This is a genomic window from Olsenella sp. Marseille-QA0557 (assembly GCF_965119725.1).
Taxonomy (GTDB): domain Bacteria; phylum Actinomycetota; class Coriobacteriia; order Coriobacteriales; family Atopobiaceae; genus Coprovicinus; species Coprovicinus avistercoris.
On sequence record NZ_CBCPMI010000001.1, the window covers coordinates 288,358 to 346,028 of the forward strand.

45 protein-coding genes and 1 tRNA gene (1 of these 46 running past the window's edge) are annotated in these 57,671 nt (G+C 47.7%); 12 read left to right on the top strand and 34 right to left on the bottom strand.

Annotated features, from left to right (window positions below; all coding sequences use genetic code 11):
- Positions 1–115: 115 nt before the first annotated feature.
- Positions 116–634 carry a ferritin gene (locus ACQY6Y_RS01345; protein WP_428378509.1) on the top strand — a complete coding sequence of 173 codons (519 nt, stop codon included), beginning with the start codon at positions 116–118 and terminating at the stop codon, positions 632–634.
- 193 nt (positions 635–827) lie between these two features.
- Here ACQY6Y_RS01345 and ACQY6Y_RS01350 read toward each other — a convergent pair whose 3' ends face one another.
- The 17 genes from ACQY6Y_RS01350 to ACQY6Y_RS01430 form a co-directional block, all read right to left on the bottom strand.
- The gene (locus ACQY6Y_RS01350; protein WP_428378510.1) at positions 828–1,607 is read right to left on the bottom strand and encodes an SDR family NAD(P)-dependent oxidoreductase; all 780 of its coding nucleotides are present in this window, start codon (positions 1,605–1,607) and stop codon (positions 828–830) included.
- A gap of 304 nt (positions 1,608–1,911) precedes the next feature.
- Positions 1,912–2,463 (bottom strand): hypothetical protein, encoded by a 552-nt coding sequence (locus ACQY6Y_RS01355; protein WP_428378511.1) that lies wholly within the window; start codon positions 2,461–2,463, stop codon positions 1,912–1,914.
- A gap of 597 nt (positions 2,464–3,060) precedes the next feature.
- Positions 3,061–6,114, bottom strand: coding sequence for a DUF4422 domain-containing protein (locus ACQY6Y_RS01360; protein WP_428378512.1), 3,054 nt, complete (start codon positions 6,112–6,114; stop codon positions 3,061–3,063).
- A gap of 254 nt (positions 6,115–6,368) precedes the next feature.
- A complete protein-coding gene (locus tag ACQY6Y_RS01365) occupies positions 6,369–7,709 on the bottom strand; it encodes a glycosyltransferase (protein ID WP_428379934.1) in 1,341 nt (446 codons plus the stop codon).
- Between the two features lie 242 nt (positions 7,710–7,951).
- Positions 7,952–9,871, bottom strand: coding sequence for a cell wall-binding repeat-containing protein (locus ACQY6Y_RS01370; RefSeq protein WP_428378513.1), 1,920 nt, complete (start codon positions 9,869–9,871; stop codon positions 7,952–7,954).
- Positions 9,872–10,231: 360 nt separating this feature from the next.
- Positions 10,232–11,944, bottom strand: a complete 1,713-nt coding sequence (locus ACQY6Y_RS01375) for a DUF6020 family protein (protein WP_428378514.1) — start codon at positions 11,942–11,944, stop codon at positions 10,232–10,234.
- A gap of 37 nt (positions 11,945–11,981) precedes the next feature.
- Entirely contained in the window at positions 11,982–13,103 is a 1,122-nt protein-coding gene (locus ACQY6Y_RS01380) for an acyltransferase (RefSeq protein WP_428378515.1), read from the bottom strand.
- 35 nt (positions 13,104–13,138) lie between these two features.
- Positions 13,139–14,080 carry a glycosyltransferase gene (locus ACQY6Y_RS01385; protein ID WP_428378516.1) on the bottom strand — a complete coding sequence of 314 codons (942 nt, stop codon included), beginning with the start codon at positions 14,078–14,080 and terminating at the stop codon, positions 13,139–13,141.
- Between the two features lie 432 nt (positions 14,081–14,512).
- Positions 14,513–14,728 carry a hypothetical protein gene (locus ACQY6Y_RS01390; RefSeq protein ID WP_428378517.1) on the bottom strand — a complete coding sequence of 72 codons (216 nt, stop codon included), beginning with the start codon at positions 14,726–14,728 and terminating at the stop codon, positions 14,513–14,515.
- Between the two features lie 81 nt (positions 14,729–14,809).
- Complete coding sequence (locus ACQY6Y_RS01395) at positions 14,810–14,884, bottom strand: hypothetical protein (protein WP_428379935.1); 75 nt, start codon at positions 14,882–14,884, stop codon at positions 14,810–14,812.
- Positions 14,885–15,168: 284 nt separating this feature from the next.
- Complete coding sequence (locus ACQY6Y_RS01400; protein ID WP_428378518.1) at positions 15,169–16,080, bottom strand: ester cyclase; 912 nt, start codon at positions 16,078–16,080, stop codon at positions 15,169–15,171.
- A 640-nt stretch (positions 16,081–16,720) separates the two neighbouring features.
- On the bottom strand, positions 16,721–17,680 hold the full coding sequence (locus tag ACQY6Y_RS01405; protein WP_428378519.1) for a PfkB family carbohydrate kinase: 960 nt from the start codon (positions 17,678–17,680) through the stop codon (positions 16,721–16,723).
- Positions 17,681–17,694: 14 nt separating this feature from the next.
- The gene (locus ACQY6Y_RS01410; RefSeq protein WP_428378520.1) at positions 17,695–18,531 is read right to left on the bottom strand and encodes a TIM barrel protein; all 837 of its coding nucleotides are present in this window, start codon (positions 18,529–18,531) and stop codon (positions 17,695–17,697) included.
- A gap of 38 nt (positions 18,532–18,569) precedes the next feature.
- Positions 18,570–19,664 carry a hypothetical protein gene (locus tag ACQY6Y_RS01415; RefSeq protein WP_428378521.1) on the bottom strand — a complete coding sequence of 365 codons (1,095 nt, stop codon included), beginning with the start codon at positions 19,662–19,664 and terminating at the stop codon, positions 18,570–18,572.
- A gap of 43 nt (positions 19,665–19,707) precedes the next feature.
- The gene (locus ACQY6Y_RS01420) at positions 19,708–20,664 is read right to left on the bottom strand and encodes a dihydrodipicolinate synthase family protein (RefSeq protein WP_428378522.1); all 957 of its coding nucleotides are present in this window, start codon (positions 20,662–20,664) and stop codon (positions 19,708–19,710) included.
- A gap of 270 nt (positions 20,665–20,934) precedes the next feature.
- The gene (locus ACQY6Y_RS01425; protein ID WP_428378523.1) at positions 20,935–22,362 is read right to left on the bottom strand and encodes an ROK family protein; all 1,428 of its coding nucleotides are present in this window, start codon (positions 22,360–22,362) and stop codon (positions 20,935–20,937) included.
- A 9-nt stretch (positions 22,363–22,371) separates the two neighbouring features.
- Positions 22,372–23,475, bottom strand: a complete 1,104-nt coding sequence (locus ACQY6Y_RS01430) for an SIS domain-containing protein (RefSeq protein ID WP_428378524.1) — start codon at positions 23,473–23,475, stop codon at positions 22,372–22,374.
- A gap of 233 nt (positions 23,476–23,708) precedes the next feature.
- On the opposite strand from ACQY6Y_RS01430, the gene ACQY6Y_RS01435 reads away from it, so the two are divergent.
- The 8 genes from ACQY6Y_RS01435 (at position 23,709) to ACQY6Y_RS01470 (ending at position 33,771) form a co-directional block, all read left to right on the top strand.
- Positions 23,709–24,794, top strand: coding sequence for an SIS domain-containing protein (locus ACQY6Y_RS01435; protein ID WP_428378525.1), 1,086 nt, complete (start codon positions 23,709–23,711; stop codon positions 24,792–24,794).
- On the top strand, positions 24,791–25,717 hold the full coding sequence (locus ACQY6Y_RS01440) for an ROK family protein (protein ID WP_428378526.1): 927 nt from the start codon (positions 24,791–24,793) through the stop codon (positions 25,715–25,717). The genes ACQY6Y_RS01435 and ACQY6Y_RS01440 overlap by 4 nt, the downstream gene beginning before the upstream one ends.
- 44 nt (positions 25,718–25,761) lie before the next feature.
- Positions 25,762–26,853: an SIS domain-containing protein gene (locus tag ACQY6Y_RS01445; protein ID WP_428378527.1), complete on the top strand. Its 1,092-nt coding sequence runs from the start codon at positions 25,762–25,764 to the stop codon at positions 26,851–26,853.
- Positions 26,854–27,088: 235 nt separating this feature from the next.
- Positions 27,089–28,516 (top strand): amino acid permease, encoded by a 1,428-nt coding sequence (locus ACQY6Y_RS01450; protein ID WP_428378528.1) that lies wholly within the window; start codon positions 27,089–27,091, stop codon positions 28,514–28,516.
- A gap of 205 nt (positions 28,517–28,721) precedes the next feature.
- On the top strand, positions 28,722–29,618 hold the full coding sequence (locus ACQY6Y_RS01455; protein ID WP_428378529.1) for a 6-phosphogluconolactonase: 897 nt from the start codon (positions 28,722–28,724) through the stop codon (positions 29,616–29,618).
- Between the two features lie 3 nt (positions 29,619–29,621).
- A complete protein-coding gene (locus ACQY6Y_RS01460) occupies positions 29,622–30,563 on the top strand; it encodes a ribokinase (RefSeq protein WP_428378530.1) in 942 nt (313 codons plus the stop codon).
- A 42-nt stretch (positions 30,564–30,605) separates the two neighbouring features.
- Positions 30,606–32,144: an amidohydrolase gene (locus ACQY6Y_RS01465; protein ID WP_428378531.1), complete on the top strand. Its 1,539-nt coding sequence runs from the start codon at positions 30,606–30,608 to the stop codon at positions 32,142–32,144.
- A gap of 175 nt (positions 32,145–32,319) precedes the next feature.
- Entirely contained in the window at positions 32,320–33,771 is a 1,452-nt protein-coding gene (locus ACQY6Y_RS01470) for an APC family permease (protein ID WP_428378532.1), read from the top strand.
- A 125-nt stretch (positions 33,772–33,896) separates the two neighbouring features.
- Here ACQY6Y_RS01470 and ACQY6Y_RS01475 read toward each other — a convergent pair whose 3' ends face one another.
- The 3 genes from ACQY6Y_RS01475 to ACQY6Y_RS01485 form a co-directional block, all read right to left on the bottom strand.
- Complete coding sequence (locus ACQY6Y_RS01475) at positions 33,897–34,658, bottom strand: SDR family NAD(P)-dependent oxidoreductase (RefSeq protein WP_428378533.1); 762 nt, start codon at positions 34,656–34,658, stop codon at positions 33,897–33,899.
- A gap of 141 nt (positions 34,659–34,799) precedes the next feature.
- Entirely contained in the window at positions 34,800–35,657 is an 858-nt protein-coding gene (locus ACQY6Y_RS01480) for a sugar phosphate isomerase/epimerase family protein (RefSeq protein ID WP_428378534.1), read from the bottom strand.
- 179 nt (positions 35,658–35,836) lie between these two features.
- On the bottom strand, positions 35,837–36,832 hold the full coding sequence (locus ACQY6Y_RS01485; protein ID WP_428378535.1) for an SIS domain-containing protein: 996 nt from the start codon (positions 36,830–36,832) through the stop codon (positions 35,837–35,839).
- Between the two features lie 497 nt (positions 36,833–37,329).
- Between ACQY6Y_RS01485 and ACQY6Y_RS01490 the strand changes: the two genes are divergently transcribed.
- Positions 37,330–38,811: an ATP-binding cassette domain-containing protein gene (locus ACQY6Y_RS01490; RefSeq protein WP_428378536.1), complete on the top strand. Its 1,482-nt coding sequence runs from the start codon at positions 37,330–37,332 to the stop codon at positions 38,809–38,811.
- On the opposite strand, the gene ACQY6Y_RS01495 is transcribed toward ACQY6Y_RS01490, so the two are convergent.
- The 4 genes from ACQY6Y_RS01495 to ACQY6Y_RS01510 form a co-directional block, all read right to left on the bottom strand.
- Positions 38,803–39,921: an IS1249 family transposase gene (locus ACQY6Y_RS01495; RefSeq protein WP_428378537.1), complete on the bottom strand. Its 1,119-nt coding sequence runs from the start codon at positions 39,919–39,921 to the stop codon at positions 38,803–38,805. The genes ACQY6Y_RS01490 and ACQY6Y_RS01495 overlap by 9 nt on opposite strands.
- A 314-nt stretch (positions 39,922–40,235) precedes the next feature.
- A tRNA-Phe gene (locus tag ACQY6Y_RS01500) sits at positions 40,236–40,311 on the bottom strand.
- A gap of 184 nt (positions 40,312–40,495) precedes the next feature.
- Positions 40,496–44,137, bottom strand: a complete 3,642-nt coding sequence (locus tag ACQY6Y_RS01505; protein WP_428378538.1) for an FtsX-like permease family protein — start codon at positions 44,135–44,137, stop codon at positions 40,496–40,498.
- 4 nt (positions 44,138–44,141) lie between these two features.
- The gene (locus ACQY6Y_RS01510; RefSeq protein ID WP_428378539.1) at positions 44,142–44,843 is read right to left on the bottom strand and encodes an ABC transporter ATP-binding protein; all 702 of its coding nucleotides are present in this window, start codon (positions 44,841–44,843) and stop codon (positions 44,142–44,144) included.
- A 155-nt stretch (positions 44,844–44,998) separates the two neighbouring features.
- Between ACQY6Y_RS01510 and ACQY6Y_RS01515 the strand changes: the two genes are divergently transcribed.
- Positions 44,999–45,580 (top strand): TetR/AcrR family transcriptional regulator, encoded by a 582-nt coding sequence (locus ACQY6Y_RS01515; RefSeq protein ID WP_428378540.1) that lies wholly within the window; start codon positions 44,999–45,001, stop codon positions 45,578–45,580.
- Positions 45,581–45,773: 193 nt separating this feature from the next.
- On the opposite strand, the gene eno is transcribed toward ACQY6Y_RS01515, so the two are convergent.
- From eno to ACQY6Y_RS01565, 10 genes are all read right to left on the bottom strand, one after another.
- Entirely contained in the window at positions 45,774–47,063 is a 1,290-nt protein-coding gene (gene eno, locus ACQY6Y_RS01520; protein WP_428378541.1) for a phosphopyruvate hydratase, read from the bottom strand.
- Positions 47,064–47,184: 121 nt separating this feature from the next.
- Positions 47,185–48,633 carry a serine hydrolase domain-containing protein gene (locus ACQY6Y_RS01525; protein WP_428378542.1) on the bottom strand — a complete coding sequence of 483 codons (1,449 nt, stop codon included), beginning with the start codon at positions 48,631–48,633 and terminating at the stop codon, positions 47,185–47,187.
- 82 nt (positions 48,634–48,715) lie between these two features.
- Positions 48,716–48,931, bottom strand: a complete 216-nt coding sequence (locus ACQY6Y_RS01530; RefSeq protein WP_428378543.1) for a hypothetical protein — start codon at positions 48,929–48,931, stop codon at positions 48,716–48,718.
- A 12-nt stretch (positions 48,932–48,943) separates the two neighbouring features.
- On the bottom strand, positions 48,944–50,191 hold the full coding sequence (gene dltD, locus ACQY6Y_RS01535; RefSeq protein ID WP_428378544.1) for a D-alanyl-lipoteichoic acid biosynthesis protein DltD: 1,248 nt from the start codon (positions 50,189–50,191) through the stop codon (positions 48,944–48,946).
- Between the two features lie 57 nt (positions 50,192–50,248).
- Complete coding sequence (dltC, locus tag ACQY6Y_RS01540; protein ID WP_428378545.1) at positions 50,249–50,497, bottom strand: D-alanine--poly(phosphoribitol) ligase subunit DltC; 249 nt, start codon at positions 50,495–50,497, stop codon at positions 50,249–50,251.
- Positions 50,490–51,668 (bottom strand): D-alanyl-lipoteichoic acid biosynthesis protein DltB, encoded by a 1,179-nt coding sequence (gene dltB / locus ACQY6Y_RS01545; protein WP_428378546.1) that lies wholly within the window; start codon positions 51,666–51,668, stop codon positions 50,490–50,492. Before dltB ends, dltC begins: the two co-directional genes overlap by 8 nt.
- A gap of 3 nt (positions 51,669–51,671) precedes the next feature.
- Complete coding sequence (gene dltA / locus ACQY6Y_RS01550; RefSeq protein ID WP_428378547.1) at positions 51,672–53,267, bottom strand: D-alanine--poly(phosphoribitol) ligase subunit DltA; 1,596 nt, start codon at positions 53,265–53,267, stop codon at positions 51,672–51,674.
- 174 nt (positions 53,268–53,441) lie between these two features.
- Entirely contained in the window at positions 53,442–56,120 is a 2,679-nt protein-coding gene (gene feoB, locus ACQY6Y_RS01555; RefSeq protein ID WP_428378549.1) for a ferrous iron transporter B, read from the bottom strand.
- Positions 56,121–56,302: 182 nt separating this feature from the next.
- On the bottom strand, positions 56,303–56,533 hold the full coding sequence (locus tag ACQY6Y_RS01560) for a FeoA family protein (RefSeq protein ID WP_428378551.1): 231 nt from the start codon (positions 56,531–56,533) through the stop codon (positions 56,303–56,305).
- A 62-nt stretch (positions 56,534–56,595) separates the two neighbouring features.
- Positions 56,596–56,820 (bottom strand): FeoA family protein, encoded by a 225-nt coding sequence (locus tag ACQY6Y_RS01565; RefSeq protein ID WP_428378552.1) that lies wholly within the window; start codon positions 56,818–56,820, stop codon positions 56,596–56,598.
- A 279-nt stretch (positions 56,821–57,099) separates the two neighbouring features.
- Between ACQY6Y_RS01565 and ACQY6Y_RS01570 the strand changes: the two genes are divergently transcribed.
- Positions 57,100–57,671, top strand: partial view of a lipopolysaccharide biosynthesis protein gene (locus ACQY6Y_RS01570; protein WP_428378553.1) — the 5' portion only. 895 nt of this gene lie beyond the right edge of the window; 572 of the gene's 1,467 nt are visible here — the first part of the coding sequence; the start codon lies at positions 57,100–57,102; the stop codon falls past the right edge of the window.

Consider the following 57,671-nt stretch of genomic DNA (forward strand, 5'->3'; position numbering starts at 1 on the left):
TCTGTATTTCATTTGTCGGGCTTTGATTTCTGTCCCCCAGAGATTGTATTGTGGAGAAGATAGTTCATCTCTCGGCTCCAAGCCGTGAAACAACCACATTGAAAGGAGCGTTACGATGGCACTGCAGCCTCAGGTTACCGAAGTGCTCAACAACCAGATTAACAAGGAGCTTTACTCCAGCTATCTCTACCTTACCTTTGCAGACTATTACGACGATCGCGGTCTGAAAGGCTTTGCCAACTGGTACGAGATTCAGGCAAAAGAAGAGATGGATCATGCCATGGCAATTCGTCGTTATCTGCTTGATAACGACTTTAAGCCCACGATGGAGGCAATCGACAAGCCCGATAAGACGTTTGATAACGATCTTGCTCCCCTGGAGGCTGGCCTTGAGCACGAGGAATATGTAACGGGCCTTATTCACAACTGCTATGAAATTGCTCATGAGGTTCACGATGTTCGCACCATGCAGTTCCTCGACTGGTTTGTTAAGGAGCAGGGCGAAGAGGAGACCAACGCCCGCGACATGGTCACGAACATGAAGCTCTTTGGTTCCGATCCGAAGGGTCTGTATGACCTTGACCGCGAGTATCAGGCTCGTACCTACGTACAGCAGACCGCGCTCCCGATGTAAGTCCGGTTTGCCTGTAAGCAACTGCGATTTCTTACCATTGCTTTAGCTCTAACCCTGCGATGTTTGTCGCAGGGTTTTTCGTGCGCTAGCCTTGCACTGGCTCTGCGTCGGCTTTAGAGCGAGCCAATTGAGAAAAAGGCTGCCACCACTTGGGGTGACAGCCTTACTTCTTGCACTTGTTATATAAGAGGACTTATGCCTTGCCCAGGGTCTTGCCGCCGTCGACAATAACATCGATGCCGTTGAGAACCTTGCCCTCATCGGAAGCCAGGAATGCGAAGATAGCCGCAACCTCAGACGGCTCAACCATGCGGCCAAGAGGTCCAAGATCGCCAACCTCGCTGGCATTGTCGAAGTCCTGACCAGAGAAGTCTGCAATGGACTGTGTGGCCATAGGAGTAGCAACCCAACCAGGAGAGACGGAGCAGCAACGGATCTTGCCGCCCTCGCCACACTCGTTAGCGATGTTACGGGTCATCTGCTTTACAGCAGCCTTGGATGCAGAGTAGCCAACCTCATAGGTATATGCAGCTGTTGCATCGCCTGAGGAGGTGTTCACGATAACGCCATCGCCCTGTGCCTGCATAATGGGCATGACATAGTGAATGAAGCAGAAGGAACCGATGGTGTTGACCTCGAGAATACGACGGAACTCGGACACCGGATACTCGGCGACAGCCTGGCCCTCATCGGAGATACCAGCGATGTTGCAAAGAACATTTACGGTACCAAAAGCCTCTACGCAGGTGTCTACAGCAGCCTTTACCTGCTCTTCATTGGTAACGTCGGCAGGAGCAATAACATAGCTTCCCTCTGGGAGACCAAGATCGGCAGCAGAAGCTTCGAGTGCCTCTTGCTTGAGGTCTACCATGCAGACCTTAGCGCCTTCATCAACAAAGCGCTTAGTCGTAGCCTTACCAATACCACTTGCAGCACCGGTAACAATTGCAAACTTACCTTCCAGTTTGCCCATAAACGCCCCTTTCTTAGTTCATCCATCCATAAGATATGTCTGCTTATCTTTTAGATCTAGCAGACAACTACTGGTAAATATTAGACCGAAATTATGGGACCAAATACAACATTGACGCATTGTCGGTTACTTGTCGGCGAGCGGCAGTAAGCAACGTTCTGCACTATCAACATGGAGGCACGCATAATCCTATGGCAAAATTTTAAATTGTAATTTGGCTCTAATTATTTAGAAATGCTCCCTGGATAGCTTTGTGAGTAAGCAAGTTAATGACTTATTTAAGTTTTCTAGAGTCAGAAATTCTTTATTTTCTTAATTGGTTTTCGTTATGTCTAGACATTATCCAGGTGATGGTATTTCTAACTCTTGGAAAAAGCACTTTTCTGCATAAAAGAAACACTGAATCCAGGAAAAACGCCATAACAAGGAGAGTAATACAAACAACTGCGAGAAGTATTAAATTGGTTGTGTCTAAAACTCTTCCGCTTAAACATTCAACTAGGAAAAATATACAAAATCCAATCAAGGTACTATAAGCAAGTGGAAACTTATTAATCCGGTCAATTTTTGATTGCATCAATATAGTTTTCCGATTAACCTCCTCTATGATATGAGTAAGTAGCTTTTCCTTACAATCGGTTTTATTTGAATCATCAAAGTTTATTTCATCAAGCTTCTTTATTAATTCAACTTCGGCAATTAAGTTTTTCTGCCAGTCAGTGTCAAAATGATAATTAATAAATTGAGAGATTAAATGTGCAAGAAAAACAAACATTATTGCAGCTATAAACAATCCAATATTAGGATTTCCTGATTCATCGAATATGGTACTTATTAAACTTGTAATCTCACCCATAGTGAATTCCTTCCATTCTATCTATCACAAATATCAGCTTTGTTAGGGCAAAAAAGAATGCCAATAGCATTGTCATAGAAAAACATTGTTAGAAAAGAGAACCAACAGTTACAAATGAACACGTTTCGTAACTCACTTAATCCTTTGGTCTCCAACTTTCAGCTAGCATGCGATCAATAATTTTCGCGAAAACTGACATATTGGATAACTAATATCTAGATCATATTGGTAGTTTTGCCCTAACATTAGAGTAGTTGATTTAATTCGGTACTAACAGCATTAATCCTTACCTTCTACTTCTGTCTGTTTCAGTAATAGATAAGAACTATCAAGAAGTAGATCTAATAAAAAAATATTGATGGTTCCAAGGCGCAATATTGCAGTAAAAGCCAGGTGATTCTCAGTAAAAAAATTTGTCTACCCCAAATTTAAATCGGTCCACAATTTGACACAGAAACATCTAAAACCGATTTAGAAGAACAAAGCTATCAAATGACAGCATCTTATAAACTAATTTAGTTTTGGGAATAGCTCACAATAGAAAGAGGGCTGCAACTTGCGTTGCAGCCCTTAAATTGCAGATATAAAAAATGAATTTTATTTCTTTCCTTGTACTGCACGACCGATTGATTTTAAGACTTCTCTACGTGCAGTACCGTAGGGAGCGATTGGATCGATGATCTTTCGCAGGGGGTTAGTCGGAGAAACTGCCTTTTCATGAATCGGCATTGTATTGGTTGCCTGCCCAGTTACACTATTCTTCGCAAGCTTAGCAATCAGCATTTCATAAAATGGAGTTTTACGTGCATATTGCCAATACTCTGGAGCATAGTCACACTCCGGATTAACCCAAGGTTTCTCCCATCCAGCATAATGAATTATTTTTGGATTAACTCTTGAAGCCATGTATGCATCGTATATTTCGTTCGGAGCAAATTTAAACACCGAATCAATTCGTCCTCCACAATCATGCATAACATTCCATTCGAATGGGAGGAATACCACTCGATCTTGACATTCAGTATTTAAAATATCTTGATCATCATAGATATAATTTGCTCTTGTTACTATATCCATCCATTCAGAAACAGTGTGTAGTTTCCTTAATGCTCTTGTATTAAGCAATAACACTCCCGCTTGGAAATAGTTATAGGGCTTTTTGAGCTTTAATGTCTGAGTAGTATAGGTTAGGCGTTTCCCATCATTCATATTTAAATTACCTAGGTAATCAATATCATGAGCGGCAGCCAACAAGTTGTCGCCTAGCTCAATATCATAAAGCTCTCGAATATTGCCTTTAACAATTAAATCTGAATCAAGGTAAAGGACTTTGTCATAACAATCCAGTATCTCTTGAACCAGGAAACGATAGTACGTTTCCATAGAAATATGCTGGTTGTTTGTCGTTAAGTCATAGCCGGAAATCATACGAGAAACATTATGGAAGCGTATTGAGGCATTTTTATATTGAGAGACAGCCGACTTAATAAGCTCTCTTTTTTCGCCTCCTATATTGCGTTCCAAAATAATAATGTCATAAAAGCGCGTTGGATCCGCATTTGCAAGCATAGACACAATCGTTGTTGTGAGCATGGGCACATATGCGCTATCTGATGCGAAGACAACTGGGATAATTCCCATCTTAATTGCTTCAGGATGAGAAAAGACAATAGGCTCAATCGGATATTGTTTGTCTGGTGATTCAAAGTGCACACATTGCAGTTGTTTTGTTTTCAAATTTTTATTTGTCCGAATAAGATGCCTGTAATAAATATTAAATAATCTCTCCGCAAGATGTCCAGGAGTTCTCAATGCTTCCTTGCTATAGAGAGACATGTCGCATTCATGCATGAACTGTTCCAAAATCGGGAAAAGCCATTCGCAATATTCAGAAAATAATGCCGTTCGCATGATATACATGTTGCAAAAACAAGCTTTATGAGAATTTAAAAATTCTCGAGCATCCCTCTCATAATCAGGATGCTTATCAATAAGGATATTGATGATTGTTGATAAGTCCTTCTTATGAAGTAATGGAGCTGCTTCATAGTGCTCTTGAGGAGTTGTAAAATCCCCCGGTATCGCCGCCAAACTATGAAAGCCGGTGGTTATAAGGTCATAACCATTTATTGCACGTTCTATATGCTTCCTATCCAGTCCATATTTCTTAATGGATTTATCATCAATATATGTATCAATAATCTCTCCATACGGATTCTCAGGATACGTATTCTCTGAAAAATTAAAGTATCTACGATAATGGCAAAACCCTACGTAATCAGAATCCTCAAGAGCGTTTTTCCATGCCCAGTACTGAACGGTCATTTCACAATACATGGGATTTCTGTCGGATATATTGTCATCGCCATCATCATCGTGAAAGCTATCTATAAAACGACCATTTGGCCGAGTTAAGTCTTGTCCTACTTGTACGAGTTGAAAACAAGGATCCTTCGGAATATCAACTCGCTTATGACTGGTAATAAATATTTTAACTCGCTCTTTTCGGCATTCTTCAAGCCTTTTTGCCCCATTGAGCTGTTCAATGTGAGACTCAGCGATGTGTTTCATACGCATATAATTAATGAAATGACTATCTATTGCATCGGAAGTCTTAACCTCATTTGCAGCAGCAAGATATAAGTTAAGAACATCATCATTTGAAGGCAGTTGACCATCAGAAATAAATTGATATGCTCTATCGCGTACAAATCGCCATAGCTCATTGCCCGCTTCAGCGTCACCAACAATGGACCTAAAAGTTTTTGCAGCTTCAAGAAAATCTGTAGCCGACACACGCTCAACCAAAGTATTTCCAACTGACTCAAGGAGTTTTTCTTTTGTGTCCAAAGCTGCTGATTCTAGAAATGAGTCATGACGCTTATTTGCATACTCAATCATTTTTTCGTAACAGTTTTTAATCTGTTTAGCTTCCAAAATAAAACGAGTAAGCGATATTTTGCTTGTTCCAGTAACCCCTAATCCTATGTGATAGTCATACCCAAGAATATCTTGATACTGTTCACCATTAGCCTGATCAACCGTGATAAACAGCTCATAAGCATCTTCTGCTCGATCAAGACGACTATTAGTCATAAGACTAAATGCATTTCTAATTAAAGGTCCTTTAAATACACGATGGGTCATATTCCAAGCATATCGGTATCCGCCTTTTAGGGTAAACATATCGCTAAGTAATTCTTGGCGATTTGCATAGCCTCTGTTTTCATTTGCCCAGATCTGAAAATGTTCGGCTGTGTTTTTCGGCATTCCATTTTCTGGAATGGCTCGCAACCCAAACCTTAAAATATCAACTGAAGAACTATTAAGAGCTTTTTCAAGCTGCGTCAGCACTTCAGGAGAGGAAAGTTCATCATCACCATCTACAAAGATGAGATATTCACCTGTAGATGCCCGCACGCCAATTTTGCGTGTAAGATGCAGCCCTTGATTCGCTGAGTTTACTAGAAGGGTAAAGCGCTTATCTCCAGCAATAGCCTTCTCAATCACGGAGGCGCTTGAGTCCTCACTAGCATCATCCACTAATATAACTTCATAATCCACATAATTCTGAGCTTGAATACTTTCAATACAGCGGCAAATATACTTCTCGATGTTGTAGACCGGAACTACTATTGAGAACCTCGGCAATGTTGCTCCTCTCTGAAAACAGTCAACCATTGCTCAGATAATCATCAAATAATAATCATTCATTATCTCTAACAACTTATTAACAGGTTAGAATCTATTTCGCAGATGAGCAATAAACGTGTCATACATCTTAATAATTATCGCATTACCTTGAAGAAATATCTAAACCGACCAAGAGGAAAGATAGCTAAAACACGTCCTTACGATGATTTGCAATTGGGACATTATTAATAGTATAGATGGACAATTTTAATTTATACTTTTTTGAATGTCCTCAGGAGCTTTCTAATGCTTCTAGGTAGCCACAATACTGCAGACCCAATTCTAAATGCATAGGACTGTTTAATTCCTGTAATTTCATTGACTATTTTTTTATTGTCATTCTTTAACACTGCTATTTCTTTGCGTAAAAGTTCTAGTTCCTGCTTTTCTGCGTTTCTCGCATTCGCAAGTCGTTCATATGCATTAAAAAAAGAATATATGAGACGTAAGTCCTTCGAATCAGAAGTAGCTTTTCTACCTGTTAAGGCCATACTGACAACTGTTGACCATTGTTTTGAAATATCAACCTCGCATATTTGGCGATACTGTTCCAATACGCAAGCACTCATCTCTTCATATTTTTCTGAAGTCAGGGTCAAAACTTTCGATAATGCCAAACCCATAGCATCTATATCCCCCCATGGGACTTGGATAATACCTGAACAGTTATGTGAAAGAACAAGATGAGGCATGTCAAACATTACACAAGGTAATCCCTCATGCATTGCCTCACAAAGAGCAAGTGGGAAACCCTCTGTAGGTGATGTCATGAGAAATAAATCTGCTTGCTTCAAATATGGTTCAGGGTTTGATACTGAACCTGTAAATTGTATTTGATTATATACATTTAATTTTTTTGCTAATACCTCAAGTTCAGCACGAACTTCTTCGTTATCTCCCCCAACCATTATTAAATGTGCGTGTGGAATATTTTGAACGAGACGTGCAAAAGCTTTTATTGCAAGGTCTGGTCGCTTTTCTACTGGATCAAACCGACCAACCCAAACAACCGTTGCACCTTTTTGTTTCCGTGCGGAAAATGATATGCCTCCAAGATAATCCGCCACTGGATTAGCTACTGTGACCACGTTATTACAGAAGACAGACCAATATAAAGCATCAACATCACTCAGGCATACAATAGCATCAGCTAAACGAGCACATTTTTTAACAACAGAAAGGAGCTGTAGTCCATTATCTTTGTCAAAGGGATATGAAGCAGAGCCATGTACTGAATAGACTAATTTCATTCCTGAATCATGAATAGCTTGGCAATCTAATGGAGCGTTTGGGGAGAGCCATGTTCCATAAATTACAAGATGTACTCCTCTGCTCTGAGCCTCATTTTTCCAAAACTCAGAACGATTATCTTGATCTGTAGGCACGATAACTCGTTCAACATTTGGAGGTAAAGAGAGATCTCCTGGACGCTCAGGTTCATCAGTATATAAAACAACCGAATATCCCATACCCAAGAATCTGTTTATCAATTCTAAAGTAACACGTTCGGCTCCACCTATTCCGAATCGCCAATACTGAAAACCAATAATCATATCCAAAGGCCTGTCTTATCCATAACTCATCATTTACCTTAACTTACAGCCTATATTCTAAGAATATTTGCAGCCACAGAGCCACGTTTTACCATGCTCATTCTTATTCAAAACAGCGCTCCTACAATCAATCTCTTGTCAATCAGCGTCATAAACGAGTAAGACCGTTTATCATACAAATTAATGATAAACGGTCTGTTTTAATTGCAAGAGTTTGAAGGCATTAGCACCAGTTAATTTACTTAGCCAAGTGTTGATACCAATTGATTATACAGAGAGTGAGAAACACTCATCCATCCACCATAGACATACACAGTACTAATGCTGCCTTTATGCTTTCCAACAAAATCAAGCACGAGAGGCATCTTATTCGAGTTGACAAGGATGTTTACCGAATTATTAGATCCAGTAAATCCAGCACCTGTCAAAGCGTCATGATAAACATTCGAACTTGAGAAACTCATGCAATTAGCACTCATTCCCTCACTGATTGCCAAATCAGCAAAGTTCAAACTTACTTCAACAGCAGTTTCTCCGCCCATACGAACAACTTCGACACCAAGAGAATTAAGCTGTGTTATCACACTTTCGGGAATACTCAAAGGACCCCCCATGACAATAACACGAGTGTATCCACCCTCTTTGATAGCTTTCACTGTTTCATCAGTAAGCCCACTCTTGTTGTTCGTTAAGAATATGGGCGCTTGCTTAGCGTATGCATATGGCGCTGCTGAAAGAGCGTCCTGATAGGTAAGTGATGTTGCTAAGAGTGCCGTACTTGAGCGCCCATCGGCTATTTTATTAGAAACATTTACAGCAACTGCAGCTGCATCTTTTCCCGAAATACGCTCTACCTGAACTCCTAAATTTCCAATTTCTTTCATTGTTCCATCGGAAACAGATAAAGGCCCTCCTACAATAATTACCTTCTTTGCACCAAGTCTTTTAATTTCATTGGCAGTCTCTGTTCTTAATTTTGAAGTGGGCGTAATTAAAACTGGACAGTCATAATAACCTGCAAGCGAACTAGCTGATAAAGCATCCCAATATCCATCACCACTTGCAACAATTACCGTTTCGCAAGAGCCGTCAGCATAATTTGCATCAACTGCAGTCATGACACCGTATGCATCTTGCCCCCAAAGCCTATTAACAGTTTGTGATGGGTTATCTACTTCAGTCTTTGCAATAACATCTAAATAATGAGCTTTCTCGTCACGATAACGATTTTGCCATCCGGCATGATATTGAGGCTGTGCCTTATAAAAAATGCCTACATTATTAATGACATAATCGCAGAGAACCGTTACAAACTCACTATCTGACATTGAGTTATTGAGACCGGCACCTGGCCAATTGTAGGAACTATACCACTTGCCATCCCAACCGTACCCGCTGGTAACTCCACCAACAAACTTACGCCAGCCGCCGGTTCCAAAGAGGTTGCACATTCCCCAACACAAGCTTTTGACGCTGTCAGAACGATTTGAAATATCAATGCCTCTTGATTTTAAATAACTCTCGGCAGGTAGGTAATACTCCTGATAAGCCCAAGCATTCTGAAGATTAGAAAATTCAGTTGGGTCAGCTTTATAAGCAGCATGCCATGCGGCATTTAAGTCGTTACCCAACTGTGTAAACCTGCCACCACTGAAGGTAGTTCCACTTACATTCCACCCATAGCGAGTACCAATAACTTTTAAACAACTATATTTGGTTGGATTGTAGTTATAGACAGCTTTTAGAAAGTCACCCAGTCCATATCGGTTATCAAATTGGAAAAAACCCATAGCATGGTAACCATCACCTGCGCTCAGGCCTTGGTCATAATTCTGGTTACTTTCCCATTTACAAAAATAAAGTATCTCACCAGACAGTGACATAGGTTGTAAAGAACTCGAGCGCGAATACGGTTCAATACTATCGCCGTAGATATCGTCTTCTTCACCTGTTGGAGCTGACTCAACAAGCTCTTGCTCTTTCTGCTCAGCTTCTTCTGGAGTATAACCCTCTCCTTGTTCAATTACAGAAAAGCGATCATATGTCGTCCCATATAGATCGTAGATTGTATCAGCGTGCGCCTGAGCAGTAAAAATCGTTAAACCTAAAAGCATGGTAGTAACGAATACAATAGATTTGGCAAAAGATTTGAAACGCCTCATCTTTTCTCCTTGATACCATTCAAACTGGCATTATAAAAAATTTGAACAATGATACTTAAAATAATCGATTTAGAGAAAGTCTAGTTCAATAATTCATACACATATAGATTTATCTCAATACTTTTGATCTTTATTCACTATAGGTTTACTTATTTTAACTAAAGAATAAAAACTATCAGATCACGAGAGCAGTACCGAAGTCCTATAAATTCATCAGATAGATACTAAAGTTACAGTACGTCACTTCATAGTCTCTGATACACAGTGATGTAAAGATGATCTATGTAGCAGATTAAAATATGTAATCTGCCAGATACTAATGAGATCTTATTAAAACTCTATTTGCACAACTAACCTTATTTAAGTCCTTTCAATAACTGTTTTTTTATAGCATGAGATCAGTACAGCAAAGATGAACGGGAGAGTGCATATTGTTTGTAAAACATATCGTGTTGGTTCTCCTCCCATACCTGAAACAGGAACCAACATCAAAGTAAACATAAATAACAATATTGGCGAAAAGTATACAAGCTTTTTCAATATATTATTCTTTTGTCCAAAGATCCAAAATAGACAAAAGGTTGGGGCTAATGTAGCCCAAAAAGAGCGGTAGAAAAGTATATTCACCACAGGAATAGTTTGTATATACGTGTAGATATTTCGCGCTCTAAGATTGTTCTGTGTTTGTTGCGGCCAATCAACATACTGAAGAACCGGTTCGTAATACCAGCTAGATTCAGTACACACAACTAAATAATTTGGTGATCCATCCGCATTGTTAAAACCAAACCATCCATGAGTAAGGCCTAGCCAAGCTTCAAAATGCCCAATAGGATTTTCAATAGTTTTTCTTGCCCATAATATGAGGAAATCATCGTAAAGAGATTCGTCTTTTACACTTCTTCCTTTTATTCCATCAACAATTTCAAAGTTATAGAGTGAAGGGATATTCTCATAATCTGTAGAAAGAAAACCATTTATGATCTTTTTGTCTTCATCAGACATACTTCCGTCATCATGAATTACATCATGACCAACCTGTTGAATTAATGTGGCAATTCCCTCTTGTTTACCGCCCGGCTGAACACCTACAGCAGGAAGCACAACTTTAGGCATTATTACAAGGGCAATCAAAGCAACAGCTATGGTAAGTCCGCCAGTCTTTATCCAGAGTTTTCCCCTATGAAAAACAACAATAAGCAGCACTAATGAAAGAACAATTACATAGACTGCAGTCTTTTTTGTTAGAGCACATAGCACTGAAACGATGAATAGCCCTATCAACCAGAAAACATTGTTGAAGCACTTTCCATTACACCGAAATGCTTCAGACCAGAGAAATATGAAGGCCATAAAAAAGACGGCATTGATTGTATCCTTAGCAAGAGACGCAAACATAACTGGAAAAAAGGGAAACAATGCTACAAATACAAGGGTTCCCAAGCACCAATTTTTGTTAGTTCCAAATCTTTTGATTTGCAAAATCAATACCGAAAAAAGAAGTATAGCTGCTATTGCTTGCAACAATACAAGACAAAAAAGCCCCGCGCTCTCACTTCTAAAAATTGTTCTACCTAAATCAGAAAACCAGCCAAAAATAAGCGTATCGAGATAAGGATGATGGTCTGTAAGAGCTTCCCCTCCGTAATATTGAATAAGTTGAGTTGATGTATCTGACCAATAGACGCCAGGATAAAGTAGAGCAAAATATGGGGCCCAACAAACAGCAATACTTAGAACAATTCTTATGTACGACTTTATATTCCAATTAAATCCCAGAAATAACTGATGACAAAATCTGAGCGGCTTCGATTCTTGAACAACTGAATCGCTCTTTTCTTTTACTGTCTCAAAATGATGCGCAATACCCTTATCTATCAGCCAAAATACAATGATGAAGAGGAGTACATAAATGAGCATATGTATATAAAGAAGTCCACCTTTATATCCCAGATTACCGGCATTCGCTGCAACATCATCACCCATTGCAAACAACATGCCTAGAAGTACTGGAATAATCCAGCGGAGTTTTTGTAGGAGTGTTGTTTTATTATTAGCCTGAATTGTCTTCACGTTCAAACATCCAATTCATTACGAAATTCTGCATCAGCTAAAGAGTAAAAAGTAGCCGGAGCATTGGTATTTTTCTACCAAACCATGAGAGTATTCCAGCACATACAAATATAATCACTGCGCAACAAATATTAGCTATTAAGGCTTCAATATTTCCCATTCCAACAAAACATAACATTGGATATGTATCCTGCAATTCAGCAAATAACCAAATTAGCGGAAAATGAAGCATATATATTCCAAAAGTACTACTCCCCAAAGCAGTTACTAATCTTGATAAACCCGGATACTTAATAGTTTGTATGTGCATACAGAGATACAAAACCATGAGCGTGAGAATAATCGTTGGAATAAGCCAATAACCATAGGTAATTGAAAAATTAACCCCTAAGTAAACATGTTGAAAGTGCTGTAAAACAACAATCCAGATAGCAGAAATAAATGAGAGAAAGATGGCCATATTAGGTGTTAACTTCTCTGCTAATTTGTTATTAATTTTTCCTTCAAAAACATCCGCAATAAGTGCGCCACCCACAAAATATAAAACAACATAACCATATGACCCAAAAATATTGAGTGCAGGGAGAGCACTTAACAATGAGGCGTAATTATGCACATCGGCGGCATCGACTATCTCAAGAATAGCTTTGACTGAATCCAAGCAACTTGTAAAGACAAAGATTGTCCCACAGATAAACCAAAGCGGGATACGGTTAGAGGCATCATAAAGCGCTTTCAACGCCGGTAAAAATAAATAGATTGCAATAAGTGCATTGAGAAACCAAAAATGTCCAAGCGACCACCCATCTGGATTTCCACCTAGAAGAGAAAAGACAATATCTCTGAGTGAAGGTATGGTATTTCCCAATACAACCATAACAAAACAAATCGTAAGAAGACGCCAGATCAAAGCCAGAATAACTACGCGTAACAAACGTTGAATATGCTTCTTTGTATCCAAGGGCTTACGAAGCAATAAAGCTCCGTTAACAGCAAAAAAGAGCGGGACACAAATAGCTGTCAAACTCGTTATAGCGTTTGCGCTCAACGAGTTTGGAAAAGCTCTTGTAGAAAACGAGAAGTGCAGAAGTACGACACAGAACATTGCGATACATTTTGCAATGTCAAGCCCTGCAATCCGTTTCGATCTAGTCGGCAAGACTAATCTCCCCGCTCTCTTATATCAGTCTGAAACTAATCTCTTTTGTTTCGCCACACGTCAATTGCACGAAGCTCCCAATCGCGACGGTTGCCTTTCACCACTGTGTCAAGAATCAAACCGCATACCAACATAAGAGCAGCAAGTCCAGCAAAAGCAACGGCAAGAATTGCTGTTGGAAAGCGTGGTACTAATCCGGTTGCCATGAACTCCATTACTACTGGAATACCTAATATCAGTGCAATAACAAAGGAGATAGCTGCCAACAGCGAGAAAAAGCCAAGGGGTTTATAGTCCTTAAAAAGCGAGAAGATCATGCCGAGTACCTTAATACCGTCAGAAACGGTATTGAGCTTAGATTCTGATCCTTCCGGGCGATCACGATAAACAATAGGTACCTGCACAATACGGAAGCGTTTATCTACTGCATGGATAGAAAGCTCGGTCTCAATCTCAAAGCCAGGCGAAAGCACTGGAAGCGTTTCTGCAAATTGCCGGCTAAATGCGCGATAGCCTGTCATTACGTCAGTAAATTCAAAGCCATAGAGCACCTTAATGAGCCAACGCACTAAATCATTTCCAAATCCATGGAAGGCGCGGGTATTTTCTTCTCCATATGTGCCGTTGGAAAGACGATCCCCCACCACATGGTCGGCAGAACCATCCAAAATAGGAGCAAGAAGATCTTTTGCGGCATCAGCAGGATAGGTATCGTCGCCATCTACCATAATGTATGCGTCAGCGTCTATATCACGCAGCATCTGGCGTACAACATTTCCCTTTCCTTGGCGCGGTTCAAAACGAACTGTTGCACCATGTTCACGGGCAATAGCTGAAGTTTCATCCGACGAATTGTTGTCATAAACGTATACAGTCGCATCAGGAAGCTCCTGATGAAAATCGTCGATGACTTTACCAATGGTGAGGGCCTCGTTATAGCATGGAACGAGAACTGCTATCTTTGGGCTATCCGGCATAGCTACTATGCTCCTTACTGGAAAAATTCAACTTCCATCCGCTATTGTCGCACGAAATGTAAATCTTTAATGCAACAGATATAAGCGTATCTGAATTCAAAAATTGCTCAAATGAACGTACTGACAGATTTTATCCGTCTTTATAGGACAGGTCATCCTGTCGCTCCAAAATAATACTTTTAAGCTTCTAAATTATTATTAACTCTAACAAAAACCATTTTGTTTAGTGCATATTACGTCTATCTCATAATTAAGTAAGAAAAAAAATACAACGACATCATATAAACCTTTAGTTGATCAACCTCAAAAACAAGCTGATCTCGGCTGGTAGTTGCATTTTTTAACTCTGATACAACATAAGCAGTGTTGATTTGAGATTGCCTTCATTTGATAGGTGAGAAAAACTCTGACACGCATTGACCTCATCGATGGTCAAGGGAAAATCTTTGACTCGAAAAACAGAGCAGAATCCTGCTTTGCAAGCAGGTAGTCATGGGGATTCTTCATCGAGATATAGTCGAACGAATCGCCCAGGTGCTCCTTGAGGACCGTCGCCTTGCTGGCTTGGCGGATACCTGTCACCAGCATCACTTTGCCCTGTTTCAGCATCCTATCAATCGTTGGCTCTATTTCACGTTCTATATACATGAAATGGCCTCCCTTCCGAGAGGTCCTTTTCTCGCGTTACATCCGTATGGTCAAAATCGGGAGCTGTATTACCAAATTTCACTAACGCTCAATCGTTACAGGCGACTTGGGAGTAATGTCGTAAACCACACGGTTCACGCCCGGAACTTTACTCAGGACATCATTGCTACCTTACTGATATTAGAACGTTTATTCTTGATCAGGCAATGCACACTCCATCTATAGCCGTATAACATTCAATGTAGTGAGAACTCCTAAAACCGGTCAGCCCTACATGCGTCAAAATCTGCTGATAGCGCACTTTGGCATATATCCGCCCTCTGAAGGCAAGCTTATTCTCTACTCTCGCTGTAGTTCAGTACCTGTCAGCATCATCCCAACCAGCACTAACTGGCACGACTGACGTACAACGAGTCAGATGATATTGAGTAGAAAGACCATCAAGACCGTTCCCCGTCGCGCGTACCTCGAATGAGATTGCGGGAGAGCATCGCCTCGAACGTGTTGGCGGCCCCGGAATGCTCAACGATAAGTCCATCAGACACTCGGTCGATATTCACAGCATAGATGACCATTCGTTCACCATCGGGATCAATTCCGGCAAACGAACACTCGAACGTGCCTGACATGGAGACCTCGCTTACCACGGTTTCGTCCGCGACGTATTGTTTGAGCACGTGGATGGTGAGATCAGGATACGTATGTCGCAACGATTCGATGTGGTTGCGCATACCGGAAATGCCTGTTGGACATAAGGTTTCCCCTTCACGGACAACAAGGTATTCGGAGACACATTCCCTCATCATGTTGAGGGCGCCTCTCGAGACAACTTCTTCATAGAAGCGTCTTACCGGTTCAGTCTTATCTCGACGTTGTACGAGTTCCATAAACTGAAGCTTCGACTCCAGCAGGTCGGCCTTGAAGTGTTGAAGTGTGGTTAAGGATGTTGGCATCACGTTATCGACGATATGAAAAAAGACCGCCGAAACGTCTGCGACCGCAATGCCAAATACGACCAACGCAACGACGATTGTGAATTGCAACACTTCAAGCACAGGGAGGCCGAGTACAGCATTGGTAAACATGCCAAGGCAGAACGTTAGGACGTCCGTGACGCCACTTGTGAAACGATCTAGCCGCACTTGCCTTTGACCAATAAGCTCGTCACACCACGCTATCACCGCATCAAAATCTTGGAGACTACAGACGCCGTTGTCCAAAAGCAGCGTCGCGACATTCTCCGCATGTTGGTCGTACTCGCCAGTCTCCATCTTTGTAAGCAATGTCTTGCGTATAAACCAAAGAAAAGAAAACAGGGCAACGTAAAGAAAAAAGAAGGTTACAAACTCCACGTAGGATCTGCATCTGCTATCCGGAAGAAGGAACACCTCTGCGATGTACAAAATGAACAGAATGAGTACGAGCGCTAGGCGCAATTTGCCAGATAGGGAGAGGCCGGACCGCTCAGTTGAGCATGCGTTTCTGACTTTGTTTCCCCGATGCTGCAAATTGTCTGTACATCCGCCTCTCCTAAGTGAAAGCCAGGCGTGGAAAAGCCTATGCATGGCAGATCCCTTCTCTTCTCAAGGCTACTATTTCACTGTTATCGACAGTAAAAGCAGCTCATATTGGAATGAGTTGTCTCGAATCGCTCGTTATGAGCCAGAAGATCTGGACTACGTACGGCACGGTTGTTGTTTGAGAGTTAGCAACCTGAGGTAGTCGTCGAATCCGGATTTTATTTGTTCTCATTATCCCACGAATGCGACAAGGCCGGCAGCATGCCCGATTTAGTTGAAGTGTAAACCTAACCAAATAAAGAGGCAGTAAAACCTCTCGTACACAGGCACCCGCCTACTCTCACGAATAAGCTTTAATCCGTTAGACAGCCACTCCAGCAAGGGGTTGCACACAAGAGGCCACGCAAACAAAAAGAGCCACGGAAACCCCTTGGTCTCCGTGGCCCTACAAACCAGCACTTAAGAGCTCGTCTTACTCCAGACCAGCCATGAACTCCTCTACCTCAGGCATAAACGGATAGCCCTCGCCCGGACGAGTAGTCATCGTACCCTCGCGCGTGACCTTGAATGCAGCATACTTGCTTGCCCACTCGCAAGCCTCCTGCAGGGTCTTACCCCAAGCAAGGTTGGCAGCAACAGCAGCCAAATAACCATCGCCTGCACCAATGGTGTAGATAGCCTTCACCGGAGTTGCAGCCACGGTAAAGAATTCGTCACCATCAAGAATGGCAGAACCCTCATCGCCGCAGGTCATAATGACGCCATGGCAGCCATGATCAGCAACGATCTGGCGGCAAATCTTCTCCCACTCCTCATCGGAATCCTCGGGAAGACCGCACAGAACACGGGCCTCAACATCGTTTACCACCAGGAAGTCCAGATAAGAGAGATCGCCCATGGGCTCACTGGGCAGTGGTGAAGCATTGCACAGTGTTGTCATGCCAAACTCTTCTTTGGCGATCTTGGCGCCATCAAGAGCGATCTTATACGGCATGCCAAAGCCGGTGACAAACACCTTGGCTTCCTTCATTGCCTCAATAGCGTCATGAACTTCCTCATGCGTCAAAGCCTTGCACGCAGAGTCGCCGTCAACAATGGTGTTGAGACCATCATCGTCGATCATGATAAGGCCGGTGCCCGTAGAAACGGAATGGTCACGATACATGTAGGTGGTATCCACGCCAGCAGCGCTCATCCACTCGTCGCCCATATCGCCCCAGGGGTCATATCCCACCTTGCCGATATAGCCAACGCTCACACCAAGACGACCCATAGCAACAGAAACGGTTGCACCCTTGCCGCCATCTTCCTCAACATGCCAGTCCCAAGCTTCCATAGTCTCACCGCGGCGAGGAAGACGATGCACGTAGCACACCTGGCCTACGCCGTGGGAGTTCATAACAATAACGTCAATCGGTCCATTCTTACCCATGGTGTCTTCCTCCCCTAGTCGCTAATCATGTCGCGAATAACTTCGATGCCACGACGTGCCGAGAAGTCCGGCTCATTGCCATAACGAGAGAACAGCTCAAGAGCAAGATAGCCGTCATACTCAACGCTCTTGAGGTAGTCCACAATGCGCGGCCAATCCATCTCACCATCGCCAGGAATAAGGTGATCCTCGCAATCGGCGGTGCAATCTACAAAGTGAATCTCACGAACCTTACCGGGCATCTTCTCCCAGTACTCAGCAATGGGCTCACCGCAGGTAAACGGCGCAGCGAGATCCAGGCAGATCTCCAGAGCGTCATTATCGACCTCATCGAGATAGTACTTGCAGTCATCTGAGCTTACGCAAAGCTTGCCCTCAAACGGTGTAACCGGCTCAAGAATGATCTTCTGATTGAGCTGTGCAGCGCGATCGGAAAGACGCTTGAGATCCTCAACAACCTGACGCTTGAGATACTCGCGATCAATACCGAAGCCAATGGGGTTGATGGCATACATAACCAGCGGAGCCTCAATAGCAGCTGCTGCGTCCAGCGTCGAGAGATAGTACTCCATGCTAATCTCGTTGAGCTCAGGCTCACGGAATGTAAAGCTATACGGATAACCAATGTTGGCAGGTACGTAGCTTACGATAGGCATCTGATACTTCTGGACATAGCCCAAAATTGCCTCTGCGCCACCGTTGACGCCGCCCAAGACATCAGGGGCGAAAGCATGGGGACGGAAGCCACCCACATCTACGCCATCATAGCCACACTCAGCAGCAATGCTAAATGTGTGCTCCAGAGGATAATTCTCAAAACCTGTAGAGAAAAGCGAGACCTTCATTGACATAAAAACCTCCCGTTGTTGCAACTCGTTCCAACACTCAGTTATGCAAGAACCTTTTCAATCTTTGCTGCCATAGCGGAAGCCTCATCCGCATCAAGATGTCCAAACCACCAGTTCATACGATCGTGGCCACCCGGCTCCAAGGTATTAAAGTGACCATGCTCGCGCTGATAGGTTGTTGAGTGGCAGGTGCCCGTCGAAGGAAGTGCAATGCCAACACCATCTTCGTCACCAGTACGGCAGAACCAACGCAGTGCATACGGTGCACGTGCGGTATCCCAGCCTACATAGCAAGCATCGCCTTCAGGGGTAACCTGCATAGCATGAGCCCAGCCATCCTCGTCGGCGAGATAGCGATAGTTAATGCAGAGCTCTGGATCCACGGTAGCCAGCGTCTCATCAAGCGAATTGGCAAGCGATGGATCTGCCACAAGGCGCTCACTCAACTCGCGAATAGCCACAGCTCTCGGCGAGTCATCGCCCAGCTCAGTAGGAACAACCTGAACGTGTTCATCGTCAATTGGGCAGGTCTGTACAAAATGCGAGCCATCAAGACCGCGCCAATTCATATGGCACATCCACAGGTACTCCAACGGATGTGTGCGGCGGTTCTCAATATCGGCAACCATTTCCACCATTGCCTTGCCCTCATAAAGGCGCAGCTCAGGGCTGTATGCCCAATGGAGCTCCTGGCTGTTGCGGAACACGAAGGTGCCACCCACTGCAAGATAGCGACCGCACTCATTCTCCCCCACACCTACATAGACATCGCGATAACGTGCAAAGGGAAGAACATCATGCATGGGGTAATCTGCTTCGCCGTCAGCGGGGCCATTAATGTTGTTAAGGCCGCAGTGGTAGAGGAAGCCACCGTAATTATCACCAAACTTGGTGGTGTCCTGCGGCATTTCGAACATCGACTTCTGGGAAAGCACCTTGCCATCGAATGTTACAAACCAAACCTGCATACCCATATAGGGAAGAACCACCATGCTCGAACGGCTATTCGAGATCTCAAGGCCAGCTACGCCCGTCTCATAACGAAACGCACGGGCAGAAAGCTCACCTGAAGAAACCAAATCAAGCGGACGATCAGCAAAGAAATCTGGACGAACAGCCACGCGGGTAAATTCCATGAACTTACTCCTCTCCTGTAGTGCAGCAATTGCCGCAGCTGGATTACCTGAAGTCGGTGATACCGGCCATCTCGTCATCCAGAGGAGTGCGCTCAATCTCCTGGCCTTCGTAGCCAAGCTCACGCATAAGCTCATCGAGCTCAAGCTTTACCTCGTAGGGCACCCAATCCTGCTTTTCGCCCATGCGGGAACGGGTCTCCTTGCCAAAGCCATAGCGCATAGCCCAGTTCCAACCAGCGTTGAAGGGGGTCTTCTTCACGATGTTGCGAATACGCAGGACTTTCTGCTGAGCCTCGATGCAACCCTTCCAGTCGCCTGCAAGACCCTTGTTGACAATATCGACCATCTCACGCGGATACGGGACTGCCATGAATGAAACGCAGCCGACCGCGCCGAGAAGCACCATGATGCCGTCAAAGCCATCGCAGCCACCGAGGAAGTCAAAATTCTCGGGGTCGATGCGCAGTACACACTGCTGGAAGTTAACAACATTGGTGGAAGCATCCTTGAAGCCACGCAGGTTGGGATGATTCTCCACGAGCTTTGCCAGGGTGTCGGGGGCAAAAAGAACCGACTGCTCAACGCAGTTGTAAATATAGACCGGACGCTTTGCATAATCGATAAGCTCGGCAGCCCAGTCATAGAGTGCAGCCTGAGAATACTTGAAGAATGGCGGAGCGGTGATGCAATAGCAGTCTGCCATGCCAGTCTCTTCGTAGGCATCGATCAGGCGCTTGTTTGCACGGATGTCATTCTCAAATGAGCATGCCATGATCTTAGCGTCGTCATGGACCTCTTCATACACTGCTTTAAGGACGGCCAGCTTCTCATCGAAGGTGAGCTCATGGCACTCACCGGCATAGCCGTTTACAAAGAAAGCGCTTACACCACAGGACACATGCCAGCGCACCATCTCACGCAGATACTGCCAGTCAATTTCGCCCTTCTCATCAAAAGGCGTGCAAATTTCTACAACAACACCAGTAATAAAGTGGCTCATTGAGCTTCCTTTCCTTCGAAGTATCGGCAGCTCAGGCTCCGATACACATATCTGGTGGTGCCTCCTGGCAGGACGGCAGGCACCGGCTTGCTGAGGAAGTGCAAAACAAACAACTTAAAAACTTTTGTGTGCCAATCTTTACGCTAACACCTACCCGCCGCTCAGCCTGAGGCTCAGCGGCGGACGGTCGTTCAAAAAGTGCAAACGTCATCTGTTTAGCGGCAGACGGCAGATTTTCGCAGCCCTATAAACAGACGGACGGTTTGCCGTTTACTCCCACGTGAATACGTAAGGGATCGTATCGGCAAGGTAGTATGTCTCACGCACAACAGCCTCAACGAAGGGCTGTTCAATAAAATCGCGGGCAAGGCTAAGGCCATTCCCAACACGAATAGTACCCGGATCAAACAGCATGCTGGCAAAGGCAACTGCACGACCGAGCGTATCACCAAGCGCTGTAAGGCGTGCCGCAGCATCCTCGTCTCCGGCTTGTGCAGATTCAACAAGGGCTTCAATGTCTACCTCGGAAAACACCTCATCAAGCGTGGTTCCCTCATCATCGACACCCTGCGCAACCAGGTAGCCACCCAATTCACCACCGCGAGCACAATCAGCTCCCACAACCGGCTTGTCATCGGCAATAAGCTCGCAGCGCACGCGGTTCTTATCATCTCTTGTAATGACAAGCGCACAGGCATCGTCGTCGCCAGCACCCAGAGGATGAGAGAAGCCCTGAGCTCCACGCAGGCCACAAGCCGCCGCGCCGAGGAAAGCGCCCTGATAACCGAACTCACTTGCCACTACACGTGGACCGCCCTGCGGGCGAATACGCTTGAGCTCGGCCTCGAGCGCCGGTGCAAAGCGGTCGAGCATGAGTGAAATACCGCCGCCCAACACCACCACTTCAGGCGCCAACAACGCATCGGCACAGGCAATGGCACGACCTAGACGCTTGCCTTCCAGCTCAATTGTGCGCAGAGCAGCCTCATTGCCCTTTTCTGCACAGGCAGCAATTTCTTTTCCGCCAGGCGCGTGCCCATCAACCTCACTGGGACCGCCAAGCTCTATGAATGTTTGAGACATACCCTCTGTGCAGCAATACATCTCAAGTGGGCCATGCTGTTTTCCAGAACGAGAAGGACGTCCATCCTGCTCGCAGATGGTCAGACCAATTTCGCCTGATTCACAGTGAGCTCCATAGAAGAGCTCTCCGCCCACACAGGCGCCGCCACCTACACCCGAGCTTACGGTTATATAGATAAAATCGCTTGCTCCGCGGGCACTTCCAAAATAGCCCTCGGCCAACACACAAGCGTTTCCATCGTTGTCGCCATAAAATGGAATGCCAAGTCGCTCAGAAAGTTCCTCACAAATATGCAGATCACGAATGGGTGGGAAATCTGAATCCAGCCACACACCTTTTACTGGCTCGGCAAGACCTGGAATAGTGAGGCCTCCTGCAATAACGCGAGCTGCCAAATCGGGGTGGGCTTCAAGCTGAGCACGAAGTGCCGATTCCACCTTATCGAGAATTTCTTCGGCGGTGGGGTTAAGCCATTCATAACGCTCAACACAAAGCACTTCTCCAGCAGCTGAAACAAAGCCAACCATGAACTTTGAGCCGCCAATATCGGCCGTAAGAATCGTTGCATCAGCAGGAATTTCTTTCTCTGCAGCAACCACACTTTTTTCGGCCATAGCAACCCCCTAATCCTCGTAAGCCGGAAGCATAACCGGATCAAGCGAAGCAACCTTGGGCTCTGAAAGGTCAATTCCCAAACGGTCGCTCATGCGCTCAGCAATCACCTGCATCGGAATCAGGTACTCGATAACGTCGACATACGGAACGTCGCTTGTTGCGATGGGCAGGGCATCCCCTACAGCATCGAGCTTCTCATTCTGAATGAGCACGCGATTCTTGCAGTAAGGCTCTGCAGCCTCTGCCAGACGCAGCATACGATCGCGCTCCTCGCCAGCTTCTGCCGCCAAGAAGAGGCAGACGTCATCGCTGTGAAGCGCACGGAAGGGACCATGCAGTGTCTCTTCGAGCTCAAACGCATAGGTCGGACGCTCGTGCGTCTCGTAAAACTTGAGCGCACCTTCCTGGACGGTGCCATAGTTTGAACCATAGCCAATAAGGAAAAATGCAGGCGCATTCATCAGGCGCTGCTCATTTGCCTCAAACCATGCACGGGAGAGCTCTACGGTACGACCAACATTTTGTGGTACTGCAGCAAGCGCCTCTCGCAGGGATTTATATTCTTCCTCGGTAATGTTGCCCTGTGCATAGCCGCCCTCAACAAAGCAGCACAGCACCAAGAACAACGCCATGGTCTGATTCTTTGTAGATGCAACGGCATATTCTGGGCCGCCTGGCTTGGCTAAGACTACATCGCACTCACGGGCGAGTACGCCGGTGGGGTTAAGCGTGGTGCATACCACAGGAATGCCCAGTGCCCGTGCTTTGCGCGCTGCATCAACCTGGCCTTTTGAATGGCCAGTCTCTGCGGGACATACCAGCAGCATTTCGGATGGATCAATCGAGCCCGAAGCATCGAAAGTTGCATGATTGTTGAAAATAGCAGCTGGAACAGATTCTGCATTTACCTTCAAGAGGTGCTCAGCTGCAAAACGAAGTGCACACCCGGCATAGTATGGTGAGCCATTACCTACAAACAGCAGGCGCTTGAAGTTATGCGTTTTGCACAACTCTACAAACGGTTTAGTCCACTCTTCCTCGGTATCCCAAAGCTCTTGTAGCAGTTCAGACTGCTGATCAATCTCACGTGCCATTGCTTCCGGATAAGACATAACCCTTCCTTTCTTGCCTTGCCGTTCGGCGAAAGCCTCCTACCATACCGCTAAGTAAAAACGCCTCATAAACAGCATTTGCGCACGTAAAAGGCATTATTTTGCTCAGCATGCTCTTTTGACAGAGACACAGAACTGATGGTACTTTCCAAACAAGTTATGTCCATTGTTAATCCGATGAGCGTTTCAGGGATACCCGTAGACGCATAACGGCCACGACAAACGGAGGCACCATGGCAGAAGAAACCACACAGGACAACGCAACCATAAATCCCATTTTGGAAAACATCTATCAGCAACCCGAGGAGCTTCATCGCGTACTCAACGATCTCACGACAGATCGCCTGGAAACGGTAAAAGAGGTTGCACGCCTTGCAAATTTGGCCAGTGAGATTGTTCTCACTTCTATGGGCAGTGCACTCTACTCGCTTATGCCTATGTACGAGGCACTTCTCGACCGCGGCATGCGCAATGTCACGCTGGTAGAAACCGCCGAGCTTATCCACCATCCCGAGCGCGTAAGCAAACATGCACTCTATATTCTGATGTCGCGCTCTGGAGAAAGTCGTGAGGTTGCTGACTTTTCTGTATGGCTCACCGAGCATGGTTACACCTCGGTAGCTATTACCATGACCCCCACCTCAACCATGGGCCAGCACTGCACCGTCATGCTGCACGACATAGCAAGCTACGACAAAATCGTTTGCATCAAAGCCTACAGCTCAATGGCACTTTGCGGACTTTTTGTTGCTCACATGATGGATCATGATGAGCCAGATCCCACCTACGTTGCACGCCTCCATGCTGCTTTTGATTGGATGGAAGAGAACAAGAAGAACTGGCTGTGCGCTATAGAACAGATTCCTTTCCTTGACAGCGCCGATAGCTTCTACATGCTCTCTCGTGCACAGGGCATCAACATGATGCGCAGCGCATCGCTGTGGCTGGAAGAAACTGCCAAAGTGCCAGCAAATGTTATGTCACTCGATAATTTCTATCACGGTCCCATGGAGCTCATTCGCGCTCAAAAGATTACAAAATCAAAGACGGTACCCGTGCTGCTTGATGTTTTGGGAGACGACCGTTCTCGCATGATCTGGAACTACATCACACAGGCACAGCCCGAAAACATCTACATCGGTCCCGCTGGCTCAGATATGGATGCCACGGTATATGTTGAGCTTCCAGATTTGGAGCTTGATGGCGCACATATGATGCTTGTACAGGCACTGTACTTCCAGCTTCTCTCATATCAATGTGCCATCGCCAACAACATTGAGCCCGGCATGTTCTTTGAAGAGGGGTGGATCGTACAATGAGTACACCCACAGATCAAAACCTTGTGGTAGGTCTCGATATTGGTGGTACGCGCATTAAATGCGGAATATATAACGTAGCCACCCATGAAGTTCTTTCTTCGGATGTCGCGCCCACGCCCCGTGAGGAAGCCGCCTTTTTCGCCACTATTTCCGATCTCGTATCAAAACAGGCGGCACAGGTTGGCCAACCTCATGCTGTCGGTGTTTCTATTGGCAGCTATGTGTTTGCCGATGGCTCCATAGATGGCATGTCTTCATTTGTGCCGTTCCTCACGCATGGCTATCCACTTGGGGCAAAAATATCCGAATGCCTCAAGCTGCCTGCCCGTGTAGACAACGATGCTCGACTCATCGCCCTGGCAGAGGCAGTTTCGGGTGTGGGAGCGCCTTACCACCGCGTGCTTGTTCTTACCCTCGGCACAGGCATTGGTGTTGGATTGGTTGAAGACAAACGCCCTGTTGGTGCCGACTCATCCATGCATTTAGCTGGCCATATCTTAGTCCGAACTGGCAACGAGTTTGCCTGCTTGGATAGTGAGCCCTGCTATTGCGGACAAACAGGCTGCTTTGAATCCACTTGCTCTGGCACCTCACTTGCCAAGCTGGTGCATGACAAGCTGGGAGAAAATGCCACCAATGAAGTGCTGTTCCAGCGTGCTCAAGCTGGTGATAAACAAGCTCAAGAGATCGTGCAGTGGTATATCTCCATGCTTTGTCGAGCCCTTAATAGCTACGTCTACATCTATTGTCCCGACGCCATCGTGTTGGCAGGCGGCGTAGCTCACGCCCTTGGGCCTTGGATTGAGCACATACAGAAGGCATTGGTTGCAGAGGTATACGAAGGTCAACACACCGACGTATTGCTCACCACGCTTAAAGAGGACTCCGGCATTATTGGCGCTGCTTCACTCTTCGCAAGCTAATACACATTTTAGGCACGGTTTTATTCCACAATGGAAGGAGCTCTATGTCTCGTCCAACCATGGTCGACTACGTTAAACAAACCCCCGAAGTATTGCGCTCGCAAATTGCCAACGATGTTGCCGCTCCACTTGTAGAGGCATTTTGCGCTGGTTCATACCGCCGTGTACGCATTGTGGCCTGCGGAAGCTCCCGCAATGGATCGCTCGTTGGCCGTCATTATCTGCGCCATATGCTCCAGCGAGAAGTTATTATCACCGAGCCCTATACGTTTTGCGCCTATGAGCATGAACTTCCCGACGATGAGTTCTGCTTTGTTGTTTCGCAGAGTGGCTATTCAACCAATGCACTAGCTGCCTTAGAGACCATTCGTGCTGCCGGGCGTCCAGCTATTGGACTCACCGGCGATCCTTCAAGTGACTTCAAAGATGCCGCAGACATTCTCGTTGATTACGGCGTAGGTGAAGAGCTTGTTGGTTACGTCACAAAAGGCGTTACCTCATTTGCCTTTTTCTTGGCACTCTTTGGCATTGGCGTTGCACAGCGAGAAGGACGTCTGGATGAGGCCGGTGTTGAAGCCGAGTATGCCAAGCTAGAGCAAATTATCACCCGTTTTGAACAAGCCACTATACAAGTTCCCGCCATCATTGACGCGCGTTATAAGGAACTCTCCTCAATGGAGCGTGTGATGTTGGTAGGCGCCGGGGCAAACTATGGTGTTGCCTGTGAAGGCGCTCTTAAATACGGAGAAACGCTCCAAATCCCGGCAGTTGGCTTTGAGCTCGAGGAATATCTCCATGGGCCCAATCTGCAAATTTCTCCCGAATACACCATCTTCTTTATGTCGATAGGCATACGCGACCACGAAAGGTGCCGTCAATTGGTTGATGCAACTCGACTCGTTACCGATCGCGTGTTTTGGCTGACCGATGATGCAGGCGCAGAGCAGCCGGATCTCTTGATAGATCCTTGCGGCGACTCTCTCTTGTCACCCGCTGCAGTGCTGCCATTTTTCCAAATAAGCGCATGGCAACTGACGGAAGATAAACACCTCTGGCACAAACATCCACTTGTCGCAAAGTTTGATGCTGCGCTGAGCGGAAAGAGTGAAAACTACGTTGACAAAGAAGTTTTGTAGTCTCCACATATTCTTAACAGCAGTTACACGTTCTTTTCACATAAATGTATACCAATTTTCAGGTTTCCACAGGATACCTTTCACCGATTAGATAAGTTAAGTGGTGTTTTAATCCATTACTGTAATCTTCAGTTTCATTGGTTTTGGTGCCACTCGAACACGTATTCCAGGCAGGGGACCACGTCCGCGGGGCACCACGCAAGCAGAACCACACGTTGTATGGAAAGGGGAGAACATGTCCGATACTCCGGCAACGACGGCGCCGCAGGAAGGCCAACTTGAACGCCACCTTGGTCTTGGCACCGCCATCGCACTCGGCGTCGGAACCACCGTCGGTTCCGGCATCTTCACCTCCGTCGGAGGTGTAGCCGCAGCCGCCGGAACGCCACTCTTTACCATCTTGGCGTTCCTCATCGGTGGTCTCATTATGATTCCGCAGAACCTTATTTATGCTGAGTATTCCACAGCATATTCTGAGGACGGCGGACAGTTCGTTTACTTCCGTGAGGCCGGCTGGCCATTCATGGCAATGTTCTTCATCTGGTCATGCTGGTGGGCAACTGACCCCGTCGGCATCGCCACGATGACTCTTACGCTTGCCAACTATCTTGCCTACTTCACTGGCTGGACCGATCTTACGGTTCACATTGTTGGCTGCATCCTGATCGTCTTCTTCACCTGGCTGCACATGTGCCACAAGCACGCAGGCGCCAAGTGGCAGTCGTTCATTACTGCCGTTAAGATCGCACCGTTCCTGATCCTGGTTCTTGTTGGTCTGTTCTTCGTCAATGGTGCCAACTTCTCTGCCCCTGCTGTTGAGGGCTCTGCTGCAAGCCCCGTAACCGCTCTTATTGCTGGCATTGCTGCCACCACCTGGAGCTACGACGGCATGCAGACCTCCGTCACCATGGGCGGCGAAATCAAGAACCCCGAGAAGAACATGCCCATTGCTCTTATCGGCTGCGTTCTCGTTGTAACGCTGCTCTACACCGGCCTTTCCACCGCTTCCGTTGGTTTGGTTGATATCTCCACCCTCGCAGCTTCCGATGCTTCCGTCGCTGAGGCCTTCTCCCACATTCCTGGCCTTGGCACCATGGCTGGCGACATCGCTGCTGTTCTTGCCGTTATCGTCGTAACCGGCTCTCTCTCCTCGCTCATCATGTTCCAGGCACGCGGCGAGATGAAGGCTGCTCAGGAAGGCTACTGGTGGCGTTCCTGGGGCAAGATTGACCCCAAGTATGACTCTCCTGTCATTTCGATGCTTTGGCAGTCCGGCTTCGCTCTCATCCTCGTTTGGGCTTCCTCCATTCAGGACCTGCTGAGCCTGTTCACCTTCATCTGCCTGCTCCGCAATGCGCTCCTGTTCTGCGCTTGGTTCCCACTGCAGAAGAAGGCCAACTACCATCCGACCTTCAAGGCTCCTGGTGGCCCGGTCATGGCAGTTCTCGCCATCGTTCCGTCCCTGATCCTCATGTCTGACAGCCTCTCTGGCCTCATCTCCGGCGAGACCCCGCTGTTCAGCTTCAACCCGATCACGGCCGGCATCCTCATCGTCGTCTCCGCTGTACCGTTCTTCTTCCACTGGAGGAAGGTCAACGCTGACATCATCCAGGCAGCTGAGGAGCGCCGTAACGCCGAGATCAGCGAGCGTGTGGCTAACTAAAAACCTCACGCACGACGGCTTCTAGCGTCCTGCCCGTCACGTGCCGCCCGGCGTCGTATAGCTTTCGACGTCGGGCGGTTTTCTTATGATTGATTGGGTGCTTTTGACATCCTTCACATGTATTTGATCATGGCATGTTGCCAACTTTTAGTTTCTTCTCTGGTCGTACGATGCTGTTTCATCAACCATGAAAGAAGGTATTGCAATGTTAATGAACCGACTTACCACTTCAGAAATTTATGAGTGGTGCTCTATCCCCTGGCAGGAGCTTGAGGATCGCGACGATCTTAAGTGCAAGCTTGCTGTGCGCAAGGACCGCGCTGAGATGATGGAAGAAATCGGCAATCTTATGGCCGATGAGGTTAAGGAGCACAACGCTCAGGGCCTTCCCACAAAGTGGGTTCTCCCTGCTGGACCATGCGATGAGTACGACACCTTCATTCGTCGCGTTAATGAGGAGCGCATTGACTGCAAGAACCTCTGGGTCTTCCACATGGACGAATTCCTCGATTGGCAGAGCCGCCCTTACCCGGTAGCCGATACCTATGAGAGCCTTGAGGGCACCATGCTCGCTTGCTTCTACAACCGCATTGATGAGGAGCTTCGTCCTCCTGAGGATCATCGTATTTGGCCTCGTATGTCCGATCTGGACTACGCCGATCGCATGTGCGACGAGCTGGGCGGCGTTGACACGGTCTGGGCAGGCATTGGCGCCACTGGCCTCGTTGCTTTTGATGAAGAGCCGCGCAACTTCTGCTATCGTCCCACCGTTGAAGAGTATGCCGATTCTCGCACGCGCGTTGTTGTTATCAACTCTGACACCATGGTTGCCATGGCTGAGCGCTCATTTGGCACCTGCCTTGACCGCGTTCCTCCTATGGGTCTGACCATTGGTTTCCATATTATTTGCTCCGCTAAGCGTGCCGTCTACATGGTAGCTACCGGCGACTGGAAGAAGACTGTTTGCCGCGTTCTTCTCTTCAGCGATCCCACCACAGAGTACCCCGTTACCATTCTTCCGAAGTACATCCCCGATGTAACGCTTTACACCACTGAATACACCATCGATCATCCGATGTCTCACGATCAGAAGGGCTGGTAAACCATGTCGGCAAAGGACGTCATCGTACTGAACAGCCACGGCGTAGGCCAGTATGCCTACTGTGACCATATGCCTGTTTGGGGAGAAACGCTTCCTGTAAAGAAATGGCATATCGCCGAAGACGGCGGCAAGGGTTCCAATGTTGCTGTTGCTCTGGGACGTTTGGGACTTGATGTTGCCTATATCGGCAAGGTCGGCAATGACCCTTGGGGCGACCTCGGAGAGCGCTGGATGCGCGAGGCTGGAGCAGATACCACCTATCTGTATCGCACTGATGAAGTTGCCACTGGCACCGGCCTTATCCTTATTGGCCCAGATGGCCAGAACACCATTATCGATGGCGATTCTTCCAGCGTCATGCTCACTGAGCAGGAAGTTATTGACGCTCTCGACGCTATGGCAGGCAGCTGTTACTTTGTAACCGGCTTTGAGGTACCCATGGCAGTTTCGCTGGCAGGAGCACGTCACGCTAAAGAGCTTGGCATGACGGTCGCACTCAATCCGAGCCCGCTGCCTGAAGAGCCTATGGGAGACCTTTCCTATGTGGATTACCTCTTCATCAACGAGGTTGAGGGCCGCTATATCGAGGGCGTTGATCCCGACGCAGAGATTGACCATAAGGCCCTTGCACAGCGCGTTATTGATACTTATCACGTTGGCTGTGTTGTTATGACACTCGGCGATGAGGGCTCCTGCGCACTCACTGCCGACGGAGAATTTATTACGGTAGCCCCCACCCACGTGGACAAGGTTGTAAACACTGCTGGCGCTGGTGACGGCTTCATGGCTTCCACCGTTGCAGGTCTCGTCTGGGGCAAATCCCTTGAAGAGGCTATGACCTGGGCAAGCAAGTATGCCGCTCTCTCAGTCACCATCGATGGGACCATTCCGGCCTATCGTCCGCGTGAAGAGGTTGAGGCATTTATCAGCACGCTTGATGAATAAGTAGTAGTCAGGCGTATCAAAGGGCAAGAGATTGGAATCAACATGGCAGAGATGGCAGATTACATTCTTCGCTCGGAAAACATCTTTGATGCAACTACAACAGAGGCTCATCCAGGTTTTGTTGCCGTTGCTGGTAACAAGATCATTGCTGTAGGCGAAGGCGATGGCGCTGAGTATGTAGGCGACAATACTCGCGTACTGGAACTTGGTGATAAGCTCGTAACACCAGGTCTCACCGATGTTCACTGCTTCTTTAATGGCTGGTTGCTCCAGCGCGCTGGTACCGACCTGTCTGGTGTCACAAGCGTAGATGAGGCTATCGAGCGCGTTCGCGCCACCGCTAAGCCCGAACTTGCAATTGGTCACGACTTCCCCCTCGAGATGCTTCCTGTAGACGAAGCGATTCTTGACGAAGCATTTGGCGACGTTCCGGCTGTTTTTGTTGGTCAGTGGGCTGATGGCATGGCTATGAACACCGCTGCCGAAACAAAGTTTGGCTTTACGCCTGCAGCTTGCTGGAGCGAGAAGGCTTATAAGCTCCTCAAAGCAGTTATCACCGATACCGAGTTCTCCGTACCCATGTATCGCGAGTACGAAGCAATGATGAACTCCTATGGCGTCACTTCCACCAAGGAGATGGGCTACGACGATTATTGGTTTGTCGATGCCGTAAAGGAACTCGAGGATGCTGGCGAGCTTACCCTGCGCGTTAACCTTATGAGCCAGCCTGTTGGAGAGCCCGCCAATATCGCATATGGCACCGCCACACGCGATCGTTTTGCTGACGATCCCTTTATTAGCTTCTCTGGCTTTAACCAGATGACCGATGGCTCCATTTCACAGCATGAAGGTGAAATGAAGGAGCCCTATCTGGATGCAGATACATGCTGCACTATGGATATTGACTGGGCAGAGCATGAGCGCCAGGTTCTTGAAGCTGATGCTGCCGGTCTGCGCTTCTCTCTGCACTGCCAGGGCGACGGCGCAGTCGCACATGCCCTCGACATCTTTGAGAAGTGCCAGCGCGACGAGGACGGCAAGGTTGTTCTGCGTCAAGCAATGACCGACCTTGAGGGCGCCGACCCCGTTGATCTTGAGCGCATGGGCAAGCTTGGCGTTGTCGCTGAGGTCTACCCGCTCATTCAATCTATTGCCGATCGTGAAGGCAAGATTGCAATGGTCAACGAGAAAATTGGTGCTGAGCGCGGCACGCACTACTGGAATCGTCGCAAGATGATCGATAGCGGTGTTGTCGTTGGCTGTGGCACCGACCTCCCCATGACCGTCGATGACCTTGGCACCGGCGTTTACAGCGCATGCGGTGGCTATTTCCCCGAGGGTGGAGAACCCTGGAATACACAGAACATGATTACACCGGGCGAGCTCATTCGCGCTTGGTGCGCAGGTGGCGCCTATGACCTCGAGCAGTGCGATGTTCTTGGTACCTTGGAAGCCGGCAAACTTGCTGATATTGCCGTCTTTGATACCAACTTCCTCGCAATTGATCCCAAGGATGCACGCGATGGCAAGTGCGTTCTTACCATGATTGATGGCAAGATCGTATTTGACGCCACAAAGTAAAAAGATCACAGGCTGTGATCAAGCGAGGTCTCGCAAGGGACCTCGCTTTTTTGTCTAACGCGGCATGTAAAACGTCATGTTTGTGTATTGCTCAGCGCTTTTGTATGGAACACGTAAGATACCGGTAAACTGAAAGATTAGTGCTCCACGTATTTCTCCCCGCTCGGAGGTTTTTATGACCCATGCAAATAACGACCGTTCCTCTCGCGACGATCGTGTTGAGTTTGCATGCACATCTACGGAATCACATCCAACCACATTGCAAACGCCTGCAAATCCACCTAAGCGTTACTCACTTCTCACTGCACTTTGCATGATTATGGGCATCTGCATTGGTTCAGGCATTTATTTCAAAGCCGATAATGTGCTTGTTGCTACACATGGTAGTGTGCCATTAGGCGTTGCTATGTTCTGCATCGCTTCTGTCACCATTATTTTTGGTGGACTGAGCCTATCGCTTTATGCTGAGCGCGGCGATGCAGCAGGTGGTGTTATTGCCTATGCGAGAGACTTTCTTCCCTCTCCTATTGCACGTCTGTTTTCCTGGGCTTTCTCAATTATTTATTTGCCATCTATTGGCGCTATCCTCTGTTGGGTTGTTAGCGTATACGCCTGTATGACCTTCGGTTGGGGTAATGATTTCATCACCCAAGAACTTGTTGGCATCATTTTTATGGTGCTCTGCATAGGTTGGAATATGGCATGGCCACGTTTTTCTGGCTGGCTCCAAAACGCCTCAACCCTTCTCAAAGTTACTCCGCTCATTGCCGTGGGTATTCTTGGCATTGTTTTTGGCAATCCTGCAGTGCTTCAAGGGGAAGGAAGCACTATCGCAGAGCAAGGAAGCAGTTTTGCTTGGCTTGCTGCTGCTGCCCCTATTGCCTTCTCTTTTGACGGCTGGTCCCCAGCAGCATCCATCGCCCCTGAACTGCGTAATTCTAAGCGCAATCTTCCTCTTGCGCTCACCGTAGCACCACTTCTTATACTCGTTCTTTATCTGGCATATTTTGTTGGTATCTCTGCTTTTCTCGGACCTCAACAGGTTATTGCTGCCGGCGATGAATCTCTTTCGTTAGTGTTTGTCCGGCTGTTTGGTAAACAGGCAGCCACCATTCCAAATGCGGTGGCTCTTGTCTCTGTTATGGGCTCTGCAAACGGCGTTTTGCTTGCCTTGTTGCGTATGCCCCACGCTCTTGCACTCAAAGATGACATTCCTTTTTCTCAGGCATTGCTTCGCTCTTCAGCTGCCCATGCTGCAACCTCTGGAAAGTCCATCTCTCTTGCAAGCAGCGCTGTAGCTCTTATTCTGTTATTAGCTGCCTCATTGCTTCACTGCATCACTCAGATGCTCAACCTTTTGCCAAACGGGGATGTTTCAGAAATAGCTGTTGCCTTCAATATGCTCGCACTCATCCTGCTCTACGTAAGAGCTTTTAGTTTTGGGCGCTCTGGAAGCACAGGCGTCTTCCGTGGATGGATAGCGCCTGCTCTCGCAATACTTGGTTCGCTATTCGTTGGAGGATCTTCGCTTTTACAGCCTGGCAGATGGCCCTTTATAGTGCTGTATTTTGTGATACTCGCAACGCTGTATCTCTGGCACAATCACACGCGGAGCATGCACGCATAATACCATCGGATGCTTAAAGCTCTTCACACTGTTTTCTTGTCACAAAAAGACTGGCCGAGAATCTCGATGTTCTTGGCCAGTCTTAAACGTTGAATAACGAAATAAGTGGTTTTACCACCTAGTAATTAGTCGTAAGACTCTTCGGTGTCATACGAAGACAGCGGGTTGCCATAACCGCAGTGCGTACCACCAGAAATAGGAATGCAAGCACCGGTTACATAACGGCTCTCAGGTCCGAGCAGAGCAGCAATGAAGTCGCCGATATCGGAAGGATCTGCTACATAGCCCAGAGGCACGTCGCGAGCTTCGAGAGCATAGCTTTCCTCAACCGTAATACCTGTCAGGCGCTCCTTCTCGATAAGAGCGTCGGTGGTCATCTTGCTCTTTACATAGAACGGGCAAACAGCGTTGATGCGCAGGCGCCTGGGGGCTGCTGCGATCTCACGTGCGACTGCCTCAACAAAGCCGCAAATGCCAAACTTGGCTGCGCTGTAGGCGCTCTCAAAGGCCACACCGCGCTGGCCAGAAGCGCTCGAAATGCAGCAGAAAGCTCCATGCTCATTCATATGAGGAACGAGCTGCTGTACACAATTGAACATGCCGAAAAGATCGATCTCAACCAGGCGATGGAACTCTTCAAAGCTCGTCTGCATGAACGGAGCCTCGCTCCAAACACCTGCGCACAAAGCTACTGCATCGAGCTTGGTGCCCTCAGGAAAGCGCTCAATACCAGCCCGAACACTCTCAACAGAACTGACATCTACTGCCATTGCGGGATCGTCAGCGTAATCCCAGCCGATAACGTCATAACCGCGTGCTTTAAGCGATTCGTACGTTCCCTTTCCCATTCCGTTCAAATAACCAGTTACCAGTGCTGTCCGTGCCATAAAAACACCTCCCTAACAAAGAGCTGCATGACACCATGAGTTGTGTCATGCGGCCCACCTAACGGCAATTCTTTGTATCGTGCAGATTAGGACGGGGGCCACCCTGCCCAACCCATCAACGGTACGATGTGATGAAGTGTCTTAATCTTCCAGACCAAGCTCCTCACGCAGATAACGGCAGGATTCCATATGCGGCGTATGCGGATCCTCCCAATAAATTGAGTCATTAACTTCAAGATCAATACCATTCTGGAAGTCTTTCTCCTCCAGAAGCTGAATCCAGTGAGCAAGCTTCTCCTTACCAAAGGTGCTTGAGCCCACTACCTCATGATGTGCGTCAGAGTAGTGAATCCACTCGACCTTATCACCAAAGGTGTCAAAGTACTGCTCGAGTGTTTCTCCCTGCACTTCCATAGCGACAAGGTCAACGCACACACGCAGGTTAGGAGAGTCAACCTCGTCAAGCACATGCTTCACATCATCAATGGTGAGAACCAAATTGCTCTCGTAGGGCTGGAGCTGCTCAAGCGTAAGGAGAATATCTGCATCCTCAGCAAGATCTGCGATGCGACGGAAGGTCTCGACGAGACGCTTCATGGATTCTTCCTTGGGCTGATTGCGCGGACCACAGCCAGAATTCAAGAAGACGCGCGGGCAATCGAGGACGTGAGCATCTTCCATTGCCATACGGAAATACTCAACGGTACGATCTGTCAAACGAGGCAGAGGATCGGAGAAATTGTACGGATACCCAAGAGTTTCCGGAGTATAGATAACGCACTTCTGATCGCGCGCTTCCATCTCTGCCTTCATGCGCTTGAGCTCAACTGCTGCCTCAGCTGCCGATGCATAGTCCGGACGATAGTAAAAAGGCTCAGCACCCCAGAGGTCTACCTTATGAATACCGCATTCCTGAAGGGAATCAAGGAAGTACTCGAAGGGGAAATGGACATAGGATGGGCCCATTACAGAAACGTCACGCATAGTAATTTTGGACACGATACAACACATCCTTTCTGATGATGTGCCGCGTCATCCGCACGGCAAATAGTTGGCAGCCTACGTATATCTGCGAAGCTTGCACCAATCAGTGGTGCATATCACACAATCTGAAACAGAACGTATGACGAAAATACGGACGGCCCCGCCTCTGACGGGGCCGTTGGAGAAGGAATGGCTTAGTAATCGAGCTGACGATAATAACGGCGGATATCCATCGGGTGACGGTTAATGTGCTCGATATGTGCGTCAATGCGCTCGGTTACCATGTGGGTGACGAGGTGGGACAGATAGCCACGATACTCGGGGCTAATGCCAGGAAGGTCATAGTCCTTGGAGTCGATGATCTCGTAGCGACCGCAAATCTTGGGAAGGAAGTTAGCTACACGCTCAGCGAGAGGACGCTCGGCGTCTTCACCCATGAACAGGGTAACGTTGGTGTCGCGGTCAACAACCTCGAACATGCCATGGAAGAACTCGGCAGCATGGATGGACTTGGTGCGGATCCAGTGCTGCTCCTCCCAGTAGCACATAGCATAGGAGTACGTGGAGCCCCACTGCTCGCCAGCAGCAACGAAGTAATGAATCGGATCGTCATGATGACGCTCAGCATATCCCTTTGCCCACTCGTCAGCCTGCTTCTGGACAGCTACGAGGTCCTTGGCATAGTACTCATCCATCTGAGCATAGAAGTCATCATACTGGGGGAACTGGCCAGCGTTCTTCATGAAGCGATCGCCCACGATGAAGAACTTGAGCTGCTCGTTCTCAGGATAGCTAATGCAATAGGTGGAAGCCTCAGCGAGAGGAGAACCAGGAACGTCAATAAAGCCAATGACACGGCAACCGATCTCGTTGATGGTCTTCATTGCGGTGACCATCTCAGCGGTGTTGCCTGAAACAGAAGAGATAACGATGACGGTATCCTTCGTAATGCGCTTGTTGGGCATTACGTTGTACTGACCGGCCTGCTCAACAATGACAGGAAGATCAGAGAACTCGCGGATGTGAGACTCTGCCTGAAGCGAAGAAGCCCATGTACCGCCAACGCCCATGTAGCAGATCTGGTCGTATCCCTGCTCGCAAATTTCGTCAACGATCTCCTCAATCTGCGGGCGCAGATCAATGCCACCCTGGAAGCCGGCAAGAAGCTTCTGCTCGTCAAACTTAATCATGTACGTTCCTTTCCTTCTCAACCGCATCTAACGTTTTGCAAGGATGTTTGATCACCTCTGCACAACGTACAAGTCAATAGTTAATATAGTCCAATTATTCGAAATTAGATTGAACAATCGCAGATGTTCATATTCGTCCGCAAGCGGTAGGTTACGCGGGTCGAATGGTACGTGAATCATGGCAGTTAATTAGGGGCTTTGACAGCTAAATAATTGATAACAATGGCGAGACAATTTCATACCAATTTGGAAGATCGGTCTCTGTTGTTGATGGCAGAGAGTAAGGCTTTGTGTATACTACAGGCCGGTCGAGTGAAACAATGGGTTTTACAGCGCGTGTGGCGGCGCCATCGACCACAAAGGAGGAACGAGGTACGATGCGCATCTGCTAGACATTCTCACAGTACGTAATTCTTTGACGCTTTGGCATACATCCCGCCAGTAACTATTCGGTTCCTTCGGCTTCCGAAAACAGCGTCTCGTCTTTGGAGCATGTCATGCAGATTACCCTCTCCGACGTGGGATACACCTATCCCGATGCTGTCGAGCCTCTCTTTTCTCATGTCACCATTACATTTCCCCAAGGCTGGAGTGGCCTTTTGGGTGACAATGGCTGTGGCAAAACCACCTTAGCTCGCATTGCCGCGGGACAACTCATACCACAAACCGGCAGTGTTTCTACCGGCCACTTCTGCGCTCTGTGCACACAAGAAACTGATACACCACCCGATACTCTTGTCGATTTTGCCCTCGATTATGGAAGAGAAGCGCGGCATCTACGCACCATTTTTTGTCTTGACGATGACATGTTCTGGCGCTTTGACACGCTCTCTCATGGTGAGCGCAAAAAGATACAGATTGCTGTGGCTCTTTGGCAGAGACCTGATGTGCTTGTGCTCGACGAGCCAACTAACCATATAGACCACGAATCGCGCATGCAGCTCATACAGGCAATGCAAACATATCGAGGCATTGGAATCTTAGTAAGCCACGATCGTGAGCTTCTAGATGCTGTGGTAACTCGATGTGTCTCGTTTGAGGATGGAAAGATTATTGTGCGGCCAGGTGGATATACAGCCGCTCATACACAAGAAATGCTCGAGCGTGAAACAACGCGCCGTGAAGCTCATACCGCACGCAAACAACTTGCCCGACTATCTGAAGAAAAAGACGCACGAGCACATGAAGCAGACCGCGCACAGGCCCGCCGATCAAAACGGCATATCGATCCTAAAGATCGCTCCGCGAAGGCAAAAATTGACCTCGCCATTTTTACTGGACAAGATGGCGCGCGAGGCAAGCTTTCCGCTCAGCTTGATGCCCGACTAACCGCTGCTCAAAACCGCGTAGAGCAAGCCCGCATTGCAAAACGCTATGACGGCGAACTGTGGTTTGAAACGCATCCGAGTGAGCGAAAAACGCTCGTAACTATTGAGCCGACCACTATTCCCTGTGGATCCGACACGTTGGCAATCCCTCAACTCTTTGTGGGCAATACCGACCATGTAGGAATTGCCGGTCCCAATGGTGCTGGGAAATCAACCTTACTCACGTATATACATTCACTCATTGCAGATGACTTAACAGTCCTTACCATTCCTCAGGAAGTGGCTGCAGACAAACACACGCAGATTGTGCATCAAACACAAACACTATCCCCCAGCAAGCGCGGACAGGTGCTTTCCATCGTGGCACAGCTTAACTCTCAGCCCAAACGTATCCTTGAAGGAGACCGTGTGAGCCCCGGTGAGCTTCGAAAACTTATGCTGGCACTCGGAATGTTGGAGGATCCCGATCTTATCATCATGGATGAGCCGACCAACCACCTTGATCTTCATTCAATCGAAGCGCTTGAGCACATGCTCTCGTCGTACCCTGGCGCGCTTCTACTCGTGAGCCATGACCATGCCTTTTTGCATGCTTGTACATCGCGCACATGGATCGTGGCTTATAGGACAAAAAGTGTGCTGTCAGTCTAGCCAGAACGGGTACGGGTCCTTGTGGTGCAGCTCCTCCCACACGGCTCGATCACCCCATTCTGGACCCCCATCCTCTCTCTTGGGTGATAGCGAGTAGGTCCTATAGAGGAAGTCGATATCGTCGTCAGTTGGCATGGAGCGGATAAGCTCTCTTGCCGGTCTTGGGCTCTCGGTGTGCATGTAGCACCACCAGAAGACCGCCTTGACCCGACGCATGAGTGACAGCCCGCGGTGGTTGCGCAGGACATCCCTGAGTTGTGAGTTGACGCCGCCCTCGATCGGGTTGTTGGTACGCGGCAGTGGACCCTCTGCGGTCAGGGTCGGATCAAGGTAGGTAAAGAGCGTTCCTTGGGAGACGAGTCTCGAGAGTGATGAGCGGGCCTTTCTGAGCCTCTCGTGTGTGAATACGCGTCTCCCGTCGATGAAGGAGACATCCTCGAGGAAGTCGGCCCAGAACCCGCACCACTGAAGATAGCGCTCGACCCACCAATCGGCCTGCCGAAGGGTGTCCAGATGCATGAGCTCGATGGAAAGCGCGTAGAGCTCTCTGCCGGCCTGGAGCCTTGGCCTCGTCGTCGTGTACCTCCTCACCTGCGAGAACGCATGGAACAGGCACCTCTGGACTCTCGTGCGCGGCCATGTCCGGCGGACCGCCGAAGCGAACCCTGTTCCTCCATCGCACACCACCACGTCCGGAGCCGGGATGGGCGCCATGAGCGCCTCCCAGGCCCTTGAGGTTTCCGACTCGGCCATGTACCACGAAACCACATGCTCCCCGTCGTAGGCTATCAGCACGACGAGGTTCCGGTCGAGCCAGATGCCGTCGAGGAAGAGCACCCTGTGGACCTCACCGGTCGGCTCGGGCATGGGCCACACCCGCCAGAATCCGGAGGTCTTCCTCCTGAACGTGCGCCCCTGACCGGGCATGTCTGCCTGCCTCGCCTTTGAGAGCAGCCACGCCAGAAACTCTTCGAGCCAGGCGGCACTGTCGTCGTACGAGACGGTCCTCGATGCCCCGCAGGACTCGCAGCGCCATCTCTGCGCGCCCGCCGTGGTCCTTCCGTTCCTGCGCATCGCCGCTCCACAGCACGGGCACTTCACCCTTTTCATCGAGCCCTCCCGTCCGAGAGATTTAACAGCTCGATTTTCCGGCTCCTACCTGCGACGGCACCGATTCGGACAGCACACTTTCTGTCCGAGTGCTAAAAGGGGTGAGCAAGATTTAAGGGTATGGGAAACGGCCGCCCACCTGCGTAGACGACCGTTTCGACAGCACACTTTTTGTCCTATAAGCCTGGATCGTAAAAGAAGGAAGGGTACATGAGGAGATGTAGAGTTGTCTTGGCTGATTTATCCTGAGATACTTGGAGTTTCACGATAAGAAAACAGGCCAGAGAGCAAATGCCCTCTGGCCTGTACAATTCTGGTGGCGGGGAAGGGAATCGAACCCCTGACACGGGGATTTTCAGTCCCCTGCTCTACCAACTGAGCTACCCAGCCGAAGGCGCGTATTTCGCGCTCAATCAATATACCAAACATCAGAAAATGGTCAAGTGCTTTCTCATCTTTTTTTATGAGTCCGAGCAGGAGGGCCAAGAAAACCAAGTGCGCCATATAGTTCGATACATGTCAGACTGACAACATCCAACACTATGTTTGTCGGCCCATAAAGAAACGCACAATTCTATTCTGGACTCTTCAGTGCCGAAACCATATCCACTCGATCCAAACTCTTGTTGCAAATGAGATTCACCACAAACGCAAACAGCAGTGAGAAAGCACACGAAATCACAAAGCTCACAGGATGTATTTCCACGGCAAAATACATAGAGGGCATTACCAGCACATACGTCAACATGTGTGAAAGGAATGCTCCCAAAGGAATACCAGCAAGCGTACCAATAAGCGTAAGAACGATTGTCTCTTTGTTCACATAGGTATGAACTTCTTTACGTCTGAAACCCAACACCTTAATGGTCGCAAGTTCACGTTCACGCTCAGAAATATTGGTTGTTGCTAAGGTAAAGAGAACTACAAACGAGAGGCCGGCAGCCAAAATAACCAGCAACACAACAACATAATTGATAAGCATAAAGTTAGATTCGAAATCGCGGACCGAGCGTTCAACGCCTGTTACTTGTCGCACTAAGGAATTGTGCTCAAGTTCATCAGTAAACGCAATCTGTTCAGCCGAATCCCCTGAAAGGTGGGCAAGCAGCGCATTTGACTCCCCTGTTACACCAAAGAGCTGCTCGTAGGTTGGCTGAGTCATATAGACAACATTGCCCAAATAGTTGACAACAACGCCGTCGACGCGCGCCGTTGCCTCGCGCAGAGCAGAATCTTGCATCTGCACCTCATTGCCAACCGAAAAGTTCAGCACATCACTCGCATTATTGGTGACAAGCACTCCATCATCATCTGTTCCTGCAATTCCATCAGGACCAAGCGTTGCTTGAACAATGTCTACTGAGTTTCCATTCATGTCCTTTAGCTCAATATAATCATCAAGCTCAAATCCATCAGGGATAACCATGAGCTGAACAGTCTCTTTTCTCCCCTCATATTCGAGTGTCAAACTATCGGTAATAACAGGTATATAGTTCGAAACTTCTGTATCCTCAGTAAACTGCTCAGCCAGCTCAGGCAGATCGTCTGCTTGGTTAGCAACTGCCATAAGATCGTAGTCATACACGCCCAAGCGACTTGCGTCACCGTATTGGTTGGGCGACAAAGCATTCACCGAGTCTGAAATTGCAAAACCAACAATCATAAGTGCCGTACATCCGGCAACTCCAAATACCGTCATCGCGAAACGCCGTTTATAACGGAGAAGATTTCGCGCAGTAACTTTGTTCAAGAACGACAAGCATTTCCACAGCGGACGAATACGCTCGAGCAATATATGTGAACCGGCCTTTGGAGCTTTTGGCCGCATGAGAGATGCCGGCTGTTCGGCAAGCTCACTTCTACACGTAATAACCGTTGCGACCGGCAGTGCAACAGCAAACATACCTATTGCCAGTATGCACAGTGGCACATCAAAGAAAAGCGAGAAGGTAGGCAGGGTATACATGACCGCAAATACCGTGGAGAGAAACGATGGCAGAGCCACAAATCCCAACACAGCTCCAACAGCCCCGCCCACAAGGCTTGCCCCGAGCATATAGATAATGTACTTACTCATGACAACACGGCGAGAATAACCAAGCGCCTTATACAAGCCGATAAGAACGCGATCTTCCTCCACCATACGGGATGCTGTCGTAAGCGAAACGAGAATGGCAACCGTAAGAAAAATAGCCGGGAAAACAGTACCAATAACTTCAATAGAACTCGCATCGGAATCTATGCTTGCATAGCTTGAAATCGCACCTCGATCTTGCACGTACCACGTTGCTTTTTCAATGTCATCAATTTCTTTTCTTGCTTCTTCAATTTTCTCAAGTGCTTCTCGTTTGCTTTGCTCAAACTCAGCAACCTGATCATCCAGCTCCGCCTGACCTTCGGCCGCCTCTTGCGTTCCCTCGTCAAGCTCCGCTTCGCCATCCTCAATAAGAGGCCACGCAGCGTCTATTTCTGCCTGTGCCGCTTCTAAGGTTGCCTGTTTTGTACTGATTTGCGCACGACCTTGTGCAACACCTTTTCTACCGACAGCAACCCACTCAAGACCGTGCTGCCAATCATTCAATCTTGCTTCCCGGGTCTGCATTTCTTTAAGAGCAGCCGTAAGTTGTGTTTCAGTAGCATCAAGTGCTTCTTCCTGAGAAGTAAAATAGCTTGCAGCATCTTTGAGCGATTGATCTCCCTGATCGATCGCATCTTGTAGCTCGCTTTGTTGCGAGCGCAGAGTCTCAAGTGTCTTCTTGGTCGCTGTGAGTTGATTCTTCGCTGCTTCAAGCTGCTCTAGCTGTTCATCTGTCGGATTCTCTATTGTCTCTAAGCGAGCAATCTCTTCTTCTAAAGCATCAATCTCTTGTTCGGAATTTGAAATCGGCTCTTGCAGAGCAGAAAGCTTTCCTGCAAGCTCTTCGCGCTGTGCCGGCCATGCAGCTGCCTGCTGTTCGTATTTCTCTCGTGCTTGTGCGAGCTGTTCGCGCGCAGACGGAAGCGCGGCCAAACCATCCTCTGCCTGTTTTTGAGCACTTGCCAATGCCTCTCTCGCAGCGTCAAGCTCAGCTTGACCACCTGGAAGCTGCGATGCAGCACTATCAAGCTGTGCAGAGAGATCGTCTAAATCCGAACGAGCGCTTTCGAGCTGCTTTGCTCCACCATCAAGCTCTTGCTGTGCTGCCACCAAGTTTTCGCGCTGCACACGCAGTTCTTCTCGCCCTTCTTCTATCTGTGCAAGAGCATCGTTTATCTGCTCTTGTGCGTCATCAATTTGATCTTGTGCATCTTCAAGCTGCTCGTATAGCTCGCGCTCCGCCTCGTCTACCTGGCTCTGAGCATCAGTTTTTATTGCAAGAGTTCGAGCTTCTTCTCGCTCGGTTTTTATTTCTTCGGCTTCTTTTGTAACTGCTGCGACCTTATCTTCATACGCCTGAGAAAAACCCAACAGCTCGGAAGCGCCTTCCACCTGCAAATACACGATTGAATACACATCTGCAACAGAAGGATCAACCGCTTCAGGAGTGACAAAAAACGAATACTTAGGACCCGTTGCGCGGAATGAAGAGGTCCCCTGTTTTGCGTTAACACTTAAAGGATCTAACACCACACCAACAATGGTGTATTCCTGCTGAATAAACTGCTCTGACGTTTGTTCAGAATCAACGGAGATGTCTTCATCAAAAGAAGTGTCATCTGTATTTGCATCTGAAGAATCGTCTTCAGATGCATCATCACTCTCAGAAGAACTGGTATCGGCAGAAAAGGTAATGTGATCCCCAATGGAAAGGCCCGTATCATCTAAAAATTCAGGAGTAACTGCAACTTCGTTACCCGATTGTGGCAAACGCCCCTCTTCAAGATAAGGCTCATTCATACCACCATCCGACCACACGCGTACACTAACCGCAGCATTTACCCCATCAACGGTTGTATAGGCAGTCTCTGTCCACGAGCCCTCCGCTGCCAAAACGTCTGGTATTTGCGCAAGAGCATCCACATCGTCCTGCGTCAGACCAAGCGTGGACTGCACGCTCACATCATATAGTTGTTGCTCATCGAAGAACTGATCAGCAGAAAGCCTGAGATTCTCGCACGCCGCACGTATACCGACAAACATCGTTACGCCCAACATGCAAATTGCAGCCACAAGGATAAAACGACCGCGGCTATGCCACAGCGTCCGTAACACGTCCTTTGTGAATGCGTTTCTCACGTTGCTACCATTCAATCTCTGCTATCGGTGTTGGATTTGCGTTAGTTTCCATGCTGGTAACGCGCCCGCTCTTAAACCGAATCAGGCGATCCGCCATAGGAGCAAGCGCTGAATTATGGGTGATAAGAACGACCGTTATGCCATCTTTTCGACAGGTATCTTGAAGCAGCTGGAGTATCTGTTTGCCCGTCTTATAATCAAGCGCTCCTGTTGGCTCATCGCAGAGTAAAAGCTTTGGATTCTTTGCAACCGCACGAGCTATAGAAACGCGCTGCTGCTCGCCACCGGAAAGCTGTGCAGGAAAATTATTCAGCCGCTCTCCCAAGCCAACGCTCTGAAGCACTTTTTCTGCGTCCAGCGAATCGGGGCAAATCTGTGATGCAAGCTCAACGTTTTCGAGGGCAGTGAGGTTTGGCACCAGGTTATAAAACTGGAAAACAAATCCCACATCTGCACGGCGATACTCTACAAGTTCATTTTCCGTAGCTGTAGTTATATCGCGACCATCTACAACAACACGACCTGAAGTAGCGGTATCCATACCGCCTAAAATATTGAGCGCTGTTGTCTTTCCTGCTCCTGAGGAGCCCAGAATCACGGCAAGCTCACCGCGTTCAACCACAAAACTTGCACCGTCCAGGGCATAAATCTCTCCAGTACCGGTGCCATATGTTTTCGTTACTTCCTCGAAGCAGATATACGACATCTCCGCTCCTCCGCCAACAGATAGATATCCCCCATTAGCTGTATAGCAACACCATTTATCACTCGACAACTTGTTGTCTAATCAATTTGCAGTATACGAGGCTACAATGACATCATCAATCAACAGTTCGTTAGGCGGTGTCGAAAGGCTCTACTATGCGAAAACAACCAAAGGTCACCGAACGAACACGACAGGCTCTCAGCAAAGCATTTTGGGACCTTTATGCCGGCTGTCCTGAAACCGACAATCATCCCGCTACACCAGGCCTCCCGATTGAAAAAATCTCAGTGCGACAGATTACCGATCGCGCTGGATACAACAGAGCTACGTTCTATCTTTATTACCGCGATGTGTATGATCTGCTCTCACAAATTGAAGAGTCAATTCTTTCCGATGCTCGCGAGGTCGTAGATAAGCGTCTTCTGCAGGGAGACGAGCTCAACTTTTCACAACATATGGGCTATATCGCCGAATTGGCAAAGAATAGTCGCCCCTATTTAGCAGCACTTTTAGGTCCTCATGGCGACCCAGCGTTTGCAACACGTTTGAAGCAAGCCCTTAGACCATTAGTTGCGCGTTTTCTTACCAACGACCCAGCTCTTAACCCGAAAGAAAAAGATTTACTTGATGAATTTTATCTGGCTGGCATGTTGGCTGCTATTACACGTTGGCTTGATGAATGCGACGACATGCCCATAGAGGCGCTCATCCAACTGATATCCAAGCATGTTTTGTAAATAGGCGGACGCTGCGAGCGACACCTTTGTGCACAAAAAAGCGTCGTTGGCGCAAGGAAGGAGGGGACGCCAACGACGCTGAAGGAGCCTCATACGAACCGGAGAGGAGAGGATGTCCGTATGTGGCAGAGGTAAACAAAACTCATGCCTCTGAGATATGTCTTTTCATGAGGCAAAACGCAGTACTCTGCTCTTATCGCAGGTTATAAAACGCACTACGGCCAGCAAATGAACCTGCATCACCAAGTGCATCTTCAATACGAAGGAGCTGGTTGTACTTAGCAACACGATCCGTACGAGCTGGAGCACCTGTCTTAATCTGACCAGCATTTGTGGCAACAGCAAGATCGGCAATTGTGGTGTCTTCAGTCTCACCAGAACGATGTGAAACAACTGCGGTATAGCCAGCGCGCTTAGCCATCTCTATAGCGTCAAGCGTCTCTGTGAGCGTACCGATCTGGTTAACCTTAATCAGAATGGCGTTACCCGCACCAATCTCAATACCCTTCTCCAAACGAGCGGTGTTTGTTACGAAGAGGTCGTCACCAACAAGCTGTACTTTCTTACCAAGACGGTCGGTCAGCTTGATCCATCCATCCCAGTCTTCCTCAGCAAGACCATCCTCAATAGAGATGATCGGGTACTTCTCAACAAGCTCTGCCCAGTAATCAACCATCTCATCGGATGAAAGGGTACGGCCTTCACCCTTAAGCTCATACAAGCCAGTTTCCTTGTTGTAGCATTCAGAAGTTGCCGGATCCATGGCGAACATGAAGTCCTCGCCAGGTACAAATCCAGCAGCCTCAACTGCTTCCATCAGATACACAAAGGGTTCTGCATTGGTCTTGAGATCGGGTGCAAAGCCACCTTCATCACCAACACCAGTTGAAAGACCAGCTTTTTTAAGAGTGTTCTTGAGCGTGTGATATACCTGCGTGCACCAACGCAAAGCCGTTGCAAAATCAGGAGCACCGACCGGCATGATCATAAACTCCTGGAAGTCCACGTTGTTATCAGCATGCACGCCACCGTTGAGAATGTTCATCATCGGAACAGGAAGCGTATGGGCATTCACGCCGCCAAGATACTGGTACAGGGGCTGATCAAGAGAAATGGCCGCAGCTCGAGCAGCCGCGAGCGAACAACCGAGAATAGCATTGGCGCCAAAGTTACCCTTATTTGGCGTACCATCTGCCTCGATAAGTGCTTTGTCGATCAGACGCTGATCGCAACTATCAAGCCCGATAAGAACGTCGCGGCATTCGTTATTAACATGAGACACTGCCTTGAGAACACCCTTGCCGAGATAGCGATCGGCATCGCCATCGCGCAGCTCTACTGCCTCAAATTCACCGGTAGATGCACCTGAAGGAACAATCGCGTGAGCAGCCGAACCATCTTCAAGAGTTATTTCTACCTCGACTGTTGGGTTTCCGCGAGAGTCGAGAACTTCGCGTCCATATACATCAGAAATACGTGCCATAAGGACTACCTTCTTACTTACAAATAGTACCTCTAACTGTTATAAATAGAGTACACCATGGTTAACTCAATGTGAAGTAATAAATTCTACTAATTTGGTTGGTTTTAAAAATACACAATCCTTAAAGCATTTCCTGTTTTGTATGCCGATAGAAACGGATGAGTTTAACGACCCCGCCAGCAATTAATAAGCCACAACACATAAGAACAACAACTGATTGATCTGGATAAAAATCAAAGAAGTCGCGCCAGCGCATCTGCTCAAATATGCGTGGAAATGCTAATAAAAACAGAGGAATGCCAACATGAATTGCTATCGAAGAAAAAAGACGCCATCTTTGCCAATTGGAACGTAGTGCATATATCACTAATAACATGCAGGCTATGAAGGCTGCTATATAGGTGGCATTAGTATAAATATGCTGTTCTATCCTCTCTGATGGATTAACACCCGATGGTTGCCCTCCCACTGCAATCGAAACAATATCATCTGCAAGTGAGAAAAATGTCTCATTACCACCGAGCTCATCATTTGCATCTCCAAGAACTACAATCCCCAAGTCTCTATCAGGAATAATGCACATACGTGCAACGTAGTTTTCTACCTGGCCATCATGTGACATGACAAGCTCGCCGTCACTCCAAGCATAGGTCGTCCATCCCATTCCATAGTAGGTATCACCACTCGTATCAGGCACACGTGAAAACACCATCTGGTGCACGCTATCCGCATCCAGAACACCTGATCCGCTGTTGAGATACATCATCAGATAGGCTTCCATATCTTTTAAGCTAGCGCGAACATAACCAGATGCCGAATTTCCCCAGGAATCATCCCCTAAGGCGTGCACAAATCCATCAGCCACAGGCACGCCAAACCACGAACGATGTCCCGGTGTTGCCGTACTCGACATGAGGGAGGCTGCGCTGCCAGCTGAAGCCTGCATCATATTAAGTGGCCTAAATACATGATTCTGCACATAGGTGCCGTAATCTTGGCCACTCACAGTCTCTATTAATCGTCCCAATAAATCGTAATTTGCATTGGCATATGAAAAGGAGCCAAGCGTATCCCCCACTCTCGCATCAGCGAGTGATTCGTAATATCCAAAACCGCTTGTCTGATTGAGCAATGCACGCGCAGTTACTTCATCGGGAAGCTGCAGATCTGACATATACGTACTTATTGGATCATCAAGATTGACGAGGCCTTGCTCAACAAGCTGCATTACTGCCACGGCGGTAATAGACTTTGAAAGTGAACCAATGATAAAGGTGTTCTCCGCACTGGAACAATCACCCAAGGTTGTCTCATAACGCACACGCTGCCCATCAACAATTGCTACTGCTATGCCCGGTACACCAGTTGCATCGGCATTCTGTGACAAGTACGAATCAAGCGCTTGTGAGAGCTGTGTTCCTGTAGGTTCCTCGCCAGGTACTCTCAGTCCCTGTGAGCTGTTGTATGGATCTTCTACCTGCTCGGATTCTTCAAACTCTCCATCATCATACGCTGCGTCCATATTTGAGAGCAGCGCCTCATGAGCTTGAGCATTTACAGGAATGCTCATTACCATTATGCCAATAAGAACACTAAGAAATGGAGAAAGTAATACGGCATACCCTCGTTCGTGTATCTCTTTACATATTGTTCTAAAAGCCCTCATAAATAAATTGCACCGGCTCAGTCATACCTGAATACACTAAGAACCATAGAAGAAGTGCTCCCATACCAATCGTTGCTAAAGTGGCACCAAAGCACACCATCCACCACGGTGCTGCAAGCAATAATCTATGTAATTGATCAATACTCATGTGAACATAGTCAATGAGACCGTGCTGCTTTTTTGTCTGACTCTCTCTACCCATAATTCGTCACCTTTACCTGTCTGACGAACTGTCTGACGAAAGCCCTTCGACAGATCCAAAGCCAGAGCCGCCGAGAAACGCATCGTCAACACCATTGACGTAATCGTAGAAAGCTTCTTCTATACGGACCCACCCAATCCAGCCGGGATGCACCGTATCGCAAAGGAAGTATTTCTCGTATTCACAGCTAGAAAAGTCTGCATAGGGAACATTTGCTGCATCACAAATGTCACGGATATGCTGATAGTAATTCGCACGCTCTTCTGGAGCCACATCAGCAAGGTCATACCAACTCCCATGTACCGGAAGAATACAAACGAGAGGCTCCAAACCCACCTCATGACAAACCTCAAGAAAGCAGGCAAGATCTGCATATTCTTCATCAGCTTCATGGAAATTCTCGAAGAGCTCCGGCATGTACTGATGGTTTTTCTCCCAATAGGCATCGTAAACACCAAAGTCATTGTTGGTGCAGGATTCTTGTCCTTCAGTTTTAGCTTCACGTAATAATGTTTGCCAATCAGGCTCACCGGAAGACTGTCCTGTCATACGAACCTCTGTCTTGGAAGGAGCCAGGTTGATAATATTTGATACATCGGTGCGTAAACGACAGGAATCTGCATAGGCATAGGCTAGGTCATTGAGCACATCAACGGGCGTATCTTTTGAAGCAGCCGCGAGTTGATTTGCATCCACACCCAATGCTACGCACCGCTGCCGCACATACGCCTTTGTCTCATCAGAAATATCAGGGTTTTGAGCAAAAGCACGATAAAGAGAGTAAGAAAACTTCGTATAGAACTTATCTTGGTCGCCATTTCCCTTAAAGAACCATTGAGGCGACACTATAAGCATAACTTTCTTGTTTTTAACTCTGTCTCCATAGGCGCCTGCCGCTATAGCCTGCCAAAGACTTTGATCAAAACCTTCACCAATAAAGGTCATGTCGACGCCGGTATTATTCTCACCAAAAACCGCCTGCGGACACATACTCACAAGGTCTTTAGAGATGTAAAACTCAGAAGAACCAAAGCAGAGATATCCGTCATCACTCATATTCGCAAGCACAAAATCGGCGTTCTCAGACTTACCGTCGGCATAGACATAGTCATAAAGCTTGCTGGTATCAGCCCGTCCATTACTTGGCAGTATAAAAGTATCAAATACGACCAATCCCACACCAAGCAGCAGCAGTCCACAAAGTACTGCAACGAGCAGCTTCTGGCCTGGCCCAAGGCAAGACGTGCGTTGTTTGTTCATTCTTTTGTGTCTATTCAGTTTATGCACAAGCGCTTGCAGACGAGAAGGGCAGGCCATTTAGAGGCGCCTCCTCACCTGCTCCAAAATCTTGTTGGGTGTATTCATCTCTTCGCGCGGGACCTCGGTTGGTGCAATAGATACTCCAAATTCATCTTCCAACCCAACAAGTAATTCAATTGCTGCCATAGAATCCAGCAAACCCAATTCAAATAAATCATCATTTTCATGGTCGCGGACTACAGCATCCCCTGTTACATCCTCCAGCAAATCAAAAAGACGAATACGGACATCATCCTGCTCAGCCATTGAAAACCCCTCCTATAAGTGTTGATAATTGCCCAGAAAAAATTGCAAACCCAAAAATGACGAGCTGCAACGTAATAAACCAGGAAAGTGCTTTAAACCACGCGCTATTCTTGTACTGTTTGTAGAAGGCAGAGCGTTTTTGAAAGCCCTGAGTAGCGGCGAGAAGTACGCCATGATAGAGACCATAGGTAAGGTAGTCGACGCTCAGTCCATGCCAAAAACCCATAACCAGCATATCGATAACAAGGCTTACCTGAGCCGTATGGATACGGTTATGCAGAAGATGGCGGCGCATAATAAACCGCGTAAGCCGCATAAATACAAAATCACGCAGCCAAGTAGAAAGTGTGATGTTCCATCGGTTCCAGAAATCAAACATATCGATGGCAATAAAAGGTGCCTTAAAATTGCGTGGACAACGAATACCCAAACAATAGCTTGCGCCCATTGCCATAAGACAATACCCCTGGAAATCAAAGAATAGATAGAAGCCGTACAGATAGGCTTGTTTGATTTGTGCAAGGGCAAAACCTAATGGATCTGATCCATTCCAAGGAATTTGCTCCATAAAGCGATGAATAAAGGTTGCTGCCACAAAGTAATACACTGCCCCTGCAAGCAAAAGTAATATTCCACGAGCAAGCAAGCCAGCATACTCATCTCTATCAGGCGTTTTATGGGCATCTGCTAAGAACCGCTGACTCCTATCTATGGGACCAGAAGAGAGCTGAGGAAAAAAGAGAAGAAAGTACAGCCAATCCACAAAACTCAAATCTTGCTCTGAAATGAGGCCATCGCGAACTTCGATCACTATCTGGACGGCTTTAAAAGTCAGGTACGAGATACCCACAAATCCCCACAGCGGAACAGGTCCGACACTGCTGATTTTATATATCACCAGCGGTGCAAGCGAAAAAACGCAAGAGAAGCCAAAGCGCTTGTTATCCTTTGGAGCGCGTGCAAGCCAACACACTGCAAGACGCTCTACCACCAAAAACGAAAGAAGCGCTATTGCTTCTAGTGGGTTTCCCGCTAACACACAGCAGAGAAAAACAACCGAGAGTATAAGTCCATAAAGGCGCAAATTATGCTGCGTTAGTCCCAAACAGGCCGCTGGCACAATTGCAAAGGCTAACAATATAAAAAAGCTTGGATCAGCAAAGAGTGTCATGGGTTAAGCACCTCGACCATGGCGAGCGGGACGCGCAAGCCTCTGGGCGAGTTTCTTTCTATCCACTTTTCCATTCGCAGTAAGAGGCAGCTCGTCAACCACTTGCATCTGACGTGGCACCATATAAGCAGGAAGCGTTTTACCAAGTGCAGCCTTCAGATGACGCACTGCAGTGAACGTATCCTTATCTACCTCGCCAGCATCTTCGAGTACCACAAAAGCGCCTAAACTTGTTACGCGTTTACCATGCGCCACTGGCACAACAGCAGCTTCTCGAACTCCTGGAAGTTCCGTTAATGCGCCTTCAACTTCATCGAGCTCAATTCTGAAACCATTTACTTTTACCAAAGAATCAAGGCGACCCTCGCAGTGAAGTGTCCCTTTAGCATCCAGATAGCCTAAATCGCCTGTACGATATCCCCGACACGGCGTCCCATCAGAGAGCGTGGTCTCAAAAAATGCTGCTTGTGTCTTTTCTGGGTTGCGATAGTAGCCACGCGCTACCGTGTTGCCACAAATAACAATTTCTCCCATCGTCCTAACTGGGAGTGTCTCTCCAGTCTGATGATCAACAATTAAAATCTCTGTACCAGGACGATGTTGACCAACCGGGAGAGGATCAGGATTGTTTAATTCCTGCTCGCCAACTTCGCCATAAGTAACCGCAACCGTAGACTCTGTCGGACCATACGTATTGACAATTAGAGCATCTGGGAAGCGCTCATGCAGTTTTGCTGCTGTTACATGATGAAGAGTTTCTCCGCAAAAGAGAAACATGCGCACAGAAGGCATAAGTGTTGCATTAAAACTTTTATCCACTAGACAGACATCTGCAAAAGAAGGAGTGGATACCCAGATTTGCACTTGAGACTGCGCCAAACTCGCAAACAATGACGCAAAATCATGTTGGAGCTCCGGCGAAATCGCAAACAAACTGCCGCCCGTTGAAAGGGCTCCAACAAGCTCGTATTCAGACAAATCAAAAGAATAGTGAGCCTGATCCAAAAAGACACAGCCGCCATCTCGTATAACAGGAAAAGTGCGGAGCCATTCCATAAAGTGCTCCACATTAGAAGCAGTAACTTCAATTCCCTTTGGTTTGCCAGTAGAGCCTGAAGTGAAAATGATGTACTGCGTTTCTTCCCCTGCAACACAACATGATCGTGATGGCATCGGGTAATCCGTACCACAAAGATGACTCATAGTCAGAATGGTGCAATTAGCCAACACATCATAAAGAGCTTCTGGAACCTCACACGTTGTCAAAAGTGTTGCATGTGGAATTTGGTGAGCAATATTTGAAATACGTTCAACTGGCAGTTCAACATCAATGGGAACAAATGCATGACCACTCATTAAACAACCAAGAAAAGCAGCAAGCGTGCTCATTTCTTTGTGACCCAGCACAAGAATTCGCCCTCGGCCAGCTATTTGAGCATGAAGCCCTGCTGCAACATGACGCGCCAAGTTCCAGAGTTCACCATAGGTTGAACTCGTACCACCCGCCTTTGAAAACACTGGCTTTTCCGGTGTCTTGTAAACAGTTTGTTCAATAGCGCTGAGCAGTGCATTTTCATACTGTGTATGATCCTCAGACATCGGTGGCGCCTCCCCAGTTCTTGGACTTTCAGGGGGCAGTCTAAGACTGGGAAGATGTGCAGATGCTACCGTTCGCACAACAGCACAAAGGCGTAAAAATGGTTAAAAGAATCTGAAAACAATCATTCGAAAACCCCGCAGGTAATCCTGCGGGGTTTGAAATTCCTTGCTTTTCTATGCAACCGGTTCACTCGTAAGATCAGAAAGGATCTTCTCGTCGCTCTTATCTGTCTTGGGCATAGGACGAACAAGCTGGAATATTATCGCTGCTAAAGCAACAAACGCCACTACTGTCCAAATTCCAAAGTTTCCAAGAACAAAGAGCTCCCAAAGTTGGTTGATGATAAGACCAACAACCCAGCCAAAGACACACTGATAGCCAATGGCAAACCAGAACCACTTGGGGCTATCCATCTGACGACGAGTGGTTCCAATTGCAGCAAAGCACGGCGCATCAAGCATATTAAAGGCCACAAATGCACACATTGCGCCAACATGGAGAATTCCGCCTGAAGTAAACATGCCTGCAAAACCATTCCACATGGTCACAGAATTCTCAGTAGCATCGCCCAGGCCATACAAAACACCAAACGTGGAGACTAAGTTCTCCTTGGCAATAAGGGCATTGAGCGAAGCTGCAGCCGCCTGCCATGTATCGGCACCAAGCGGAGCAAAGATCCAAGCAATAGCACTACCAACCATTGCAAGCAGTGAGTAGTCCATGTAGTTTTCTGGAGCACCGGCCATATCTCCGAAAAATCCAAAGGCACCGCTGCCGCCATCCCAGTTTGCAAAACCAAAGTTCGAGAGGAACCAAACACCAACGGCAGCAGCGAAGATGATCGTTCCGGCCTTCTTAATATAGGCAGAGACACGCTCCCAAACATGCAGCCACCAAGACTTGATGGTCGGGAAATGGTAATCCGGCAGCTCCATTACAAATGGGGCAGGATCGCCTGCAAACATCTTGGTTTTCTTCAGCATAAGTGCCGAAATGATAATGGCTGCCAGGCCGAGGAAGTAGAACATCGGGGCGACCCACCATGCATCAGATCCGCCCACAAGCACACCCATCACAAGAGCAATGATCGGTGTCTTAGCACCACAAGGGATCATAGTGGTAAGCATAGCCGTCATACGACGGTCTTTCTCGTTCTCAATGGTTTTTGTAGCAAGAACACCTGGCACGCCACAGCCCGTCGAAACAAGCATAGGAATGAAAGACTTACCGGATAGACCAAACCGACGGAAAACGCGGTCCATAACAAAGGCAACACGGCTCATGTAACCGCAATCCTCAAGGAAGCAGAGCAGGACAAAGAGCACGAACATCTGCGGAATAAATCCGAGTACCGAGCCAACGCCACCAACAATACCGTCAACAACAAGAGAGATAACAACCGGAGAAGCACCGGCACTCTCAAGCCAGCCCGTTACCGTATCGGGAATCGAAGCAACCCAGCCCGCGTAGCTTGCTGGATCAGGAGCATCTTCCTGGGCAGCCACTGCATCAGAGAAGTTCTCAGCGGTCACTTCATCGAGAACCTGTAATTCCTGACCTTCGGCAAGAACAGGAGCGCCTTCATCATCAAGCGAGGTAATAACTTCATCGTTGGTATCAACGAAATTGCCATCGCCATCATGGATAGGAACATCCTTGGCAACAACACCAGCTGCTGATGCATCGGCAACAAATGCATCAACTGTTGCTTGTGCCTCAGCGTCCTCCGGATCTGCACTCAACGTGCTCACCGCATCGGCAACACCCTCAGTCGCAATACCATCAGCTTCGGCAGCAGCAATATAGCCGTCGATCTGATCGCCGTAATAGTGAGCGTCGTATGCTTCCTGCTCAGCGGTATATGCCTCTTCGCTCGCACTGTTAATAAAGAAGCCATCACCAAAGAGATTGTCGTTCACCCAATCGGTGCCGCCGGTACCAACAGTAGAAATGGCAAGCCAATACACGAATACCATGACGACAATAAAAATAGGAATGCCCAACACGCGATTGGTAACTATGCGGTCAATCTTCTCAGAGACAGAGAGCTTCTTTGGAGCCTTGGTTACACAAGCCTCCATAACAGACGCAATCCAGTCATATCGATCAGAGGTGATGATAGACTCCGCGTCCTCATCACGATTCTTCTCAACCTCATCGATAATAGCCTCGATGTTTTGAAGTTTGCTCTCATTGAGCTGCAGTGGTTCAAGCGCCTCTGCATCGCGCTCAAAGACCTTAATTGAATACCAGCGAAGCACCTCTGGATCGCAGCTATCCTCAATGATGGAGGCAATGCCAGTAAGGGCATTTTCAACTTCTTGGGTAAAACACTTGGTTCCCTGCGAAACCGTACCCGAAGTTGCAGCTTCACGAGCAGCGTTTACAAGCTCGTCGATATTCATTCCTTTGAGGGCAGATGTCTCAATAACGCGAACACCGAGCATCTTTTCAAGCTTTTCGATGTCAATGGTATCGCCGCGCTCCTTGAGTAGATCGCACATATTAAGACCTACGACAACAGGGCGACCGGTCTCGAGAATCTGAGTCGTAAGATAGAGATTGCGCTCTAAATTTGTAACATCAACCAGGTTAATAACTGCATCAGGGCGTTCCTTCACAACATAATCGCGCGAAACAACTTCTTCTGGTGAATACGGCGAAAGCGAATACACGCCCGGGAGATCTACAAACTCAACACGCTTATCTTTCTTCCAGGCAGCCATTTTCTTTTCAACTGTTACGCCCGGCCAGTTGCCAACATAGCCATTAGAGCCAGTGAGCTCATTGAACAGCGTTGTCTTGCCGCAGTTTGGATTGCCGGCAAGAGCAATGTTGATCTGTTCTGCCATACCTTACCTTTCTCAATCTGGCGAGCATGTGGTCCCCCGAATTGCTCACCATTTGTCTGGTTCTTTTCCATCCTTACTCGGCACCTCGGTAAGTAAGCGCAGGTAAACCCATATATATTAGATACAGTTAACTTGCGCTCCTGAAAAAATCCCGGCAAACCCGGGTGCCACATCAGTGCAAATTAAGCGTTTGGTGCAACTTCGATACTCTGCGCTTCGTCCTTTCGAAGCGTAAGTTCATAGCCGCGCAGCGTTACTTCAATGGGGTCTCCAAGGGGAGCAACTTTGCGGACATAGATCTCCACACCTTTGGTCACCCCCATATCCATAATGCGGCGCTTTACCGCGCCAGAACCTGTGAGACGAACGACTTGACAGGAGTCGCCCACCTTCACATCTCTCAGTGTTGCCATGCTCATCCTCCTTGAAATACGTAAACCACACATTGCATGCAGTTGGGAACCCGAATGGAGATTTAGCGTGTTGCTATACGCCTTGCCATGCTTGTATCAATGGCAAAGGTCGCACCTTTAACGCTCACAATAAGACCAGAGGAAGCTCGAGAAACAACTTTTACTTCAGCCCCTACAACAAAGCCAAGTTCAGCAAGATGCTGACGAAGCTCAGCTGCACCGCCAATCCTTGAAACCTCAACTGTTGTACCTTCCTCCACCATCGTAAGAGGAAGCTGAGCGCCCATAGTGCCTCCTTTAACTGGGGAGTTAGCCTCTTTACTCTCCAACACGTTTTGCGCTGTCCAAGGACTGGAAGCTAGTTCCATGAAGTTCACACCCTCATTACCAGACTATGAAAGAGTTTTCTTTAGCTAACTATACGGAAAGTAGTATACAGCTAACTTTTTAAAATGAACAGAGAAATACTGAGGCGAGTACAATGCCCTTTACGGTATTTTTGTTTCAGTCAAACGAGTACTTCTCTCCGGTACGTCTCAGCAAGAAATAGAGAGGTTCGACGAGTAATGCTTAATCTTCGAGAAAAACGAGGCGGCACCAAAGATAGATCGTCTTTGGGCAGCCATTTAGCCAAAACTCGTCTTGCGGTACAAGAACGCGCTGAAAAACGCAAGCGCACACGCAACACCTATCGTAAGCATCGTCGCGATGAAGGCCCCTGGCTCATGCGAGTTGCCAATAATTGGTGGAACCGTCTTATCGGCGCTGTTTATTCGGGCAGCTTCTCCGATGAAACTGAACAATACGCCGCACATAGCACGACTCGCGACTATATTTGGAACACCATTGGTTCTTCCATGTGGGGCTTTCTTTTTCCCGCCCTCACTATCGTGGCTACACAGCTTGCCGGTATTGAACAGGCAGGCATGTTCTCGATGGCCTTTGCATTAGGCCAAGTGCTCCTTTGGATTGCAAGCTTTGGTGTACGCACCTACCAAGTATCCGATCTTGATGAAGGTCACTCATTTCGTGACTATGTGATTTGCCGTGTTTTAACCTGCACCGCCATGGTAATTGTGAGCTTCCTCTACTGCAGTATCATGCGCTACACCCAGCCCATGTTAGGCATCTGTACCGG

Excerpts from the sequence above, each read along its gene's own strand:
- ACQY6Y_RS01560 (WP_428378551.1), bottom strand. The coding sequence starts at position 56,533 with ATGGCAACACTGAGAGATGTGAAGGTGGGCGACTCCTGTCAAGTCGTT.
- ACQY6Y_RS01405 (WP_428378519.1), bottom strand. The coding sequence starts at position 17,680 with ATGGGTAAGAATGGACCGATTGACGTTATTGTTATGAACTCCCACGGC.
- ACQY6Y_RS01490 (WP_428378536.1), top strand. The coding sequence starts at position 37,330 with ATGCAGATTACCCTCTCCGACGTGGGATACACCTATCCCGATGCTGTC.
- ACQY6Y_RS01390 (WP_428378517.1), bottom strand. The coding sequence starts at position 14,728 with ATGTATATAGAACGTGAAATAGAGCCAACGATTGATAGGATGCTGAAA.
- ACQY6Y_RS01475 (WP_428378533.1), bottom strand. The coding sequence starts at position 34,658 with ATGGCACGGACAGCACTGGTAACTGGTTATTTGAACGGAATGGGAAAG.
- ACQY6Y_RS01410 (WP_428378520.1), bottom strand. The coding sequence starts at position 18,531 with ATGTCAATGAAGGTCTCGCTTTTCTCTACAGGTTTTGAGAATTATCCT.
- ACQY6Y_RS01425 (WP_428378523.1), bottom strand. The coding sequence starts at position 22,362 with ATGGCCGAAAAAAGTGTGGTTGCTGCAGAGAAAGAAATTCCTGCTGAT.
- dltD (WP_428378544.1), bottom strand. The coding sequence starts at position 50,191 with ATGAACAAACAACGCACGTCTTGCCTTGGGCCAGGCCAGAAGCTGCTC.
- ACQY6Y_RS01470 (WP_428378532.1), top strand. The coding sequence starts at position 32,320 with ATGACCCATGCAAATAACGACCGTTCCTCTCGCGACGATCGTGTTGAG.
- dltB (WP_428378546.1), bottom strand. The coding sequence starts at position 51,668 with ATGACACTCTTTGCTGATCCAAGCTTTTTTATATTGTTAGCCTTTGCA.
- ACQY6Y_RS01455 (WP_428378529.1), top strand. The coding sequence starts at position 28,722 with ATGTTAATGAACCGACTTACCACTTCAGAAATTTATGAGTGGTGCTCT.
- ACQY6Y_RS01435 (WP_428378525.1), top strand. The coding sequence starts at position 23,709 with ATGGCAGAAGAAACCACACAGGACAACGCAACCATAAATCCCATTTTG.
- dltC (WP_428378545.1), bottom strand. The coding sequence starts at position 50,497 with ATGGCTGAGCAGGATGATGTCCGTATTCGTCTTTTTGATTTGCTGGAG.
- ACQY6Y_RS01350 (WP_428378510.1), bottom strand. The coding sequence starts at position 1,607 with ATGGGCAAACTGGAAGGTAAGTTTGCAATTGTTACCGGTGCTGCAAGT.
- ACQY6Y_RS01525 (WP_428378542.1), bottom strand. The coding sequence starts at position 48,633 with ATGAGCATTCCTGTAAATGCTCAAGCTCATGAGGCGCTGCTCTCAAAT.
- ACQY6Y_RS01415 (WP_428378521.1), bottom strand. The coding sequence starts at position 19,664 with ATGGAATTTACCCGCGTGGCTGTTCGTCCAGATTTCTTTGCTGATCGT.
- ACQY6Y_RS01440 (WP_428378526.1), top strand. The coding sequence starts at position 24,791 with ATGAGTACACCCACAGATCAAAACCTTGTGGTAGGTCTCGATATTGGT.
- ACQY6Y_RS01345 (WP_428378509.1), top strand. The coding sequence starts at position 116 with ATGGCACTGCAGCCTCAGGTTACCGAAGTGCTCAACAACCAGATTAAC.
- ACQY6Y_RS01510 (WP_428378539.1), bottom strand. The coding sequence starts at position 44,843 with ATGTCGTATATCTGCTTCGAGGAAGTAACGAAAACATATGGCACCGGT.
- ACQY6Y_RS01465 (WP_428378531.1), top strand. The coding sequence starts at position 30,606 with ATGGCAGAGATGGCAGATTACATTCTTCGCTCGGAAAACATCTTTGAT.
- ACQY6Y_RS01370 (WP_428378513.1), bottom strand. The coding sequence starts at position 9,871 with ATGAGGCGTTTCAAATCTTTTGCCAAATCTATTGTATTCGTTACTACC.
- ACQY6Y_RS01515 (WP_428378540.1), top strand. The coding sequence starts at position 44,999 with ATGCGAAAACAACCAAAGGTCACCGAACGAACACGACAGGCTCTCAGC.
- eno (WP_428378541.1), bottom strand. The coding sequence starts at position 47,063 with ATGGCACGTATTTCTGATGTATATGGACGCGAAGTTCTCGACTCTCGC.
- ACQY6Y_RS01385 (WP_428378516.1), bottom strand. The coding sequence starts at position 14,080 with ATGCCGGATAGCCCAAAGATAGCAGTTCTCGTTCCATGCTATAACGAG.
- ACQY6Y_RS01430 (WP_428378524.1), bottom strand. The coding sequence starts at position 23,475 with ATGTCTTATCCGGAAGCAATGGCACGTGAGATTGATCAGCAGTCTGAA.
- ACQY6Y_RS01495 (WP_428378537.1), bottom strand. The coding sequence starts at position 39,921 with ATGAAAAGGGTGAAGTGCCCGTGCTGTGGAGCGGCGATGCGCAGGAAC.
- ACQY6Y_RS01485 (WP_428378535.1), bottom strand. The coding sequence starts at position 36,832 with ATGATTAAGTTTGACGAGCAGAAGCTTCTTGCCGGCTTCCAGGGTGGC.
- ACQY6Y_RS01355 (WP_428378511.1), bottom strand. The coding sequence starts at position 2,463 with ATGGGTGAGATTACAAGTTTAATAAGTACCATATTCGATGAATCAGGA.
- dltA (WP_428378547.1), bottom strand. The coding sequence starts at position 53,267 with ATGTCTGAGGATCATACACAGTATGAAAATGCACTGCTCAGCGCTATT.
- ACQY6Y_RS01530 (WP_428378543.1), bottom strand. The coding sequence starts at position 48,931 with ATGGGTAGAGAGAGTCAGACAAAAAAGCAGCACGGTCTCATTGACTAT.
- ACQY6Y_RS01460 (WP_428378530.1), top strand. The coding sequence starts at position 29,622 with ATGTCGGCAAAGGACGTCATCGTACTGAACAGCCACGGCGTAGGCCAG.
- ACQY6Y_RS01450 (WP_428378528.1), top strand. The coding sequence starts at position 27,089 with ATGTCCGATACTCCGGCAACGACGGCGCCGCAGGAAGGCCAACTTGAA.
- ACQY6Y_RS01565 (WP_428378552.1), bottom strand. The coding sequence starts at position 56,820 with ATGGGCGCTCAGCTTCCTCTTACGATGGTGGAGGAAGGTACAACAGTT.
- ACQY6Y_RS01420 (WP_428378522.1), bottom strand. The coding sequence starts at position 20,664 with ATGAGCCACTTTATTACTGGTGTTGTTGTAGAAATTTGCACGCCTTTT.
- ACQY6Y_RS01365 (WP_428379934.1), bottom strand. The coding sequence starts at position 7,709 with ATGATTATTGGTTTTCAGTATTGGCGATTCGGAATAGGTGGAGCCGAA.
- ACQY6Y_RS01445 (WP_428378527.1), top strand. The coding sequence starts at position 25,762 with ATGTCTCGTCCAACCATGGTCGACTACGTTAAACAAACCCCCGAAGTA.
- feoB (WP_428378549.1), bottom strand. The coding sequence starts at position 56,120 with ATGGCAGAACAGATCAACATTGCTCTTGCCGGCAATCCAAACTGCGGC.